The 54,222-nt window shown below is 64.7% G+C and carries 59 protein-coding genes and 1 riboswitch (1 of these 60 only partly in view); of the genes, 31 read left to right on the top strand and 28 right to left on the bottom strand.

All coding sequences use genetic code 11. The features are described 5' to 3' along the window. Positions 1-115: 115 nt before the first annotated feature. Together argS and L338_RS11000 are read right to left on the bottom strand one after the other, a co-directional pair. Positions 116-1,882 (bottom strand): arginine--tRNA ligase, encoded by a 1,767-nt coding sequence (gene argS, locus L338_RS11005; protein ID WP_022698438.1) that lies wholly within the window; start codon positions 1,880-1,882, stop codon positions 116-118. 11 nt (positions 1,883-1,893) lie between these two features. After that, positions 1,894-2,481: a hypothetical protein gene (locus L338_RS11000; RefSeq protein WP_022698437.1), complete on the bottom strand. Its 588-nt coding sequence runs from the start codon at positions 2,479-2,481 to the stop codon at positions 1,894-1,896. 118 nt (positions 2,482-2,599) lie between these two features. Between L338_RS11000 and ispH the strand changes: the two genes are divergently transcribed. The 6 genes from ispH to L338_RS10970 all read left to right on the top strand — a co-directional run bounded on the left by ispH (position 2,600) and on the right by L338_RS10970 (position 6,787). Beyond that, entirely contained in the window at positions 2,600-3,559 is a 960-nt protein-coding gene (gene ispH / locus L338_RS10995) for a 4-hydroxy-3-methylbut-2-enyl diphosphate reductase (RefSeq protein WP_022698436.1), read from the top strand. Then, complete coding sequence (locus tag L338_RS10990; protein ID WP_022698435.1) at positions 3,556-3,981, top strand: DUF1801 domain-containing protein; 426 nt, start codon at positions 3,556-3,558, stop codon at positions 3,979-3,981. Before ispH ends, L338_RS10990 begins: the two co-directional genes overlap by 4 nt. Next, entirely contained in the window at positions 3,978-4,547 is a 570-nt protein-coding gene (locus L338_RS10985) for a hypothetical protein (RefSeq protein ID WP_022698434.1), read from the top strand. The genes L338_RS10990 and L338_RS10985 overlap by 4 nt, the downstream gene beginning before the upstream one ends. Next, positions 4,544-4,984, top strand: a complete 441-nt coding sequence (gene rnhA / locus L338_RS10980) for a ribonuclease HI (RefSeq protein ID WP_022698433.1) — start codon at positions 4,544-4,546, stop codon at positions 4,982-4,984. The genes L338_RS10985 and rnhA overlap by 4 nt, the downstream gene beginning before the upstream one ends. Before the next feature lie 5 nt (positions 4,985-4,989). Beyond that, a complete protein-coding gene (locus tag L338_RS10975; RefSeq protein WP_022698432.1) occupies positions 4,990-5,883 on the top strand; it encodes a PhzF family phenazine biosynthesis protein in 894 nt (297 codons plus the stop codon). Positions 5,884-6,007: 124 nt separating this feature from the next. Beyond that, a complete protein-coding gene (locus L338_RS10970) occupies positions 6,008-6,787 on the top strand; it encodes a hypothetical protein (protein ID WP_022698431.1) in 780 nt (259 codons plus the stop codon). Between the two features lie 6 nt (positions 6,788-6,793). On the opposite strand, the gene L338_RS10965 is transcribed toward L338_RS10970, so the two are convergent. From L338_RS10965 to L338_RS10955, 3 genes are all read right to left on the bottom strand, one after another. Further along, the gene (locus L338_RS10965) at positions 6,794-7,264 is read right to left on the bottom strand and encodes an NfeD family protein (protein WP_022698430.1); all 471 of its coding nucleotides are present in this window, start codon (positions 7,262-7,264) and stop codon (positions 6,794-6,796) included. Positions 7,265-7,267: 3 nt separating this feature from the next. Beyond that, on the bottom strand, positions 7,268-8,203 hold the full coding sequence (locus L338_RS10960) for an SPFH domain-containing protein (RefSeq protein WP_022698429.1): 936 nt from the start codon (positions 8,201-8,203) through the stop codon (positions 7,268-7,270). A gap of 101 nt (positions 8,204-8,304) precedes the next feature. After that, positions 8,305-8,787 (bottom strand): peroxiredoxin, encoded by a 483-nt coding sequence (locus L338_RS10955; RefSeq protein ID WP_022698428.1) that lies wholly within the window; start codon positions 8,785-8,787, stop codon positions 8,305-8,307. Positions 8,788-8,898: 111 nt separating this feature from the next. Here L338_RS10955 and L338_RS10950 point away from each other — a divergent pair, with 111 nt between their 5' ends. The 3 genes from L338_RS10950 (at position 8,899) to L338_RS10940 (ending at position 11,921) form a co-directional block, all read left to right on the top strand. Continuing rightward, positions 8,899-9,501, top strand: coding sequence for a YqgE/AlgH family protein (locus L338_RS10950; protein WP_241762260.1), 603 nt, complete (start codon positions 8,899-8,901; stop codon positions 9,499-9,501). A gap of 13 nt (positions 9,502-9,514) precedes the next feature. Continuing rightward, positions 9,515-11,128 carry a glucose-6-phosphate isomerase gene (pgi, locus tag L338_RS10945; RefSeq protein ID WP_022698426.1) on the top strand — a complete coding sequence of 538 codons (1,614 nt, stop codon included), beginning with the start codon at positions 9,515-9,517 and terminating at the stop codon, positions 11,126-11,128. 466 nt (positions 11,129-11,594) lie between these two features. Beyond that, entirely contained in the window at positions 11,595-11,921 is a 327-nt protein-coding gene (locus tag L338_RS10940; protein WP_152485877.1) for a hypothetical protein, read from the top strand. A gap of 162 nt (positions 11,922-12,083) precedes the next feature. Here the strand turns inward: L338_RS10940 and L338_RS10935 are convergent, their stop codons facing one another. After that, entirely contained in the window at positions 12,084-14,396 is a 2,313-nt protein-coding gene (locus tag L338_RS10935; RefSeq protein ID WP_022698424.1) for a TonB-dependent receptor plug domain-containing protein, read from the bottom strand. A gap of 168 nt (positions 14,397-14,564) precedes the next feature. On the opposite strand from L338_RS10935, the gene hisS reads away from it, so the two are divergent. Continuing rightward, positions 14,565-16,073 (top strand): histidine--tRNA ligase, encoded by a 1,509-nt coding sequence (gene hisS / locus L338_RS10930; RefSeq protein ID WP_022698423.1) that lies wholly within the window; start codon positions 14,565-14,567, stop codon positions 16,071-16,073. Here the strand turns inward: hisS and L338_RS17605 are convergent. Together L338_RS17605 and L338_RS10925 are read right to left on the bottom strand one after the other, a co-directional pair. After that, positions 16,067-16,237, bottom strand: a complete 171-nt coding sequence (locus tag L338_RS17605) for a hypothetical protein (protein WP_022698422.1) — start codon at positions 16,235-16,237, stop codon at positions 16,067-16,069. The genes hisS and L338_RS17605 overlap by 7 nt on opposite strands. Positions 16,238-16,360: 123 nt before the next feature. Beyond that, positions 16,361-16,885: a hypothetical protein gene (locus L338_RS10925; protein WP_022698421.1), complete on the bottom strand. Its 525-nt coding sequence runs from the start codon at positions 16,883-16,885 to the stop codon at positions 16,361-16,363. 166 nt (positions 16,886-17,051) lie between these two features. Here L338_RS10925 and L338_RS10920 point away from each other — a divergent pair, with 166 nt between their 5' ends. After that, complete coding sequence (locus tag L338_RS10920) at positions 17,052-17,474, top strand: DUF2141 domain-containing protein (protein WP_022698420.1); 423 nt, start codon at positions 17,052-17,054, stop codon at positions 17,472-17,474. A gap of 80 nt (positions 17,475-17,554) precedes the next feature. Here the strand turns inward: L338_RS10920 and L338_RS10915 are convergent, their stop codons facing one another. From L338_RS10915 to pspF, 11 genes are all read right to left on the bottom strand, one after another. Beyond that, the gene (locus L338_RS10915; protein WP_022698419.1) at positions 17,555-19,036 is read right to left on the bottom strand and encodes a PepSY-associated TM helix domain-containing protein; all 1,482 of its coding nucleotides are present in this window, start codon (positions 19,034-19,036) and stop codon (positions 17,555-17,557) included. A gap of 5 nt (positions 19,037-19,041) precedes the next feature. Then, complete coding sequence (locus L338_RS16610) at positions 19,042-19,650, bottom strand: hypothetical protein (protein WP_022698418.1); 609 nt, start codon at positions 19,648-19,650, stop codon at positions 19,042-19,044. Between the two features lie 3 nt (positions 19,651-19,653). After that, complete coding sequence (locus L338_RS10905) at positions 19,654-21,759, bottom strand: TonB-dependent siderophore receptor (RefSeq protein ID WP_206740827.1); 2,106 nt, start codon at positions 21,757-21,759, stop codon at positions 19,654-19,656. A gap of 220 nt (positions 21,760-21,979) precedes the next feature. Beyond that, positions 21,980-23,629 (bottom strand): chaperonin GroEL, encoded by a 1,650-nt coding sequence (gene groL, locus L338_RS10900; RefSeq protein WP_022698416.1) that lies wholly within the window; start codon positions 23,627-23,629, stop codon positions 21,980-21,982. Between the two features lie 89 nt (positions 23,630-23,718). Continuing rightward, positions 23,719-24,012: a co-chaperone GroES gene (gene groES / locus L338_RS10895; RefSeq protein ID WP_022698415.1), complete on the bottom strand. Its 294-nt coding sequence runs from the start codon at positions 24,010-24,012 to the stop codon at positions 23,719-23,721. 274 nt (positions 24,013-24,286) lie between these two features. Continuing rightward, entirely contained in the window at positions 24,287-25,684 is a 1,398-nt protein-coding gene (gene lpdA / locus L338_RS10890) for a dihydrolipoyl dehydrogenase (RefSeq protein ID WP_022698414.1), read from the bottom strand. A gap of 70 nt (positions 25,685-25,754) precedes the next feature. Next, positions 25,755-26,549: an ABC transporter substrate-binding protein gene (locus L338_RS10885; protein WP_051122769.1), complete on the bottom strand. Its 795-nt coding sequence runs from the start codon at positions 26,547-26,549 to the stop codon at positions 25,755-25,757. A gap of 134 nt (positions 26,550-26,683) precedes the next feature. Beyond that, positions 26,684-28,576: a TonB-dependent receptor plug domain-containing protein gene (locus L338_RS10880; RefSeq protein WP_161624625.1), complete on the bottom strand. Its 1,893-nt coding sequence runs from the start codon at positions 28,574-28,576 to the stop codon at positions 26,684-26,686. Between the two features lie 119 nt (positions 28,577-28,695). Beyond that, a riboswitch (cobalamin riboswitch) is annotated at positions 28,696-28,921 on the bottom strand. Positions 28,922-28,950: 29 nt separating this feature from the next. After that, positions 28,951-29,778: a WecB/TagA/CpsF family glycosyltransferase gene (locus L338_RS10875; protein WP_051122768.1), complete on the bottom strand. Its 828-nt coding sequence runs from the start codon at positions 29,776-29,778 to the stop codon at positions 28,951-28,953. Between the two features lie 145 nt (positions 29,779-29,923). Further along, the gene (locus L338_RS10870) at positions 29,924-30,325 is read right to left on the bottom strand and encodes a DUF6491 family protein (protein WP_152485876.1); all 402 of its coding nucleotides are present in this window, start codon (positions 30,323-30,325) and stop codon (positions 29,924-29,926) included. Between the two features lie 52 nt (positions 30,326-30,377). Continuing rightward, entirely contained in the window at positions 30,378-31,415 is a 1,038-nt protein-coding gene (gene pspF / locus L338_RS10865) for a phage shock protein operon transcriptional activator (protein ID WP_022698409.1), read from the bottom strand. 199 nt (positions 31,416-31,614) lie between these two features. Between pspF and L338_RS18115 the strand changes: the two genes are divergently transcribed. From L338_RS18115 to L338_RS10835, 7 genes are all read left to right on the top strand, one after another. Beyond that, a complete protein-coding gene (locus L338_RS18115; protein WP_022698408.1) occupies positions 31,615-31,749 on the top strand; it encodes a hypothetical protein in 135 nt (44 codons plus the stop codon). 94 nt (positions 31,750-31,843) lie between these two features. Beyond that, positions 31,844-32,554, top strand: a complete 711-nt coding sequence (pspA, locus tag L338_RS10860) for a phage shock protein PspA (protein WP_022698407.1) — start codon at positions 31,844-31,846, stop codon at positions 32,552-32,554. 37 nt (positions 32,555-32,591) lie between these two features. Then, a complete protein-coding gene (gene pspB / locus L338_RS10855) occupies positions 32,592-32,831 on the top strand; it encodes an envelope stress response membrane protein PspB (protein ID WP_022698406.1) in 240 nt (79 codons plus the stop codon). 7 nt (positions 32,832-32,838) lie between these two features. Next, positions 32,839-33,075, top strand: a complete 237-nt coding sequence (pspB, locus tag L338_RS10850; RefSeq protein ID WP_022698405.1) for an envelope stress response membrane protein PspB — start codon at positions 32,839-32,841, stop codon at positions 33,073-33,075. After that, positions 33,068-33,481: an envelope stress response membrane protein PspC gene (gene pspC, locus L338_RS10845; RefSeq protein WP_027068469.1), complete on the top strand. Its 414-nt coding sequence runs from the start codon at positions 33,068-33,070 to the stop codon at positions 33,479-33,481. Before pspB (L338_RS10850) ends, pspC begins: the two co-directional genes overlap by 8 nt. Before the next feature lie 40 nt (positions 33,482-33,521). Then, the gene (locus tag L338_RS10840) at positions 33,522-33,797 is read left to right on the top strand and encodes a hypothetical protein (protein ID WP_022698403.1); all 276 of its coding nucleotides are present in this window, start codon (positions 33,522-33,524) and stop codon (positions 33,795-33,797) included. A 78-nt stretch (positions 33,798-33,875) separates the two neighbouring features. Then, a complete protein-coding gene (locus L338_RS10835; RefSeq protein WP_027068468.1) occupies positions 33,876-34,340 on the top strand; it encodes a nuclear transport factor 2 family protein in 465 nt (154 codons plus the stop codon). On the opposite strand, the gene mnmC2 is transcribed toward L338_RS10835, so the two are convergent. The 4 genes from mnmC2 to motA all read right to left on the bottom strand — a co-directional run bounded on the left by mnmC2 (position 34,337) and on the right by motA (position 37,954). After that, a complete protein-coding gene (gene mnmC2, locus L338_RS10830; protein WP_033311118.1) occupies positions 34,337-36,070 on the bottom strand; it encodes a tRNA (5-methylaminomethyl-2-thiouridine)(34)-methyltransferase MnmC2 in 1,734 nt (577 codons plus the stop codon). The two genes, L338_RS10835 and mnmC2, sit on opposite strands and share 4 nt — an antisense overlap. Positions 36,071-36,084: 14 nt before the next feature. Then, positions 36,085-36,435 carry a hypothetical protein gene (locus L338_RS17600; protein WP_022698402.1) on the bottom strand — a complete coding sequence of 117 codons (351 nt, stop codon included), beginning with the start codon at positions 36,433-36,435 and terminating at the stop codon, positions 36,085-36,087. A 134-nt stretch (positions 36,436-36,569) separates the two neighbouring features. Then, a complete protein-coding gene (locus tag L338_RS10820; RefSeq protein ID WP_022698401.1) occupies positions 36,570-36,989 on the bottom strand; it encodes a hypothetical protein in 420 nt (139 codons plus the stop codon). A 92-nt stretch (positions 36,990-37,081) separates the two neighbouring features. Next, positions 37,082-37,954, bottom strand: coding sequence for a flagellar motor stator protein MotA (gene motA, locus L338_RS10815; RefSeq protein ID WP_022698400.1), 873 nt, complete (start codon positions 37,952-37,954; stop codon positions 37,082-37,084). 162 nt (positions 37,955-38,116) lie between these two features. On the opposite strand from motA, the gene L338_RS10810 reads away from it, so the two are divergent. Beyond that, entirely contained in the window at positions 38,117-39,397 is a 1,281-nt protein-coding gene (locus L338_RS10810; RefSeq protein ID WP_022698399.1) for an MFS transporter, read from the top strand. 17 nt (positions 39,398-39,414) lie between these two features. Here L338_RS10810 and L338_RS10805 read toward each other — a convergent pair whose 3' ends face one another. Next, a complete protein-coding gene (locus L338_RS10805) occupies positions 39,415-40,683 on the bottom strand; it encodes a lytic murein transglycosylase (protein WP_022698398.1) in 1,269 nt (422 codons plus the stop codon). Between the two features lie 133 nt (positions 40,684-40,816). Beyond that, positions 40,817-42,247, bottom strand: coding sequence for an alpha/beta fold hydrolase (locus L338_RS10800; RefSeq protein ID WP_022698397.1), 1,431 nt, complete (start codon positions 42,245-42,247; stop codon positions 40,817-40,819). 142 nt (positions 42,248-42,389) lie between these two features. Here L338_RS10800 and L338_RS10795 point away from each other — a divergent pair, with 142 nt between their 5' ends. The 9 genes from L338_RS10795 (at position 42,390) to L338_RS10755 (ending at position 48,410) form a co-directional block, all read left to right on the top strand. Next, positions 42,390-43,901 carry a LytTR family DNA-binding domain-containing protein gene (locus L338_RS10795; protein ID WP_022698396.1) on the top strand — a complete coding sequence of 504 codons (1,512 nt, stop codon included), beginning with the start codon at positions 42,390-42,392 and terminating at the stop codon, positions 43,899-43,901. A gap of 119 nt (positions 43,902-44,020) precedes the next feature. Further along, entirely contained in the window at positions 44,021-44,146 is a 126-nt protein-coding gene (ykgO, locus tag L338_RS10790) for a type B 50S ribosomal protein L36 (RefSeq protein WP_022698395.1), read from the top strand. A gap of 254 nt (positions 44,147-44,400) precedes the next feature. Continuing rightward, on the top strand, positions 44,401-44,766 hold the full coding sequence (locus L338_RS16605; RefSeq protein ID WP_051122766.1) for an HAD-IA family hydrolase: 366 nt from the start codon (positions 44,401-44,403) through the stop codon (positions 44,764-44,766). Between the two features lie 64 nt (positions 44,767-44,830). Then, positions 44,831-45,382, top strand: a complete 552-nt coding sequence (locus L338_RS10780; RefSeq protein WP_022698394.1) for a tetratricopeptide repeat protein — start codon at positions 44,831-44,833, stop codon at positions 45,380-45,382. After that, positions 45,379-46,305 carry an alpha/beta fold hydrolase gene (locus L338_RS10775; RefSeq protein WP_022698393.1) on the top strand — a complete coding sequence of 309 codons (927 nt, stop codon included), beginning with the start codon at positions 45,379-45,381 and terminating at the stop codon, positions 46,303-46,305. The genes L338_RS10780 and L338_RS10775 overlap by 4 nt, the downstream gene beginning before the upstream one ends. Continuing rightward, positions 46,289-47,005, top strand: coding sequence for a hypothetical protein (locus L338_RS10770; RefSeq protein WP_022698392.1), 717 nt, complete (start codon positions 46,289-46,291; stop codon positions 47,003-47,005). The genes L338_RS10775 and L338_RS10770 overlap by 17 nt, the downstream gene beginning before the upstream one ends. A 47-nt stretch (positions 47,006-47,052) precedes the next feature. Then, the gene (locus tag L338_RS10765; protein ID WP_022698391.1) at positions 47,053-47,316 is read left to right on the top strand and encodes a DUF2312 domain-containing protein; all 264 of its coding nucleotides are present in this window, start codon (positions 47,053-47,055) and stop codon (positions 47,314-47,316) included. 109 nt (positions 47,317-47,425) lie between these two features. Further along, complete coding sequence (locus tag L338_RS16600) at positions 47,426-47,902, top strand: hypothetical protein (protein WP_022698390.1); 477 nt, start codon at positions 47,426-47,428, stop codon at positions 47,900-47,902. 4 nt (positions 47,903-47,906) lie between these two features. After that, positions 47,907-48,410 (top strand): ASCH domain-containing protein, encoded by a 504-nt coding sequence (locus L338_RS10755; protein WP_022698389.1) that lies wholly within the window; start codon positions 47,907-47,909, stop codon positions 48,408-48,410. Between the two features lie 6 nt (positions 48,411-48,416). Here L338_RS10755 and L338_RS10750 read toward each other — a convergent pair whose 3' ends face one another. Further along, positions 48,417-49,892, bottom strand: coding sequence for a sigma-54-dependent transcriptional regulator (locus tag L338_RS10750; protein ID WP_022698388.1), 1,476 nt, complete (start codon positions 49,890-49,892; stop codon positions 48,417-48,419). 182 nt (positions 49,893-50,074) lie between these two features. After that, complete coding sequence (locus tag L338_RS16595) at positions 50,075-50,971, bottom strand: alpha/beta hydrolase (protein ID WP_022698387.1); 897 nt, start codon at positions 50,969-50,971, stop codon at positions 50,075-50,077. 145 nt (positions 50,972-51,116) lie between these two features. Between L338_RS16595 and L338_RS10740 the strand changes: the two genes are divergently transcribed. Genes L338_RS10740 through L338_RS10730 form a run of 3 tightly spaced genes read left to right on the top strand, consistent with a single transcriptional unit; the run spans position 51,117 to position 53,817 of the window. Beyond that, positions 51,117-52,094 (top strand): alpha/beta fold hydrolase, encoded by a 978-nt coding sequence (locus tag L338_RS10740; protein WP_022698386.1) that lies wholly within the window; start codon positions 51,117-51,119, stop codon positions 52,092-52,094. Beyond that, positions 52,091-53,077: a FecCD family ABC transporter permease gene (locus L338_RS10735; RefSeq protein WP_022698385.1), complete on the top strand. Its 987-nt coding sequence runs from the start codon at positions 52,091-52,093 to the stop codon at positions 53,075-53,077. The genes L338_RS10740 and L338_RS10735 overlap by 4 nt, the downstream gene beginning before the upstream one ends. After that, complete coding sequence (locus tag L338_RS10730) at positions 53,074-53,817, top strand: ABC transporter ATP-binding protein (protein WP_022698384.1); 744 nt, start codon at positions 53,074-53,076, stop codon at positions 53,815-53,817. The genes L338_RS10735 and L338_RS10730 overlap by 4 nt, the downstream gene beginning before the upstream one ends. A gap of 130 nt (positions 53,818-53,947) precedes the next feature. Here L338_RS10730 and L338_RS10725 read toward each other — a convergent pair whose 3' ends face one another. Further along, positions 53,948-54,222, bottom strand: the final stretch of a protein-coding gene (locus L338_RS10725) for an Mrp/NBP35 family ATP-binding protein (RefSeq protein ID WP_027068464.1). Its footprint extends 796 nt past the window's final position; 275 of the gene's 1,071 nt are visible here — the last part of the coding sequence; its start codon lies beyond the right edge, outside the window; it ends in the stop codon at positions 53,948-53,950.

Raw genomic sequence — 54,222 nt, 5'->3', positions numbered from 1 at the left:
CGTTGAAAAACGCGCTCTATCCTGAGAGCCGCCCCCTCACCCTTTCGGCTGACCAAATCTTATTAGATTTGGAGCCTCAAAACCCTCTCCCCCTCGCGGGGGCGAGGGCCTGCCGCTACATCCGGTCCGGGGCCTCGAGGCCGATGAGGCCGAGGACGAGATTGAGCTGGGTCAGGGTGAGCTGCGCCAGCGCCAGGCGGGAGGCGCGGGTTTCCGCGTCTTCGGCGGTGACGATGGGGCAGGCCGAGTAGAAGCCGGAGAAGGCCTGCGCCAGCGTGTAGGCGTGATCGCACAGGAAGTTCGGGGCGCGCTTTTCATAGGCGGTGGCCGAGGCGCGGTCGAAGGCGTCCAGCGCGTAGAGAAGATCGGCTTCCGCCTTTTCCTTGATGCGGATTTCGCCGGGCTCGACGCCGGCGTCTTCGGCCTTGCGCATCAGGGATTTCACCCGGACGGCGGCGTAGAGAAGATAGGGGCCGGTCTTGCCCTCAAACGTCATGAAGCGGTCGAGATCGAAGATGTAGTCGGTCGCGCGGTCATGGCTGAGATCGGCGAACTTGATGGCGGCCAGCGCCACCTTGTCGGCCACGGCCTCGTACTCGGCCTTTTCCATGTCCGAGGCGATGCCCGCCTCCTCCATCCGCGCAACGGCGCGGCGGTGGGCGCGGTCCAGCAGATCGGCCAGTTTCAGCACGCCGCCCGCGCGGGTCTTGAAGGGCTTGCCGTCCGGGCCGTTCATGGTGCCGTAGGCGAGGTGTTCAAACGAAATGTCTTCGGCGAAACCCGATTTCGCGGCGGCGCGGAAGACCTGTTCGAAATGCAGCGACTGGCGCTTGTCCACGACATAGAGGATGAGGTCAGGATTCAGCGTCTCCGACCGGTCGAGGATCGTGGCGAGGTCAGTGGTGGTGTAGAGGGCCGCGCCGTCCGATTTCAGCAGGATGAAGGGCGGCAGCTCTTTCTTGTCGTCCTCGCGCGCCACCGGGATGACGATCGCGCCCTTGTCCTCGGTCGCGATGTCGCGCTCCACGAGGTCCGCCACCATCGGGCGGATGCGGTCCTGCACGTCAGACTCGCCCTTCCAGAGGTCGAAATGCACGTCCAGCGCGGCGAAATCGCGCTTCAGGGCCGCCTTGGAGACTTCCAGAAAATGCCGCCAGAGGGCGATATAGCCGGGGCGGCCTTCCTGCAGCGCCTGGGTGGCCATGCGGGCCTCGTCCATGCGCGCTTCATTGGCCTTGCAGGCCTGCGAGGCGCGCGGATAGATGGTCTCCAGCTCCTCGATCGTGACGGGAGACTCGTCCGGGTACGGGCCCTCGAAGTCCTTGTCGAAATAGGGAAGGTCCGGCTTTTCTCGCGCCAGTTCGGTGATGATCTGGCCCATCTGCAGGCCCCAGTCGCCCAGATGCACGTCGCCTATCACCTGGTCGCCGCGGAAGCGGAACAGGCGCTGCAGCGAGTCGCCGATGATGGATGAGCGCAAATGGCCGACATGCATCGGCTTGGCGACGTTGGGACCGCCGAAATCAATGACAACGGTGCGGGCCTCATCCACGATGCGCGCGCCGGCGCGGTCATCTTCGGCCAGCGCATTGGCGCGGTCCTCCAGCGCCTTGGCGCTGGGGGTCAGATTGATGAAACCCGGACCCGCGATCTCCACCGACTCGATCAGCGGGTCGCCGGATACGGCGTCGGCCACGGCCTGCGCGATCTCGCGCGGCGGCTTGCCGGCCTGTTTGGCGGCGGCCATGGCGCCGTTGCACTGATACGGGGCGAGGTCGGGCCGCGTGGAGCGGGCCGTCGCGCCCAGAGTCGCGGGAAGGCCCTGCGCCTCGAACGCCTTTCCCAGGCGCTCGCCGAGCGCGGTCTCTATCGGAATTTGCATGCCGGTGTCGCCTATTCGGACGGGGCCTGGATGATGCCTTCGCGGAATCGCTTGCCGAGACGGTTATATTCGAGCTGCTGCTCGTTCACCTCGAACCCGACAATGATCTCGAAATTGGTGCCGGACGTGGTCTCGCTGGCGCGCGGAATCACGATATTATCGATCGTTTCGGTCTTGTAGACGCGGTCGCGGCCATTGAAGTCCACGCGGATCGGGAAGACCTGCTTTTCGATCACGGCCAGATCCTTGCGGGTCACAGCGACGAAATAATTATAGACGTGCTCGTCCCCGCGGGCGTTGGGCCCGCGGCCGAAACCGAAATCGATCTCCAGCTCCGCGCGGATCGGCTGTTCGCCGTAATAGCGGCAGAAGCTGCGCACGCCGTTGATTTCGCCCGTGAAACCGACATTGGCCATGGTTTCCGCGCCATCGATCTTGACGATGCGCGCGGCGTCGAACAGCGCCTGCGCGTTCGGGCACGGCCCCGGATTGGGGTTCTTGGCGTCGCCGAAACGGAAGACTTCCTTGGTGGACTGACATCCGGCAAGGGCAAGGGCCGAAACGGCGAGAGCGAGGATCAGGCGGACATTATGCGTCATTGAGCTTATCAGAGATCTTTCTGCGCTGAGGCCGTCGCCCCGCGCCTATAGACTTGCTAGACCATGGGCCTCATATCGTTTCACTCGATGAACCGCAACGCGAAGCGTGCGTAAAACCATGCCCGACGCCGCACAACCTACAAAACAGCCCATCACGCTGCTGCTGGCCGCGCCGCGCGGATTCTGCGCCGGCGTCGACCGCGCCATCCAGATTGTCGAGCGGGCGCTCGATAAATGGGGGCCGCCCGTCTATGTGCGGCACGAGATCGTGCATAACCGCCATGTCGTGAACCGGCTGGAGGAAATGGGCGCGGTGTTCGTGGAGGAGCTGGACGAATGCCCGGAAGACCGCCCGGTGGTGTTTTCCGCCCACGGCGTGCCCAAGGCGGTGCCCGAGCGCGCCGAGCGCCGCAACATGATCTATGTCGACGCCACCTGCCCGCTGGTGTCCAAGGTGCATGTGGAGGCCGAGCGCCATCACCGCGCCGGGCTGGAGATCGTGCTGATCGGCCATGCCGGCCACCCGGAAGTGATCGGCACTATGGGCCAGTTGCCGGACGGCGCGATGCACCTGGTCGAGACGGTGGACGATGTCGAAAAGCTGAACCCGCGCGATGCGGACAAGCTGGCCTTTGTGACGCAGACCACGCTGTCGGTCGATGACACCGCCGATATTGTCGCCGCGCTGAAAGCCCGCTTCCCGGCGATCACCGGGCCGCACAAAGAAGATATCTGCTACGCCACCACCAACCGCCAGGCGGCGGTGAAGGCGATGGCGGCGCGCGCGGATCTGGTTCTTGTGATCGGGTCGGAAACCTCCTCCAACTCCCAGCGGCTGGTGGAGGTGGCGTTGAAGGCCGGGGCGCGGGACGCGCGGCTGGTGGAGAACGCCAGCCGGGTGGACTGGGAGGCGGTCGCCAGGGCCCGCACCGTGGGCCTGACCGCCGGGGCCTCCGCCCCGGAAGTGCTGACTGACGAATTGATCGCCGCGGTGCGCGAACGCTTTGACCTGTCGGTCGAGGAATTGCGCGTGACCGACGAGAATGTCGTCTTCAAGCTGCCCAAGGCCGTGGCGTGAGTTCCGCTGAAAACAAGACCAGGCCGACCGGCGCGGACGTGACCGCGTTTCTGGACGGCGTGGAGCCGGCGCGGCGGCGCGAGGATGCGTTCGCCGTGCTGGACATGATGCGGCGGATCACCGGCGAGGAGCCCCGGCTCTGGGGGCCATCCATCATCGGGTTCGGCGAGTATCACTACAAATACGAGTCAGGCCGGGAGGGCGACTTCATGCGGGTGGGGTTTTCGCCCCGCAAGGCCAATCTGGTGCTCTATATCATGCCCGGCTTCGCGCGCCATGACGCGCTTCTGGACCGGCTCGGCAAGCACAAGACCGGGAAATCCTGCCTGTACATCAACAAGCTGGACGATGTGGACCGGGACGTTCTGGAAACGCTGATCGCGGAATCCTGGGCGGCCATGGCCGAAAAGTACGGCGCGTGAGCGAAGCCGCGTCCGATACGTCCCGCAAGCGCCTCAATATCGTCGCGCTGGCCCTGGCCCTGCCGTTCGCGGGATTTGCCACTTTCCTGCTGCATGAGGGCGGGCACTGGGCGGCGGGGGAGCTGCTGGGCCATGACATGGCGCTGGGCCTGAACCGGGCCGCGCCGGTGGACGCCGAACCGGGGCCGACACAGGCGGCGCTGCTGATCATGATCGCGGGAGGCGTCGGGGTGACGCTGGTTCAGGGGCTGATCGGCCTGCTGATCCTGCGCTGGTCGGCGGCGATTGGTTATGCGGTGGTGTTCTTCGCCTTCTTCATGCGGCTGATGGCGCTGGGGATCACCGTGGCGGTCAACCCGAACGACGAGGCGCAGATCGGCCTGATGCTGGGCGTCGGGCCTTATATCCCGCACATCGTGGTGGTTCTGGCCCTGCTGGGGGTGACGATCGTGGCGGCGCGGCGCGCGGGCGCGGGATGGGCGGCCAATGTGCTGGCCTATCTGGTCGGCTCTGCCACCATCACCGCGATCGTTTATCTGGATACGGTCATCGGACGGATTTTGTGAGCGGAAAGACAGTCATCATTCACACGGACGGCGCGTGCAGCGGCAATCCCGGCCCCGGCGGCTGGGGAGCGTTGCTGGAATGGAACGGGCACGAGAAGACGCTGAAGGGCGGCGAGGCGGAAACCACCAATAACCGCATGGAGCTGCGCGCCGCCATCGAGGCGCTGAATGCGTTGAAGCGGTCCTCGCAGGTCGAACTACACACCGATTCGACCTATGTCATGAAGGGCATCACGGAGTGGCTGCCCGGCTGGAAAAAGCGCGGCTGGAAGACCGCCGCGAAGAAGCCGGTGAAGAACGCCGATCTGTGGCAGGCGCTGGACGAAGCCGCCGCGCGCCACACAATCGACTGGCGCTGGGTGAAGGGCCATTCCGGGCACGAGAAGAATGACCGCGCGGACGAGCTGGCCCGCGCCGGGATAGACGAGGTTCGCTGAACGCCATGAGCCGCCGCTACCTGACCGTCGATGTGTTCACGGACCGCCGGTTCGGCGGCAATCCGCTGGGCGTGGTGTTCGATGCGGACGGGCTGGACACCGACCAGATGCAGGCCATCGCCCGCGAGTTCAATTATTCCGAGACCACCTTCCTGCTGCCGCCGCGCGATGGCGGCCACACCGCGACATTGCGTATTTTCACCCCGGCCCGCGAAGTGCCCTTTGCCGGCCATCCCAATATCGGCGCGGCGCTGGCCGTGGCGTGGGAGGGAGAATTGTTCGGCCGGGAAATCGGCGACGAGATCGTGTTCGACGAGAAAGCGGGACTGGTGCGCATCGCCATCACGCGGGAAAACGGACAGGCCGTTTCCGCCGAGCTGACCGCGCCCGAGCCCTACCGGACGGGCGGGGAGATCGGCCGGGACTTCGTGGCGCGCTGCGCCGGGCTGTCGCCGGACGATATCGCGGTGGACCGGCACAAGCCGGTCGTCGCCTCGGTCGGCCTGCCCTTCACGTTCGCGGAGTTGAGAGACTCGTCGGCGCTGGAGCGGGCGAAGATCGGCCCCGTCGAGACGTTCAAGGCCCTGCCCGCCAACGCGCATGACCTGATGATCTATGTCCGCACCGGCGAAGGGCAGGCGCGCGCCCGCATGTTCGGGCCGCTGGACGCGGTGCCGGAAGACCCGGCGACCGGAAGCGCCTGCGCGGCCCTGATGGGCCTGACCGCGCATCTGGACCCGGCGGAGAATGGCGAGGTGACGCTTTCCATCCGACAGGGCGTGGAAATGGGTCGCCCCAGCCGGATCGAGGCGCGGGCGGAGAAGAAGGACGGCGCGGTGACGGCGGTGCGCGTGGCCGGCGGCGCGGTGGCGGTGATGGAAGGCAAGCTGTTGGCCTGAGCGGCCGGGCGTTTCCGTTTATTCAGGCGAGGGCGATTTTTTTCGAGGCCTGACCGTGAAACGGTTGAGGTTCGCCCGTTCGGCTCGCTAGACTTGCACGAAATTCAAGGGAGAGAGGTTCATCATGAAACTGTTCGCCGCCACCGCCGCTTTCTGTCTCGCCGCCGCGCCGGCGCTCGCCAGCGTGGTCTTCGAATCCAAGATGACCAATGCGGACGGAAAGACCGTTTCCAGCACCGAAACGACGGTGCAGGACGGCAAGGTCCTGATGAAAAGCCAGGGCGATCCGGAATATGGCCTGCCCGGTTCGACCACGATTTTCCGGGGCCAGGCTCAGGAAATGGTGATGGTCGATCACCAGAACCAGACCTATTCCATAATGACCGCCAACCAGATGCGCGCGACGATGAGCGGTCTTCAGGCGCAGATGCGGGAAGCCCTGCAAGGCGTGCCGGAAGAGCAACGCGCCGCCATGGAAAAAAGCATGGCCGCGATGATGGGCGGCGGCGCGGAATCCAGCGTCACGGTCAACGCCACGGGGGAATCGAAAACGATCGATGGCGACAGCGCGCATGAATATGAAGTAATGCGCGACGGCGCGCTGACCCATCGCGTCTGGGCCGTCGAGCCGAGCGCGCTGACCGGCGGCGGCGAGCTGGCCGTGCTCTATAACGACATGGCGGCGTTCTATGAGGGCATGCCGATGACCAAAAAGGTCGAATGGATGTTCGATCTGGACGGCAGTTTCGACGGCCGGATGCCGGTGCTGATGGAAGAATATGGCGCATCGGGCGCGCTGGAAACGCGAACCGAGATTGCCTCCCGCGAGGCGGCGGACCTGCCCGCCAGCGCGTTCGAGCCGCCCGCCGGCTACACCCAGCAGGACATGATGGGCGGACGCTGAGGCCGCCTAGCCTGCGGCGCGCGGGATCACCCGCACCAGCGAGGATTCCACCGATGTGACGGTCAGGCTGGTCCCGGCCGCGACATCGGACGCGCCGTCCAGTTCCGCCGTCCACTCCACGTCGCCGATCTTCACCCGGCCGAGGCCGTCCCTGAAATCGTTCAGCGCGATGGCGCGGGCGCCGACCATCTGCTCCCGCGGGCGGTTGAGATTGGGGGCGCTGGACTTGAACAGGTTCGGCCGGACAAAGCGGTCGCCCAGCACGGTCAGGGCGATGGTCAGGCCGGCGAAGATCAGCCACTGGAACTGCCAGGGCAGGTCTATGCCGAACACGATCACGCCCGTGGCGAACGCGGCGGCGGCGGGCCAGAGCAGATAGGTGGTGCCGGTCAGAAGCTCGGCGATCAGGAGGACGGTGCCGAGGATGCCCCAGCGCCAGATCGTCATTCCCTCCAGAAATTCGACCACAGCATTCATGCCCTAGCCCTCCTCTCTTGTTTCGGCGGACTTGGCGAATTTCGCCAGTTCGCCGATGCCCGAGACGGTGGAGGCGAGGCTGGAAAGCTCGGCCGGCAGGATCAGCGTTCTCTGCTGTTCGCTGGTGGCCAGCTTCTCGAACGCGGCGACGTATTTCTGCGCCACGAAATAGTTGAGCGCGGCGACGTCGCCCTTGGCGATGGCGTCCGAGACGGACTCGGTGGCCTTGGCTTCGGCCTCGGCGGAGCGTTCGCGCGCCTCGGCGTCGCGGAAGGCGGCCTCGCGGCGGCCCTCGGCCTCCAGAATCTGGGACTGTTTCTCGCCCTCGGCGCGCAGGATGGCGGACTGCTTGTCGCCTTCGGCCTCCAGGATTTCGGCGCGCTTGATGCGCTCGGCCTTCATCTGGCGGGCCATCGCCTCGGTCGTGTCGGGCGGCGGGGTGAGGTCGCGGATTTCGATCCTTGTGACCTTAACGCCCCAGGGATTGGTGGCGGCGTCGATCACGCCCAGCAGGCGGGCGTTTATGTCGTCCCGGCGAGAGAGCACCTCGTCCAGATCCATCGAGCCGACCACGGTGCGGATATTGGTCATCGAGAGATTGACCACCGCGAAGTCCAGATTATCGACGGCGTAGGCCGCCTGTGCGGCGTCCATCACCTGCACGAACACCACCGCGTCGACCGAAACCATGGCGTTGTCGCGGGTGATGACTTCCTGATTGGGGACGTCCACGACGCGCTCGCGCATCGAGATCTTGAAGCCGACGGCGTCGATGAAGGGGGTTATGAAGTGCAGCCCGGGGGTAAGCGTGCGCGTATAGCGCCCGAAACGCTGCACCGTGTATTCCATGCTCTGCGGCACGACCTTGATCGTGCCGGTCACCAGTATCAGCGCCAGCACGACGGCGGCGATCACAAGTCCGGTAAAGGCGAAGTCCATTTGCGTCCCTCCAACAGGCAGAATCCTCTGCCGCTAGAATGGCCGATATGGACAGGGAAGTAAGGGGAAATCGCCCCGGGCGATTCCCCTCTTGCTGCTTCCTAGAGCTGTTCCAGCATGTGTTCGGCGCTGGAAACCTGGAAATCGCCAGGGGCTTCGACGTTCAGCTTTTTCACCACGCCGTCCTCGACCAGCATGGAGAAACGCTGGGCGCGGGTGCCCATGCCGAATTTGGAGCCGTCCATCTCAAGGCCCAGCTTCTGCGCGAAATCGGCATTGCCGTCGGCCAGCATCTGGACGTCGCCGCCCGCGTTCTGGTCCTTGCCCCAGGCGTCCATGACGAAAACATCGTTCACCGACATGCAGGCGATGGAATCAACGCCTTTCGCTTTCAGATCGCCGGCTTTCTGGACGAAGCCCGGAAGGTGCTTGGCCGAGCAGGTGGGCGTGAAGGCGCCGGGAACGGAGAAGAACGCCACGGTCTTGCCGCCGAACACGTCCGCGGTGGAGAGCGGCTGCGGGCCTTCGGGACCCATGGTCATGAAGGTGGCTTCGGGCAGCGTGTCGCCTTCTTTGATGGTCATGTTCGGATCACTCCATTTATGGGTATGGTTTTCGGGTTCGCCCTCTAGATAGGGCCGATGCGCCGCAGCGAAAAGCGTTTTGCCGGTTTTAAAAAGCGGCGCGTCCCCATTATGATTGCGGATATGGAAGAGACGCCGGAAGAAAAACAGACCGAGAAAAGCCCGCTGATCGGCCAGATGCTGATCGCCACGCCCGCCATCGGCGACGAGCGCTTCGAGCGCAGCGTGATCGTGGTGTGCGCGCACAGCGACGATCACGCCATGGGCATCGTGGTGAACAAGCCGATGGGGGAGATCAGGCTGGGCGACCTTCTGGACCAGCTGGGGATCGAATCCACCATCGAACTGCCCGACCGTCAGGTGCTGGCCGGCGGGCCGGTGGACAAGGAGCGCGGCTTTGTCCTGCATTCCGACGACTATCATTCCGACGATTCCACCGTTGGCATCCGCGACGGGCTGGGCCTGACCGCGACCAAGGAAGTGCTGGAGGCCATCGCCTCCGAAACCGCGCCGCAGCAATCGACGCTGGCGCTGGGTTACGCCGGGTGGGGGCCGGGGCAGCTGGAGGAAGAGCTGCGCGCCAGCGCGTGGCTGACCTGCGAGGCCAGCGAGGCGCTGGTGTTTGGCGAGGATCTGGAGACCAAGTGGGAATCCGCCCTGCGCTCCATCGGCGTCAATCCGGCGATGCTGTCCTCCATGACCGGCATGGCCTGAGCCGCGCGCGACGATGAGCCCTGACTGGACTCCCGTAAACGCGGCGGCGGACCGCCTGTCGAAAACCACGCTGGCCGCCCTTTCCGATTCCGATGAAGGCCGGTTCGCGGCGTTCAGCCATGCGCTGGACGGGCTGCTGATCGATTTCTCACGCCAGAAACTGGATGCGGGAGCGCTTGAGGCGCTGACCGGGTTCGCGAAAGCGCGCGGGTTCGAGGATTTCCGCACCCGCCTGTTCGCGGGCGAAGCGGTGAATGCGACCGAGGGCCGCCCCGCCCTGCATATGGCGTGGCGCGCCGACGGCGGGGCGGACTATCCGGCGGCAGGGCCGGACATCGCGGAATCGGTGGCGGACGAGCGGGCGCGGATGCGAGCGCTGGCGGACGGCATCCGGTCCGGCGAGATCACGGGCGCACGCGGCCGGCCGATCCGGCAGGTGCTGCATCTGGGGATTGGCGGGTCCGATCTGGGGCCGCGGCTGGTTTATGACGCGCTGAAGCACGAGCGCGACCCGCTGATGACGCTGCGCTTCGCGGCCAATATCGACCCGGCGGAGCTGAATGACGCGCTGGAGGGGCTGGACCCGGAAACCACGCTGGTCATCATCGTCTCCAAGTCCTTCACCACGCCGGAAACCCTGACCAATGCCCGCCACGCCCGGTTCTGGCTGGAACAGGGGCTGGGCGATGCGGAGGCGGCGAAGGCGCAACTGGCCGCGGTCAGCGCCAATCCGGAAAAGGCGCAGGATTTCGGCGTGCCCGCCAACCGTATCTTCGGATTTCAGGACTGGGTGGGCGGACGCTATTCGCTGTGGTCCTCGGTCAGCCTGTCGCTGGAAATCGCGCTGGAGGCCGGGGCCATGGACGCCCTTCGCGCCGGCGCGGCGGCAATGGACGCGCATTTCCGCGATGCAAAGCTGGACCAGAATATCCCGCTGCTGAAAGCGCTGACCGATCTGTGGAATGCGCGGGCGCTGGGTTATCCGACGCGCTGCGTGGCGCCTTATTCCACGCGGCTGCGCCTGCTGCCCGGCTTCCTACAGCAGCTGGAGATGGAATCGAACGGCAAGGGCGTGGCGCTGGACGGCGCGCCGGTCGCCGCATCCTCCCCCGTCGTCTGGGGCGCGGAGGGGACAAACGCGCAGCACGCCTTCTTCCAGCAGCTCCACCAGGGGCCGCAGGGCGCGCCGGTGGATTTCATGGCGGTCAAGGAATCCCACGAGGCGCGGGACGACATGCACCGCGCCCTGCTGGCCAATTGCATCGCGCAGGGCGAGGCCCTGATGCGCGGGCGCAGCGCGGAAGCCGTGCGGGCGGAGATGCAGGCCGGCGGCGCGGACGATGCGGAGATCGCCCGGCTGGCGCCGCACCGCGTCTGCCCCGGCGACCGCCCCTCCACCACGTTCATCCTCGACCGGCTGGACGCCAGGACGCTGGGCCTGCTGCTGGCGCTGTTCGAACACAAGACCGCCGCCGAGGGCGCGCTGATTGGCGTGAACAGTTTCGACCAGTACGGCGTGGAGCTGGGAAAGACGCTCGCCAGACGCGCCCTGCCCGCCATCGAGGGCGAGACGGATCAGGGCGTCGACGCAACCAGCGCTGCGCTGATCGCGCATTTGCGGCGCTGAGTAAGCTTTCGAAATGCGATTTTTGGCGTTTTTGAGTGTTCTGTGGCTGGCGGGATGTGACGCTTGGCCAACAGTCGTGGATAATCAGGCCCCGTCACCCATCACTATCCGTTACCATCATTCCGCATATGATTATTGGTCCGGCCCAATTTCCATTGCCCCCGATCATGCGAAGATGCTTTCGCGGGCGCATTGGGTGCAGGATATTGACGGCCTCCGGATCGCAGAGGGCGAACGGCTTTACTCCCTGTCGACAGAATCAATCAGAGAGCTTGAGAAGGCCTGTGACAGCACAGAGTTCGCCAGACGTGTGGGCGTCGCGCGAAATTGCTATTTGATCTATCTCGGTTCGGGGCGATTACGGCTTAGTTCGGAGCAACCCGAAGGACTGCAATACCAGTTTGCCGACGATGGCGGATAGATACGTGCAACGCCCGGAATTGAAGTGAACGGAAGACGGCAATTCTTGCGTTTATTCGGCGCGAGCGCGCTGATACTGCTGGCCAGTTGTCCCCGTAAATTCGACCGCGAAAAATGGCGCGAAGCCGACTTGCTCACAAGGGAGCGGGCAAGAATGATGGACGAGCTACAGGGACAACACGCCCTAAAGGGCCTTACCCGTCAGGAGGTCATTGAACTTCTGGGCGAACCGACGCCTACAGAATATTTCAGTGACTGGGACATAGTTTATGTTCTCGGCCCCACGCCCATTTTTCCCATAGACTTCGAATGGCTCATCATCCGACTGGATGAGAACGGTCGTGTCTCGGAATATCATCAGGTTTCCGATTAGTCCTGTCCGCCATTGGGGCGAGGCGGTTCAGGGTATGGGCGCGGTTAGTGTTGCACTGGAGTGTTTTTCAGGGGGTAAGTGTCACCTCCCAACAAGCCATTCTGCGAACTGTTTAATCCTGTTGGCACGGCGGCCGGCTCATACCGGCCGCCGTGCCAAGTTTCAGAACTTGGTTCGTAGCCCCAAGACAAGATTGCGGCCCCGCAAGGGTGACTGGTCCTTCACGAATGACGTATGTACGAAAGCCAGCTCATCGGTCAGGTTCGTGCCGCGCGCATAGATTTCAAGCTCGCTTCCACCCTCGACCTCCAGGCGATAGGCGATGGTGGCGTTGACCATGTTGTAGCCATCAGTCTGCGTCTCATAGGAAGCGACCTCATCCTGCTCGAAGGTGCGGTAATATTCCACATCGGCAGACAACGGCCCCTGCGCCCAATCGAGCCGCGCGCCGAGGCGGCCAGGCGGAATTCGGGGCAGATTGTCGTCTTGGCTCTTGAGGTTGGCGTCGACATAATCACCGAACACCGTGACCCGCGCCTTTGGCGTGAAGCCATAGCTGATTTGCCCGTCAATGCCAGTGAAGCTGGCATCGGCGGCAGTGTAGATCAGCCAGTTATGGGGGACCCCGGTTTCATCGTCCATGTCGAGGAAGCGGGCGAAGACGTAGTCCTCAATGTCCTGGTAGAACAGGCCGGCTTCGAACTCGAGCGGGCCGCCGGTCTTGCGGAAGGTCAGATTAATTGAATCCGTTTTTTCTATAAGATCCGGCGCGCTGGGCGCAAAGGAAACTGGAAAACTGTCCCACAACCAGTCCCCCGGAGATTGCACGAGCCCTTGCTCATAGCTGTTGGTCGCCATGTTGTTCCCGCTCGCGTAAAGTTCACGGACGCTCGGCGCACGTTCGGTGTGGGCGAGTGACAGCGCCGCCGCATAACCGCCCTTGATGTTCCAGGTTGCGCCAAGCGAAGCCGAAAAGGGATCGTGTTTAGTGGGTGGATTCTGCTGGTAAAAGCTGTTGAGAGAGCGCTCCTCAAGAATCTCCCGCCAGTCTGGGCCATAGTTCTGGGAATACCAGTTATCTTCCGGCAAAGTGGTGCGGAAGGGCGGCGGGGACGCGCTTATCTCACGCCAATCCTTTCGGGCGGCGATTTCGAAATCGACGGGCCCGAATGAACGGCGCTCGCTCAGGAAAATTCCGATATTTTCGGTAAGATAGTCGGGCACCCCGTCAAGGCCATAATCGTCATCGGGAAACGGCACAGCCAAGTCGTTGATGTTGAGGCCAGTGAATGTGCCATCAGTATACTGGCCGCCGAAAGTTCCGGTGAAGCCAAACAACGGCTTATGGGTCAATTCAATACGTCCGTCCCACACTTCGTTCGTGTAGCGCGTGAACAGCGTCCGGCCATCGACCTCGTCATGCTGGTAGTCTGTGTAGGATCCGCGCAACCGGACATGGCTGAAACCCGGCAGCAAATTCTCATAATCCGCGCGCAGATCGACACGCTCGCTGCGCAAATCGATATAGGCCGTGTGACTGTCTGGGGAGGTCACCGGATCCACAAAGCCTGCATGGGCGCTGCAATGAAGGTCGAGGTAATCGGAATAGTAATGCGTGTGGCAAACGCCATTGGCGTGACTATGTCCGGGCAGCCCATACTCTGCGTCCTGCCTGGCATAGGAGGCGCCGATATAACCCTTGTCCGTGATCCACGAAGCGCCGAAGGCGTAGCTTGAGCTTTTGCCGAAGGAATCTTTCAATTTGTCGGCGCCGTATTCGTCAGGCACGTCGTAATCCGCGCGTTGCGAATACGAGCCTTCCGCGTGTAGAGCGACGGGTCCCAGCGCGGTAGTAAGGCGACCGGCCGCGGCTTTTTCCTTGTCCGCGGATCCGAACCGCAATTCGGAAGCGCCCGTTGCCTCCTTGTCAGGGAGTGTCTTGGGGATCTTGCTGTCAATGAGGTTGATTGCGCCGTTTACAGCGCTCCCGCCATAGCGAACAGCGGCCGGTCCACGCTGAATTTCGATCGCGTCGAGCAGCAGCGGGTCCGTCACGATTGCATGGTCGGGCGAGACGGAAGCGACATCGAATAGGTTGGCCCCATCGGTGAGAATTTCGATGCGCGGCAGAGTCTGTCCGCGAATGACCGGGCGCGACGCCCCGGCGCCGAAATTATCCATGTGCACGCCTGGCAAACCTTCCAACGTTTCGCCGAGGGTGCCGCGCCGGCGATGCACTAGCTCTTCATCGGCAAGAACGGCCACAGGCAGCACCGCCGCATCGCCGGACGAGCTTAGCGAATGACCGGTGACAATTATCGTATCGGCGTTTGATTCTTCAGTGTTTTCAATATTTTGCTTGCCCTTATTCTGCAGACTGGTTTCCTGTGCCTGCGCCGTGGCCGGCAGTAAGGCGAGTGCGGATACGAACGAAAAAAGGCAGGCCCTCGCCTGCCGTCTGATGACAACGATCACGATGCTTCTCCCCGAAATTTGATAAGAATCATGTATGATATGTTATATCATTACGTCAACCGCGCTTTACCCGATGTGACGTTCCCAGCCAAATTGCACAGATTTAGATGCTTCCCGCCGCCGCGCCCCCTCGCCTTTCGCGGCGTGGCGCGCTAACTCCGCAGACCTATGGCCAAGAAAGACAAACCCTTCCGCCCCAAGGCGCGCCGCCCGCGCGGTTTCGAGGACCGCCCCGCTGATATCCTGAAGGCCGAGCGCGACCTGGTCGCGCGCGCCGGCGAGGTTTACGAGGCGCATGGCTTCATGCCGCTGGCCACCGGCGCGTTCGAATATGCCGACGCGCTGGGCAAGTTCCTGCCGGACGAGGAGCGCCCGAACGAGGGCGTGTTCGCCCTGCAGGACGATGACGAGCAGTGGATGGCGCTGCGCTATGACATGACCGCGCCGCTGGCCCGCTATGTCGCCGAGAATTTCGACGGCCTCGCCAAGCCCTATCGCCGCTGGCAGGCGGGCAGCGTGTGGCGCAACGAGAAGCCCGGGCCGGGCCGGTTCCGGGAATTCACCCAGTGCGACGCCGACAGCGTCGGCGCGCCGGGCCCCGAGGCCGACGCCGAGATGGTGATGCTGGCCGCGAAGGTGATGGAGGCCGCGGGCCTGGGCGAGGGCGACTTCGTGGTGCGCGTGAACGACCGCCGCCTGCTGGACGGGGTTCTGGATCTGGCCGGGGTCGGCGACGCGGCGCAAAAGGGCCGCGTCCTGCGCAGCCTGGACAAGCTGGACAAGTTCGGCTGGGACGGCGTGGCGCAACTTCTGGGCGGCGGGCGCAAGGACGAGTCCGGCGACTTTACCGAGGGCGCCAAGCTGGACGATGCGCAGATCGAGGCGGTGAAGCGGTTTACCGAAGCCTCGGGCGCTTATGAGTCCGGCGCGGCCGACCCGGCGGGCGAGACGATCCGCGCGCTGGGCGCGGCGCTGGACGGCTCCCAACAGGGCGAGGCGGGCGTCGCGGCGCTGGGCGTCATCAACGATATCCTGAAGGGCCTCGATTTCGGCCCGGCGCAATTCCGTATCGACACCTCCGTCGTGCGCGGCCTTGGCTATTACACCGGCACGGTGTTCGAGGCGGAGCTTCTGAAGACCGCGACCTATGAGGACGGCAAGCCGATCCAGTTCGGCTCGGTCGGCGGCGGCGGGCGCTATGACGATCTGGTCTCCCGCTTCAAGGGCCAGCCGGTGCCCGCGACCGGGTTCTCCTTCGGCGTGTCGCGGTTTGCCGCGGCGCTGCGGGCGCTGGAGAGCGGCGAGGCGTCGAAGTTCGACGGGCCGGTCGTGGTGCTGGCGCTGGAGGACGGGCAGGCGGCGGAATATTTCGGCATGGCCGCGGAGATCCGCCAAAAGCTGAATGTCCCGGCGGAAGTCTATGTCGGGTCGGGCCGGAATTTCGGGAAACAGTTGAAATACGCCGACAAGCGCGGCGCGCCGGTGGCGGTGATCGTTGGCTCCGAAGAGCGCGAGAACGGCCAGGTGACCATCAAGGACCTGGCGCTGGGCGCGAAGCTGTCAGCGGAGGCCGAGACCCGCGAAGAGTGGCTGGCCAACGAGCAGCAGAAGACGGTGCCGCGCGGGGAGATGATCGAGACCATCTCCCGCGCGCTTTCCCGGATGAAGGATCAATAGAAGGGCGGCGGAGTCCGCTCTTTCTTCTTTTCCTTCTTGGCGGCTTTCTCGGCCCCATCGGCCGAGCTGGCCATGTCATTGCCCGCGGGTTGGGTGGCGCAGCCGGCGAGGCCGGCCGTGGCCACGGAAACCGCGATGAGCGCAGCGGTGATCGTTTTCGTCATGGGCGTAGTCCCTTCATTGCCTAGACGAGCAGCCCCGCTTTCTTGAATGCCTGCCAGCGCCTGTCGCGATGCTGGCGGGCGGGTGAGCGTTTGGTAATCGGTTCGACAGATTGGGCGCAGACGTTACAGGCCGACAGCCTGTTTCATCTCGCGCTTGAGGCTGCGCGGGGCGTCATCGATATCGTCGATGAAATCCTCCGCGCCGTCTTCATCCGCGCCGGTTATGACGATATGCGCGGAGTCGCCGGTCGGGCCGTTATCCTGCGCATCGATCACGACGGATTTGTCACCGCCGGGCGCATTCACCACGACGCGCGCGGCGTCCCCGCCTTCTTCATCGGAGGCATAGATCGACACGCCAAAGAGCTTCAGCTTCAGATCGCCCAAGTCGGCGCCCTGAATATCGGCGGTATCCAGCGCCTTTCTATAAGCCGCGTCCGCGTCGCCGCCCGTCATCAGGCGGGCGGAATCCTTGTCCTCGCCATCGGTCCACATGGCGGCGGACAGGCCCTCATCCGTATTGCGGACATAATGGACGACGCCGTCCTCTCCCGAGACGATGACTTCCAGTTCAAAGGGCCGCTCCGCCGCAAAGGCGGGCGAAGCCGCGAAGGCCGCCACGATGGCGGCCAGAATAAAGCGTTTCATGTTGTTCCTTCCGATGGGTCCCTGGTTCCATCGGCAGCCCGAACATATTGATAATCGATAAAACCGCCTCGCGCAACGATAAAAAATGCCGGCAGCGGCATTGACTCCGATAAATAACTTTGTTTATTAAAGTACTTGTCGCTAACCGATAACCAAGGAGACAGACATGAAAAAGACAATCGCCCTCGCCGCCGCCCTCAGCGCCCTTGCCGCGCCGGCCTTCGCCGGGGACATCGCGCTGACGATCAATGGCGTGCAGCCGGAAGGCGGGAAGGTTCTGGTGTCCCTGCAGACCGAGGAGCAGTTCATGACGCGGGAATACGCCGCTTCGGACATGCTGGACGGCGCGCAGGCCGGAACGCTGACCACGACGCTGAAGGACGTGCCGGCGGGTGAGTACGCCCTTTCCATTCTCCATGACGCCAATGGCGACTGGAAGATGGATTTGAGCGAGCAATATCTGCCGCAGGAAGGCTGGGCGATGAGTGGCGAGGTGAAGATGAACCGCCCGCCGCAATTCTCCGACGCCCGCTTCACCGTCCAGGAAGGCGCGCAAGCGGTCTCGCTGGACATGAGCTATCCCGAATAGGGCGAGCACTTTCCGCAAAAGGCAAAGGGCGGCGGATCTTCCGCTGCCCTTTTTCTTGTCAGTTTGCGCGCGGTGATTCCTCAGCCCGCCGGCGGCAGGGCGGCAAGGCGGGAGCGCAGCGAGCCGGAGGCGGAAACCGCCAGCGCCAGCCCGGTGAGCAGGAAGATCGCCGTCACCCAGAAGGCCGCCGGCGCCTCGAATGATCCGCCATGACGGACAGCGTGGACCAGCGCGGCGAGAATGACGAGACCGCCCGACCCGGCGCGGGCAATCCGAGAAACCGCGTCCGGACGGGCCGCGACCATGGCCGCGATGATGAAGACCATCAGGGAAAGCCAGAAAATGGCGGTCAGCGCGCCGCCCTCAAGCCCAGCGGCGGCATTGCCCAGATAGGCGAATGCCAGCGCGGCGGGCATGCCCCAGACAATGGCCGTCCAGGCGCAATCCAGCCGGACCGCCGGACGGCCCTTCTCCGCGCGTTTGAGAAAATAGATGCGCATGCCGCTGGCGATGATGACGGCCAGCGCCAGTCCCAGCAGGACATATATCGCCTTTACCGGGATGCCGCCGAAGGAGCCGAAATGGAGCTGGTAGAGGGATGCGGAGACCTGCTGGCCGATGGCGCCGTCCGACATGCCGGTCGTGCCCTGGAATTCGCCCGCGGCGTTGTAATTGTAATATTCCCCGAAAATCACCCGGTCGGGATGTTCGGCGATGATCTGGATATGCTGGCCCGCCGTCTGCGGGTCGTGGACGATCACATAGGTCGGGATGGCGTTGTGGCCCTGCGCGTTGAAGTGGCCAAGCGCGGCGGAAACATCGGCCAGTTGCGCCGGGTTCTCGTCGGGCGGCGGTTCGGACCCGAAGACCGGTTCGAACACCTTTCCCGTGTCGCCGTTGAAATTGGCCAGCGCAATGCCGAACGCCACGATGGAGGCGAGGCCGAGAATGGCCCCGGTCGCGGAGACGGCGATGTGGAACGGCGCGGTCCAGACGCTGAGCCGGTTATGCAGATCCGCCTGGGTCAGCCGCCCACGCCCCAAGCGCATGGAGAAGGCGTCTTTCAGGATGCGCGGATGGGCCAGAAAGCCGGTCATCGCCATGGCGACCATCATCACGCCCAGAATACCCACAATGGTCAGGCCCAGCACGCCCGGAATGTGCAGATAGTAGTGCATGTCCAGCACGAACTGGGTCCAGGGAAAATGCTCCCGCCCGGCGAGCAAGCCGTCGCTGTTGGCGAAGGCCGCGCCGTGATCGGTGGTGATGACGGAGCGGGGAAATTCCGCCGTTGGAAGGCCGACATAGAGGTGGGTGGTGGACTGGCCCTGCCGGTCGATAATGGCCTGGGCGGCGCGTTCGGCCGCGTCCGGGGACAGGGACGCGATCTCCGGCGCGCCCGGTTGCTCCCATCGCTCCAGCTCCTGATGGAAGACCAGCAGCGTGCCGCTGATCGTCAGAATATAGAGCAGCGCCGACAGGGCGACGCCTATCGCCATGTGCCCGGAAAGGGCTTTTGCCACGAAGCCCGGGGCCATTTTCGGCCAGATTGTCTTAGCCATCGGGATCAAGCCCCTCCCACGGGCAGCAGGAATATGTGCGCGGCGCTGATCGCGGCGAAAGCGGCCACGACCGCGCTCTTGCGCACAAGACTGTTATCCATCGCGACCCATGAGGCCAGCGCGGCCCATGCGGTGACCGCGAAGATGAAGGCCGCCGCCCCGGTATCGGCCGCGCCGACGCCGGCGCCGGTCAGGAAACGATAAAACGAGATGGTCAGCAGGATCGCCGCCGCGCCGGCCAGCGGGCCGGTCAGCAGCGTGACATAGGTGATGCGAAGCGGCGTGTGCCACGACATGCGGCCGGGGGAAATTTCCTCCGCCGCGGAGGGCTCTCGCGTTTTCCGGCGCTTTGCCGGCATGACGATACTGACCGTGACGGCGGCCAGCGCGATGATGCACGCCGCCAGGATGCCGAGAATGATTCCCCGGTCCGGCCCGCCCAAGGCAGACCAGGGAACCATCGCCCCCGCAAGGAGGGCCCATCCGCCAAGGATGGATGGACCGCGATTGCCTGCGCGCCGCCGCCACGCCCGCCGCAGCAGGTAGAGGCCCGCCGCGATCATGGCCGTTCCGGCCAGCGCCAGACCAAGGGAGGGAAGCGCGCCGGGCAGCATCGCCTAGAACCGCTTCGCCAGACGGGCGACAACGGTGCGCCCCTCGCCCGGGAAGCAGTCGCCGCGGGCAAGGCAAGTGGCGAAATATTCCTTGTCGGCGAGATTGCGGGCATTGACCGTGAAGTCCCAGCCTTCGGCGCGGTAGCCGATCATGGCGTCCGCGACCGTGTAGGAGTCATTGACGATCTGCACGCGCTCTCCGGTGAACGGGTTGATGCCGTTGCTTTCGTTCTCGCCGGCATAGCGCAGGCCGAACCCGGCGCGGAAATTGGCCAGGGGGCCGGCTTCCGGCTGATACATCGCCCAGGCGGAGGCCTGCGTCTCCGGGATGCTGGAAAGCGGCACGCCGTTCGGGTCCTCGGTATCCAGGGCGCTGAAATTGCCTTCCAGATACCAATCGCCCAGCGTTGTCAGGGCTTCCAGTTCGAACCCGGTGATCTTGGCCACGCCCTCCTGTTGCGAGGGGGCGGTGGGCAGGGCGACGGGGTTCGACAGGTTGGACTGTTCGATGTCGAAATATGCCGCGGTGATATAGGTGCGCGTGCCCAGCGGCTGGTATTTCAGGCCCGCCTCGTACTGGCGGCCTTCCTGCGGCTTCAGATTATCGCCGGTGACCGTATCGACGCCCAGAACCGGCTCGAAGGATTCGGCGTAGCTGACATAGGGCGACAGGCCCATGTCGAACTTGTAGATCGCGCCGACCGAGAAGCTGGTGGCGTCGTCTTCCTGGGTCGCGGAGCCGTTGTCGCTTTCAACCGTATCGAAGCGCACGCCGCCATTCAGGAACAGATTCCCGATGGAGACCTGGTCGTTTATGTAAACGCCCAGGTCTTCCGTCGTGGAGGGCGGCGTGTCGACCGGTTTAAGGTTCTTCACCGCCTCTGAGAGCGGGCCATAAACGGGATTGAAGACGTTTATGACCTCGCCAAAATAATAGCCGACATCGCTGTCGGTCTGGACGTCCTGCGCGTTCACCCCGGCCAGAAGTTCGTGCCGGATCATGCCGGTCTGGAACTGCGCCCGCAGCCGCACATCGGCGGAAAGCTGCTGGGACGAGGCGTCGCCCGCATACCAGGTGCTAAGGCCGTTTCCGGCGGCGTCGATGCGCGGAACGCCGGCCCCGGCGAAGCTGACCCAGCGCTGGCTGTAATCGGCCATGCCGTTCTTGTAGCGGGCCGTCCCCTCGACCGAGAAAATCTCGTTCAGCTCATGGCTGCCCATCAGGGTCAGGGAGACCGAGTCGGTGTCGTATTTGTTGAAATCGGGATGGCCGAGATAGGTGGAGGGCTCGATCTCCTCGCCGCTGGCGCTTTCGAGATAGGTGCCGGTCAGCGGCAGGAACTGGCCGGCCGTGTCCGATTCCGATTCCTGGAATTCAGCCAGCACGGTAAAGCGCGTGGACGGCGCGGGCTGCCAGGTCAGGGAGGGTGAGATGACCATGGAGTCGTCATTGACGTAATCGATCTGGGTGTCGGAGTCGCGATAGAGCGCCACCACGCGGCCCGAGAGGCCGCTATTATCGCCAAACAACGGGCCGTTGATGTCCGCGCCCACCTGGAAACGGTCATAGGAGCCATACTCCACGACCAGCTCGCGGCGGGGTTCCGGATTGGCGATCTTGGACACGACATTCACAATGCCGCCCGGAGAACCGCGCCCGTAAAGAACCGAGGCCGGGCCTTTCAGGACCTCCACCTGCTCCAGCATGTAAATGTCGGAGCGGGTGTTGTTGTAGAAGCCGAACAGGACCTGGATGTTGTCGCGGTATTCCGGCACGTCGAGACCGCGCACAGTGGCGAAGTCGCCGCGCGTGGCGAACCCGTAAGTGTCGCCCGAGACGCCGGCCGTGTAGGTCAGCGCGTCATCCAGCGTCAGCGCGCCCTTGGCGCGGAACATTTCTTCGGTTTCGACCGAGACCGAACGGGCAGTCTCGAGGATCGGCGTGTTGGACTTGGTAACGCCGAACTGGGACAGCATGCCGGTGACGACGACTTCGTCGACGGCCGTGGCGCTGTCATCATTTTCGTTATTTTCCGATTGCGCGAATGCGGCGTTGCCGGCCGCCAGGGCGAGCGCCAGAGCGCCCCATGAAACAGATGAAATCTTCACGAAAAACAAGTCCCCCGAACGTGATCAGCGCGAAACCGGGCGGCCGCGCTATTTGCGAATAATTCTCATTTGCCTCATATCGGGGGCAGTCTGTTATTGCAAGGCATTCTCAACAAGAAAATGCTGCTGATGCGAAGAAAATGACAGGCGCATAGGAAAAGGGCGGCCCCGATGGAGCCGCCCTTCCCTTTGAAGCGTAAGGCTTTGAAGGTGGCTGGACTTAGAAGCCCATGCCGCCCATTCCGCCCATGTCGCCCATGTCGGGCGCGCCGCCGCCGGATTTCTCCTTCTTCGGCGCTTCGCCGATGGCGGCTTCGGTGGTGATGAACAGGCCCGCGATGGACGCGGCGTCCTGCAGAGCGTGACGGACGACTTTCGCCGGGTCGATGATGCCCGCGGCGATCAGGTCCTTGTACTCTTCCAGATAGGCGTCGAAACCGAACTTGTAGTCGTCGTTTTCGAGCAGCTTGCCCACCACGATGGAGCCTTCAACGCCCGAGTTGGCCGCGATCTGACGGATCGGAGCCTGCAGGGCGCGGCGGACGATCTTGACGCCCGCGGCCTGGTCGGCGTTCACGGCCTCGAAGTTCTCGAGAACCTTGGAGGCTTTCAGCAGGGCGACGCCGCCGCCCGGCACGATGCCTTCCTCAACCGCGGCGCGCGTGGCGTTCAGCGCATCGTCGACACGGTCTTTCTTCTCTTTCACTTCGACTTCGGTCGCGCCGCCGACGCGGATCACCGCAACGCCGCCGGCCAGCTTGGCCAGACGCTCTTGCAGCTTTTCCTTGTCGTAGTCGGAGGAGGTGTCCTCGATCTGCTTGCGGATCTGGTTGGTCCGCGCCTCAATCGCTTCCTTGTCGCCGGCGCCGTCGACGATCGTGGTGTCGTCTTTGGTGATGGTGACTTTCTTGGCCGTGCCGAGCATTTCGGTCGTGACGTTCTCGAGCTTGATGCCGAGATCTTCGCTGATGACTTCACCGCCCGTCAGGGTGGCGATGTCTTCCAGCATGGCCTTGCGGCGTTCGCCGAAGCCCGGAGCCTTGACGGCCGCGACCTTCAGGCCGCCGCGCAGCTTGTTGACCACCAGGGTGGCCAGGGCTTCGCCTTCAATGTCTTCGGCGATGATCAGCAGGGGACGGCCCGACTGAACGACCGATTCCAGGATCGGCAGCATCGGCTGCAGGGAAGAGAGCTTCTTCTCGTGCAGCAGGATCATCGGATCCTCGAGGTTCGCCACCATCTTCTCGGAGTCGGTGACGAAGTACGGGGAAAGATAGCCGCGGTCGAACTGCATGCCTTCGACGACTTCCAGCTCGGTCTCCAGGGACTTCGCTTCCTCGACGGTGATCACGCCTTCATTGCCGACCTTGTCCATGGCCTTGGCGATCATGTCGCCAATTTCACGGTCGCCATTGGCGGAGATGGAGCCGACCTGGGCGATTTCCTCGGAGCCGGAGATCTTCGTGGCGTGGGACTTGATGTCCTCGACGACCTTCTTCACCGCAGCGTCGATGCCGCGCTTGAGGTCCATCGGGTTCATGCCCGCGGCCACGGACTTCATGCCTTCGCGGACGATGGACTGGCCCAGGACCGTGGCGGTCGTGGTGCCGTCGCCGGCTTCGTCATTGGTGCGGGACGCAACTTCGCGCAGAAGCTGGGCGCCCATGTTCTCGAACTTGTCCTCGAGCTCGACTTCCTTCGCGACAGAGACGCCGTCCTTGGTGGAGCGCGGCGCGCCGAAAGATTTCTCGATGACGACGTTGCGGCCTTTCGGGCCCAGCGTGACTTTCACGGCATCGGCCAGAATATCGACGCCCTTGAGCATGCGATTGCGGGCGTCGGAGCCGAAATGAACTTCTTTGGCAGCCATTTCGTGAGTTCCTCTTGTTTTCTAATTCGTGCGTTTCGTTCGGGTATCAAAAAACCGCTTGCGGCCGGATGGCCTTTGCGAAGCGGTTCCTAGCCGGCGTTCATGACGCCGAGGATGTCGGATTCCTTCATGATCAGCAGCTCGTCGCCGTCGATCGTGATTTCCGTGCCCGACCACTTGCCGAACAGGATGCGGTCGCCCGTCTTGACGTCCGGGGCGATCAGTTCGCCCTTGTCGTCACGCGCGCCGGCGCCGACGGCGACAACTTCGCCTTCCTGCGGCTTTTCCTTGGCGGTGTCGGGAATGATGATCCCGCCCTTGGTGGTTTGCTCTTCCTCCACGCGCTTCACCAGCACGCGGTCATGCAGCGGACGAAAATTCATCGGATTACCTCTGCTCCCGTAATATTGAGACTTAGCGTTTTTTCGTGAGCCGGTGAGCGCCGTTAGCACTCTATGACCCCGGCTGCTAACGGAGGGCTAGGTAGGGGCGAAGCCGGGGATCGTCAAGAGATTCCGGCCGATGATTTTTTCGCTTTTGCGGCAAGGGTTTAGAATCGTTGCGGGGATTGGCGTGATGATGCCATTGCCGCCCGCGCCGGATATGAAAAAGGGCAGGGAAAACCCTGCCCTTTTCTGTTTGAACCCTGGAAGCGCGTCAGGCCTGCATCGTCCAGCCTTCGACGCCCATGGCCGCCTGGCGAACGGCCTCCGACATGGTCGGGTGGGCGTGGCAGGTGCGGGCGATGTCCTCCGACGCCGCGCCAAACGACATGGCGAGCGCGGCCTCGGCCACCAGTTCGCCGGCGCCGACGCAAATCAGGTGGACGCCCAGAACCGTGTCGGTCTTCTTGTCAGCCAGGACCTTCACCATGCCTTCGGTCGTGTGGTTGGTGCGGGCGCGGGAATTGGCCTGCATCGGGAATTTGCCGACGGCGTAGTCCACGCCCTCTTCCTTAAGCTGGTCTTCCGTCTTGCCGACCCAGGCGATCTCCGGGTTCGTATAGACGACGCCGGGGATCAGGTTGTGGTCGACATGGCCCGGCTGGCCGGCGATCAGCTCCGCCGCGGCGACGCCCTCTTCCTCGGCCTTGTGGGCCAGCATGGCGCCGGTGGTGCAGTCGCCGATCACCCAGATATTCTCGACGCTGGTCTTCAGACCGTCATTGACGATGAAGCCGCGCTCGTCGGTTTTCACGCCGGCCTTGTCCAGGCCCAGACCCTCGGTGAAGGGACGGCGGCCGATGGCGACCAGAACCGTGTCGGCCTCGATGGTTTCCTTGTCGCCGCCCTTGGCGGGCTCGATGTTCACGGAAAGGCGCTTGCCCTTCTCCACGCCGGTCACTTTCTGACCCAGCTTGAACTCGATGCCCTGTTTCTTGAACGTGCGCTGGGCGGTTTTGGCGAGCTCGGAATCGACGCCCGGCAGGATGCGGTCGAGATATTCAACGACCGTGACTTCCGCGCCCAGACGCCGCCAGACCGAGCCAAGCTCCAGCCCGATAATGCCGGCGCCGACGACGACCAGCTTGTCCGGGACATTGTCCAGAGCGATGGCCTGGTCGGAGGTGACGATGCGCTCGCCGTCGATCTCCACGCCCGGCAGCGGGGTGACTTCGGAGCCGGTGGCGATGACGATATGCTTGGTTTCCAGCGTCTTCTCGCCGTCATCGCCTTTCACCGACACCTTGCCCTTGCCGGCCACCGCGCCCTTGCCCTTGATCCAGTCGACCTTGTTCTTCTTGAACAGGAACTCGACGCCCTTGGTCAGGCCGTCCACGGCTTCGGATTTCTGTTTCATCATCTGGCCGAGATTGAGGGAGAGGCCCTCATACTCCACGCCCAGCCCCTCGAATTCATTCTTCGCGCCTTCATAGACTTCGGAGGCATGCAGCAGCGCCTTGGACGGGATGCAGCCGACATTCAGGCATGTGCCGCCGAGCGTCTTGCGGCTTTCGATGCAGGCGACCTTCAGGCCAAGCTGTCCGCAACGGATGGCGCAGTTATAACCGCCCGGTCCGCCGCCAATGATCACCACGTCGTATTTGTCGGCCATTCTTGTCTCGTCCTGAAAGTCGGTGGAAGGGATCGCGTGAGAGGCGAGGTATGACCGATTGCCGTGAAGGTCAACGCTTTGAGGCTTGCATATCCATCGTATCGGCCATGCGTTCGGCGGCCTCGATCAGGCGGGGACCGGCGCAGGGCCACAGACCCCCGGGAATTTCGGCGCGCGGGGCGGCCAGGATGCGCTGCATCGCCGGGTGGCGGGCGCGGCGGAATTGCTGGCTGGCGTAGCCTTCACGGAAGTAAGAGGCGACGACCATGTCGGGCGCGAGCGCGGTCAGGCGCTCCGGCTGGGCGGTGAACCAGCCCTGGCGATCGGCCAGCAGGTTTCGGCCCCCGGCCAGGCGCATCGCGGCGTCGGCATAAGTGCCCGCGCCAGACGTGCCGCCGGCGGGGGTGAGATAGAGAAGATCGGGCGCGGTTCCGCGCGCCTCCGCGCGCCGTTGGAGGACGGCGCGGCGGGCCGCGAGATCATCGAGGCGCGCCGCGCCCGCTTCGGGGCGGTCCAGCGCGGCGGCGAGAGCTTCGATATTTGAAGCGACGCCGTCGAAACTCTCGGTCCAGCTTATTTCGTGGGTGGGCACGCCGAGACGTTGCAGCATGGCCTGCGCGCGCCCGCCCTCGCCCGGGCCGAAAACGACGAGATCTGGCTTGAGCATCAGCAGGCGTTCGGCGTCCGGGGCGGCCTGCGGCAGGTCCCGGGCCCAGTCCGGCGCCAGCGAGACGGCGTCCCGCGACTGCCAGCTCAGCGCGGCGACCTGATCGCGGTCCGCAACGCTCAAAACATACTGGTCCGCGCAGAGCGAGGCGGAAACCACGCGCTGCGGCGCTGCGGCGGCAGGAGCGGAAAGCATCATCGCCAGCGCGATGAGCGCGGCAAAAAGGCCCCCTCCCCACAAGGAAGAGGGGGTAAGTGTCGGGGCCGGGAAAGGCGCGCGCGAAGCAGCGCAGTCGCTCCGCGCGGCCCCGCCCCGATATCGGCGGGGCGAAATCACCCTTTCCAGCTCAGCCCGGCGAACACGGCCGCGCCCTGAGTTTCGAACCCGATGACGTCGACATAATCCTCGTCCAGCAGGTTCTCGCCGCGCAGCGTGGCTTCCCAGCCGTCCGCGAACTCATAGCCGACGACCGCGCCGACCAGCGTGTAGGCGTCCAGCGTGATCGTCTGGCCCGTGGAAAAGTCCGTGTCGAGCTGATCGCCGACATAGTCGGCGGACGCGCCGATGCGCCAGCGGTCGGCCGGACGCCAGCCGGCGGTGAGGCTGCCGGTGGTTTCGGGGCGGCGTATTTCTTCGGCGCCGTTTTCATCCGACTCCAGCAGGGTCAGCGCGCCGTCGATGAACAGGGTCTCGAGCGGACGCCAGCTGGCCTCCAGTTCCACGCCATTGCGCTCGCTTTCGGTCTGACGATTGAGGGCGGTCGAGGTGAAGTCCGGATTGAAGGCGGTGTAGATCTCGTTCTCCAGCCTCGACTCGAAATAGGTCGCGGAGAGATCGAGATTCAGCGGGTCCACGCGCTGATCCCAGCCGATTTCCCAGCCCGTGGAATTTTCAGGCTGCAGGTCCGGATTGCCGACAAAGCTGCCCGGGAAGAAGCCGAACAGTTCAAAGACGCCGGGATTGGTCACGCCCTCGCCCACGCTGGCGCGGGCTTTGCCGTCAATCGCGGCGAACCGCCAGCCGGCGCCGACGCGCCAGGTCGTGACGTTATCGAAGCGATCATTGAAATCGCGCCGGATGGAAGCGTTCAGGAGGGCCGGGCCGGCGGAAAAGCCGTAATCCAGCGCCACGGCGTCATTGGTGATCTCCTGCTTCTGGTTTTCGCCCGCGCCGGGAATGCCGCCGTCATTCTTGAACATCTCGGTTTCTGACTCGACCAGCGCGACCAGGCGGTGATCGGCGTTCAGGGCGCGGCCGCGCCAGCCTGCTTTACCCTCGAAGTCCCAGCGGCGGCCGATGGAGGCGTTGTCGAAAGCGCCATCGGCGTAGTTTTCAGCGTCCACCAGCGTTAGGCCCGCGGAGCCTTCATAGAAGAAGCCGCCGTCCAGATCGCCTTTCAGGGCGGCGCGGCCGAAGACTTCCTCGGTCGCGCGCAGACGGTCGGCGTTATCCAGCGCGCCATCGAAATCGATGTCCGGATCGGACTGCGCCTCGGCGTCCTGATAGCGGCCCGTCAGAATGAGACGCGCCGCCTTTCCGAGCAGCGGATAGGCGAAGCTGCCGTTCAGGGTCAGGTTCTCGAACCCGTCTTTCTCGCCGCCCTGACCGGAAACATCGATTCCGTCCGAGTCGAAGGCCGAGGCCGAGAGGCTGGCGCGCCCCTTGCCCACCCGCCCGGCGATACGGGCCGAGCCGCGGACCGTGTTGAAGGAGCCGGCCTCAACGGCGGCAGAATAGGACGGCGCGCCGCCGCCCGGGCGGGTGACGATATTGATCACCCCGCCAATCGCGTCCGAGCCCCACAGGGCGGATTGTTCGCCGCGCAGGATTTCGATCCGTTCCACATTGGCGGTCTGCAGGTTCGCAAACTCGAATTCGCCGGTGAAGGGGCTGGAGGCTTCCACCCCGTCGATCAGCACAACGGTCTGGTTGGCTTCCGAGCCGCGCAGGCGCACCTGCGTCAGGCCGCCGAAGCCGCCCGATTGCGACACCGCAATCCCGGCGGATCCCCGCAATATATCGGATATGAAAGCATCGCCCCGCGCGGCGATTTCATCGCGGCCGATGATGGTGGCCGAGGAGGTGACGTCCTCCAGCGGAATCGGGTCGAGCGCGCCGATCACGATCAGTTCGTCCAGCTCTTCGCTGGTGTTGGCGGTCTGGGCGAAGGCGGGGGGTACGGCGAGAAGGGCCAGCGCCGTGCTGGTCAGTAGCGTGCGTGTCATCGACATCTCCAAACGCTTCGCGCCCCGCGCCGCGAAGGCGGGCGGGAAGCGGGTTCAACGGATGCCGCTGCTTCGGAAAAACAAAGGTTCCGGCCCTCGCGCCTTATCCCGGGCGCGATGATCGAGCGACTGCGCCGGCCGGTCTTCCGGCTCTCGGCTGATCGCGCCTGGATCGCGCCTTCCCAGAGCCAGGGGCTCCAGTGGCGTGATGCGGTCCAGACTCGCCGATGACGGCTGCGGGCACAGCCCCGGATTGAGAGTCGCGCAAAGAAAGAAAGGCCCGCGCGCTCCGCACCGGGTTCCCGATTAATCCCGGTTAGGGGAACCGACGCAGAGAGGGGTGTATGCCCCCTGCCCGCGGGTTTCAAGTGGCGTCAGAAGGAGGCGAAACTCTGATTGAGGTCGCGGGCCAGACGGTCCAGTTGCCGCCGGTTGCGCCGCCATTCCAGCCAGAGCAGCAATACTTTGGGCCCTTCGACAAGATAGCGCCGCCACATGCGTTTGGGCTCGCTGGCCAGACGGTGCAGCCATTCCAGCCGCGCCTTCTGCATCCAGCGCGGGGCGCGGGAGACCTTGCCGGCGAGGAAATCCAGCGACGCGCCGACGCAGAAACCGATGCCGGTGCAGTCGCGGCGGTCGCGTATGGCCTGCGCCACCATCTCCTGCTGCGGAGACCCGACACAGAGAAAGACGAAACGGGACGGGTTGCGGAAGACGAACTCCGCGCAGTCCTGCACCGCCAGCGGATTTTTCTTCAATCCCATGGGCGCGTCGTGCCAGCGCAGATCGGTCAGGCCATAGCGCTTTTCGATCGCCTCGATCACCGATTGCGTGCCGCCTATGACCACCACCGGTTCATCCGGGTCGATGGCGTCCGCGAACAGGCGCTCCGTGAGGTCGGAGCCGGGCGTGACATCCACTTTTTCGCCGGAGATTTTTGCGATGAGTTCAAGAATGCGGCTGTCGCAGACCGTCAGCCAGGCTTGCGCGTAGAGCACGGCCTCCCGCGGATTGCCGCGGGCGATACGGACCAGGTGATCCACATTCGGGGTGACGACGAATTCAAAGGACTTGTCCGCCGGGCGTTCGGTGACGCGCTGAAACGCGGTGTCCATGCCGATGCGGTCGAAACCCCCATTGAGAAACCAGATATGACGGGATCCGCGGCGGCGGTCGGCGCCTGTTTCGCTGATGGCGGTCATGATCGGCGCGTCTCCCCTCGTCCCAAAACGCTGCAGTTCGCGCGCCCGTGAGGGGCGCACGGGCGTCACAAAGCAAACCGCGCGCCATTCCCGGCGCGCGGCTGTTATCCGCTGATCAGCTATTGAAGAGGGTCAGAAAGCCGGATCAGTCCATTCCGGACTGATCGTTCTCTTCCGCGTCTGGATAGACGCGCGTGATTTCCTTGATGTCGCAGGATTCGCCGCGGGCATAGATACGGCCGGGCGCAATCTCGCCCGCGCACATGAAGTTGCCGGTATCAGACTCCAGCGCCAGATTCCAGGACCAGTTGAGCTGGCTGCACGTCTTGTAGACATCGACCTCATAATGGTCGTTGGCGCCAACACTGATCCGGACCGTGTCGTCATCGACTTCGCTGAAGCCGTTCACGTTCCGCACGGGGAAGCAATCGCGTTCGGCCGACTGCGCGGCCTGCGGCGCGTCGCCCGAAGCGCTGTCCATCGTATCCATATCGGACGCACAGCCGAACAGGGCGATAACGCTGGATGCAACCACTAGCCTGAGCATTGTAATAACCTTCGACAGCTCCCTCGTGCGAAGATGAATGCGTCAGGCCGCGTTAAGTTCGGTATTGGTGCGAGTTGATTTCATGTTTCCGGAGCAGGTTGCGGAATTGATGATAGCTAAGCGCCAGATGTTCCGCGGCTTTTCCCTGATGGCCGTCATGGGTTTTCAGGGCGCTTTCTACGAGTGATTTTTCGAAAGACTCGACACTCTGCTTGAAATCACGAGGCTTGGAATCCGGCGCGGGCGCGGCGCTTCCGTCCGGCGTTCCGGCTTCTTCCTCCGCGCCGCCATCCAGCCGCCAGGGCGATTCAAAGGGATCCAGCTGGATAGCGTCTATGGGCTGGCGGGACCGGGATTCGGCGGCCAGCGTGCGATAGGTGGCGCGCTCCACGGCGTTTTTCAGCTCTCGCACATTGCCGGGCCAGTCATGGTTCATCAGCGCGCCCATCGCCTTCATCCCGAAGCCGGGAAAGTGATCGGCGCCCAGCTCCGCCGTCATGCGCTGGGCGAAATGCTGGGCCAGGATCGGAATATCCTCCCACCGGGCGCGGAGCGGCGGCAGGGTGACCACATCGAAGGCCAGACGATCCAGAAGGTCGGCGCGGAACTCACCTTTCCGCACCGCGCCCGGCAAGTGCACGTTCGCCGCCCCGATCACGCGCACATCGACGCTGATCGTTTCCGAACCGCCCAGACGCTCGAACTCGCCATATTCCAGGATGCGCAGGATCTGTTCCTGCACGCGCATGGAGGCGTTGGAGATTTCGTCCAGGAACAGCGTGCCGCCATCGGCGCGCTCAAACCGCCCGACATGGCGGCTGGAAGCGCCGGTAAAGGCCCCGGCCTCATGGCCGAAAAGCTCCGACTCCAGCAGGTTTTCCGACAGAGCGGCGCAGTTCAGCGTGACATAGGGCTGGTCCCAGCGCGGGGACAGAAAGTGCAGGCGGGCGGCGGCCAGCTCCTTGCCGACGCCGCGCTCGCCCACGATCAGGACCGGGCGGTCCAGCGGGGCGGCGCGTGAGACCTGCTCCAGCGATTCCAGGAATTGCGGGGACTGGCCGACGAGCGGCGGGAGATCGGTGAGCGCCATGGCCGATAATTTATATATTTAACCGGCTAAATCTACGATATTTCGTATTTTTAGTTATTTTATTGGTAAACATAATTGCCCTATTTTCCTGAATTATCTATATTTTTCAATAATTTATATAATTAATAAAAAACTGGCACACCCCTTGCTGATATGAAGACGTGAGGCACGGAACTCACGAGCCAAGGGACGAAAGACCATGACTGACTATGAAACCCGCCACGGAGACTCGCGAGACACGCTGAGCCGGTTCGGACGCTATTTGCGCAGCCGCTCGGGCGAGGTCTGGGCCTTCTTCGCGGTGGGTCTGGTAATCGGCCTGATCATCGGCTGACCCCGCCCCGCGCATCACGACAGATCAAGAAAAGAAAAATCGCTAACCGGCAAACGCTAACCGCCGACACAAAAAACAAGAAGGAGTATCCAGGATGAGCATCTTTTCCCGACTTGGAGACATCATCAATTCCAACCTCAACGCCATGCTTGAGCGCGCCGAGGACCCCGAGAAGATCGCGCGCCTGATCATTCAGGAAATGGAAGACACGCTGGTCGAGGTCCGCACCTCCGCCGCGCGCTCCATCGCCGACAAGAAGACGCTGAAGCGTGAAGTCGAAGAACTGAAGCGCCAGGCCGAAGAATGGGAAACCAAGGCCGAGCTGGCCGTCGAGAAGGGCCGCGAAGACCTGGCCCGCGGCGCGCTGGCCCAGAAGCGCAAGCTGGAGCAGGCCGCCGAAATCAAGGCCAACCAGCTGAAGATCGTGAAGGAAGCGATCGAGAAGGCCGAGTCCGACATGAACAAGCTTCAGGACAAGCTTGAAGAGGCCAAGGCCAAGCACAAGGCGCTGATGATGCGCCGCCAGACGGCCGAAGGACGCATCAAGATGCGCGGCCATGTCGCCGACACCAAGATCGACGACGCGCTGGCCCGCTACGCCCATGTCGAGCGCAAGGTCGACGAGCTGGAAGCCCAGGTCGACGCCTATGACCTGAACAATGGCCGCAGCCTGAAGAGCCAGTTCGACGAGATCGAGGACAAGGACAAGGTGGAAGAGGAGCTTCAAGCCCTCAAGAAGCGGATGTCCAACCGCACGGGCGGCGACAAGCCGGCTGCGGCGTCCACACCCGGAGAGGCCGGTTAATCACCGGCCCTCCCTACCCTGACGGAGGAATTAAGCAATGGAAGTACTCGCCATCCTTTTCATGGTCATCGTGGCCCCGCTGTGGATCATCTTCCACTACACCACGAAGGCGCGCGAGAAGGGCAGCCTGACCCCGGACGACGAAAAGATGCTCGAGGATCTCTGGAAGAGCGCCAAGGGCATGGAGCGCCGGATCGACGCCCTGGAATCAGTCCTGGACGTTGAGCCCCGCACCCGTCCCGCCGGCGACCGCCCCGCCGCCGACCGCATGATGTGATCGCGTCGTGAGCGCCACCCTCCTCCCCATCCTGGCCCTTTTGATCCTTTTCATAGGGCTGCCGTGGCTGGTCCTGCACTACGTCACGAAGATGCAAAAGGCGCGCAGCCTGGACCCCGCTGACGAGAGAATGCTGGAGGATCTGTGGCTGATCGCCCGGGAGATGAGGCGGCGGATCGAGACGGTCGAGGACATCCTCGAGATCAAGAAAGACAAGAAAACCAAGGACAACGACAATGAGTGACCCCATGAGAGACAATCCGAACCCGCATCGCCTCTACCGCAACAAGGACCGCGGCTGGATCGGCGGCGTGGTGGCCGGGCTGGGCGATTATTTCGGCCTGGACGCAGCCATCCTGCGGATCGCCGCCATCGTCCTGTTCCTGTTCCCGGGCACGTCCGGCTTCATGCTGATCGGCTATGTCATCGCCTGGATCGTGATCCCGCGCCGCCCGATGGACGTGCGCCGACCCGCAAGCCCGGACGAGGACGAGTTCCTGCGCGGCGTCGCCCGCAAGCCGTCCGAGACGTTCTCCAATATCCGCTACACGTTCCGCGACATGGACGAGCGGCTGCAGAACATCGAACGGGTGGTGACCTCCGAAGAGTGGCGCCTGCGCCGCGAATTCAAGGACCTGGAGCGCTCCTAGAGCGCGCTTGCGGCCAGCCAATCGTCAAGGGGGACAGACCATGTTGAAAGGCGCCGTATTCACCACCGTGGCGGGGGCCGCCCTGATCGCCTCCCTGGCGATCGCCCCGCCCCGGGCGCTCGCCGGGCAGGGACCGGTTTCGGTCTGCGTGGCGGGCCTGAACGTGACCATGAAGGGCGGGGAAAGCCCGGTCGCCATCGGCCTTAGCGAACGCTTCGCCTGCGGCTGTGACCGGAAGTGCCGCCCGATGACCATACGGTTCGAGGGCGCGGCTGAAAAAGCCACGGGCGCGACCGTCCGCCGCCTGCACATCTAGGGCGCGCATTGCGCCGGACCGGAACTTCACGGGCGGGACCGCCAATGTCCCGCCCTTTTCTTTGAGGGAGGAAACAAGATGACTTTCATCGCCATGCTGGCCGCAGCCGCGGTCGCCCAGAGCGCCGCGGCGGACGCGGAAACCCTGGCCGCACTGGACGCGAAACTGTTCGAGGCCGGGTTCGAGACCTGCGAGCTGGACGTTCTGGAAGACCTGATCGCGGAAGACTTCGAATTCTATCACGATGTGGACGGCCAGGTGGCCGATAATCGCGACGAATTTATCGCGGTGATCGCCGGTAATTGCGCCGACTGGCGGAACGGCAAGCGCCCGGCTTCGCGGCGCGGCCTGGACGCGATGGAGACCTATCCGATGCAGGGTTATGGCGCGCTGCAGGTTGGCGCCCACAGCTTTTACGAGAAACCAGAGGGCGAGGCGGAACGGCGCACGGGTCATGCGAAGTTCAGCCATCTCTGGAAACGGGAAAACGGCGAATGGCGGCTGACGCGCGTGCTCAGCTATGATCACGCGGCGGCCGACTAGGCGCCCTCGCGTTTCCTGCGGCGGTCTTCGAACCGGCCGGGGCGAAAGGCGTCCCGGCCGGTTTTTTCAATCGGGGCCGGATCGCCGCAGATCTCCGCCGCGATCATCTCGGCCAGAAGCGGGGCATGCGCGTAACCGCGCGAACCAAGGCCACCGAGAATATAAAGCCCGTCCTCCAGCGCGCCCGCCACGGGTAGGCGGTCTTTCGTGGCGCAACGCACGCCGGACCACAGCGCCAGCGGCTCCGGCGTAACGCGCGCGGCAAGGTCCGGCGCGGTTTCGGCGAGCTTTTCCAGCAGATCGTGCTGCCGGGCCGGGCCGGGAGACGGCGGGGCGGCGCTTTCCCAGTGACCATGGGTCGCGCCCAGCATGACCCGCCCCTCGCCCGCCGGGGCAAGATAGGCGGGGCCGGTAACAGGGTGGTCGAGCGCGCCGTCAAAAGCGTGCAGCCCGGCCTGACCGGCGCTCAGTTCCAGGTCCAGCGGCGCGCATTGCTCAAAGGCAGGAGTCCCCGCCCCGGCGGCGAGGATGAGGGTTTCGGCTTCGGCGACAATCGCGCCCGACGCGTCCATGACCCGCCAGGTATCGCCTTGGCGCCGGATTGACGCCGCGCGGCCGGGGATTTGCGCCGCGCCGCCTGCAAGGCCGGGCAGAATGGTCTGCGGATCAAGCACCCCGGCGCCGTGCATGAACAATCGCTCGCCGTCGGCGGAAAGGCCGGACCAGCGTTCGGTCAGGGCGGTGAAACGCGCCGCTTCCCGGTCGTCCCTGGCGGTCCGCACGGCGCCCGATGGCGCATAGCCCAGCGCCGCGTACAGGCTGACCGCGTGGTGAAAGGCGCTGGTCAGGGCGCGAGCGTGCGGCCGGTCGGCGTTTTCCAGACGGGGGGTCAGCAAGGCGCGCGGCGGGTCGCTGGCGGCCGGGCCCTCCATGATGATGCGGGGCGCCGCGCCGCGCGCGGTCAGGGCGTTGGCGAGTGACGCGCCCGCCACGCCGCCGCCGATTATAGCGATGCGGCCGGGCGCGGGGTCCGGGGCGGGCGTTCCGGGCAGACAGGCTTCCAGCCGCTCCCGCTTGCGGCCATGCCCGGGCTTTTTTTCTACCGTGAACCCCGCCTCGCCCAGCGCGCGGCGAACCGCGCCGGCGACAGTGAAAGTGGCGGCGCGGGCGCCCGGCGCGGAGCATTGCGCAACGGCGCGCATGATTTCCGGCGACCACATCTGGGGATTGCGGGACGGGGCAAAGCCGTCGAGGAACCATGCGTCGGCGGCGAGGTCCATTTCGGAAAGCGCCTCAGCCGCGGGGGCGTAAAAGACGGTCAGGAATACGCCGTCATCGTCAAAGCGCCGGAAATGCGCGCCGGGGTCGGAAGGTGGCCAGGCCCCGGTCAGGCGGGCGGAAAGGTCCGCCAGTTCCGGCCATGCCGAGTGGGCGCGGCGCGCCTCGGCCGCGTCTATCGGGAAGCCTTCGACACTGACAAAATGCAGGCGCGCGCCAGCCGGACGTGCGCGCCGCCAGAGATCCCAGAGGGCGAGAAAGTTGAGCCCGGAGCCGAACCCGAGCTCCCCCACCGTGAAACGCTTGCGGTCCCGCCAGGCCCCGGGCAGGCCGCAACCGCGCAGAAAGACGGCCCGGCTTTCGGCCAGGCCGTCTTCTTGCGAATAGTAATGATCCCCGAAATCCGGCGCGGCGGGCACGCCGCCGGTCCAGCCCAGATTAGCCCGCTTCATGGCGGGCGCGGCTGTTATTGCGGATATTCGTCGGTGAGTTCGCTTTCAGTGTCATTGTCTGCGTCGGATTCTTCCGGATTGGTCTCCATCGCATCCTCGGCGTCGTCAATGGCGTCCAGCTCGGCCTCGCGCTCACGATAGACCTCGGATCCGCGCTCGGCGGCGGCCTTTGACCCTTCGACGACCGCCTCGCCCAGGGCGCGGCTTTCCTCGACGATTTCCTCGCCCGCCTCTTCCAGCAATTCGCCGGTTTCGCTGGCGGCGCGCTCGGCGTCGTTTTCGGCCTGGTCGCGATCCTCGTCCGTGCAGGCGGCGGTCAGGGCCGCGGCCAGCGCGAGGGCGGAAATGGATGTAAGAAATTTCATGGGCTTGGCTTTCTTTTGACGTTTGAACCCCGGCCGCAAAGGGACGGCAGGCCGGTTCGTTCTGAAAGCACAACGAAAACGGGCGGCTGTTGGTTCACAGCCGCCCGTAATTCTTCTTTGGAAGACAGTATGACTTACTGAGGATTATCCTCGTCAGCCATTTCTTCGGCGGCGTCTTCAGCGCCGTCTTCCATGGCGTTCGCGGCGTCTTCCGTCGCGTCTTCCATTTCCTCAGCGGACTCGTCCATCGCGTTTTCAGCGTCGTTGGCGGCGTCTTCCATGGCGTCAGCGGCGTCTTCGGCCGAATCTTCCATGCTGTCCATTTCGTCTTCGTAGGTCAGGTCGTCGTTGAGCTCGTCCATGGAGTCGGCGGCGTCGTCCGCGGCGTCTTCCATGTCGTCCGCCGCGTCATCGGCGGCGTCTTCCATGGCGTCAGCGGCGTCTTCGGCCGATTCTTCCATCGTGGTTTCGTCTTCAACGGCGTTTTCTTCGGCGCAGGCGCCAAGGGCGAGAACCGCGGCCAGGCTGGCGGCGGCGAAAAGCGTGGTTTTCATAGTTCTAGATTCCCCAACAGTTTTTGGCGGCGTGTTCAGCCGCCAATTAACCAGAAACACATTTATTACATAAAGGAAATGTTTTCCGGACGCTAGGCCGCTTCGCTCGGCAAAGCGCCAAGATGTTCTTCAAGCTGCGCGAAGGAGGGCTGAACGGCGGTGGGAACGCCGCCGCGGCCAATCTCAACCGAAATCTGCGCGGCATTGCCATGCAGGTGGGCCACCAGCACGTCCTGGATGATTTTGTAGAACTGGTGTTCCTCATCATAGATTTCCTGCATGCGGACCGCGAACGGGCCCACCATGCCATAGGCCAGGAACACGCCAAGGAAGGTGCCGACCAGCGCCGAGCCGATCATCTTGCCCAGATATTCAGGCGGCGAGTCGATCGCGCCCATCGTCTTGATGACACCCAGCACGGCGGCGACAATGCCAAGCGCGGGCAGCGCGTCGGCCATGGATTGTAGGGCGCGCGCAGGGCCGGTGACTTCGTGGTGATGCTTTTCCAGCTGACGCTCCATCGCGTCCTCGACCTGGTGAGGATCCTCCAGGTTCATGGTCATCATGCGCAGCGTGTCGCAGATGAAATCGGTCGCGAAATGGTCCTTCAGGACGCGCGGATAGGCGTTGAAAATGGCGCTGTCGTGCGGTTGCTCGATATGGGTTTCCAGCGCGATCACGCCCTTGGTCTTCATCGTCTTGGTCAGCGTGAAGAGAAGGCTCAGAAGATCCTGGTAATCGGCCGCTTTCCATTTCGGGCCGGAGATCAGCTTGGCGAAATCCTTGGCGGTTTTCATGATCGTCTTGGATGAATTGCCGATCAGGAAGGCGCCCAGCGCCGCGCCGCCAATCATCATCAGCTCGAACGGCAGGGCTTTCAGGATCACGTCGAAATGGCCGCCGGCGAGCATGAAGCCCCCGAAAACCATCGCGAAAACAACCACTACGCCAATTATCTGGAACATGCGTGAATCGCCCCGTCATCGCCCCTGCCGCGAACCGCGCATGCGGACCCGCTCATAAGCCGCCATGTTTGGCGAATAATGCTTAATGCCGGGTTTAACCGGCGATTCCGCCAATGCCCGGCTCTGGCGCGCGTCGCCGAAATGGGATAACCGGCAGACGTCTTGACCGATCCAACCACTCAGACGACGCTGGCCCAGAGGAAGCGCGCCTTCACGCTTCTATTCTGCTGTCTGATGGTGACCGGCATCGGCAATTCCATGCTTTTCGCCATTCTTCCCCCCATCGCCCGGCGCCTGGACATCGCCGAGGTGTTCGTAGGGCTGGTCTATACGCTGGCCGCGACCCTGTTCATCCTGACCAGCCCGCTCTGGGGCCGCCTCAGCGACCGCGCCGGGCGGCGGCCTGTCATCGTCATGGGGCTGACCGCCTACATGGTTTCCATGGGGCTGATCGCGGTGGTGGTGTCGCTGGGCCTGTCCGGGATCATCTCGGCCGGGGCGACCATCGTGCTGCTGATCCTGTCGCGCAGCCTGTCCGGCGGGCTGGGCTCGGCCAGCGGCCCGGCGGCGCAGGCCTATGTCGCCGACCGCACCACCACCCAGACGCGTGTGGAGGCGCTGGCCGCGCTGACCGCCGCCATCGGGATGGGGGCGGCGGTCGGCCCGGGCGTTGCGGCCTGGATGGGCGGGCGGCTGGGTCTGATTTCACCGCTGATCGCCATTTCGGTCATCGCGGGCGGCATGGCCGTGGCCGTCTGGTTCATGCTGCCCGAGCGCACGCCGCCGCAGCAGACCGGCGCGCGCTCCAGCGCCTTTTCCAGCTTCGGATACGCGCTGGACCCGCGAGTTTCGCCCTTTCTGATTTTCGGAGTCGGCGTCTGGATCGTGCAGGCGGTGACGCTGCAGACCATCAATTTCTACGTCATGGACACGCTGGCAGTGGACGGCGTGCAGGCGACCCAGCTGGCCGGGGCGGTGCTGATGGGCGGGGCGCTGGCCATGCTGATCTCGCAGCTGGTGCTGATCCCGCGCATCAAGGCCTCGCCGCGCACCCTGATGCTGCTGGGGGCGGGCATCGCCTTCTTCGCCAATATCTTCCTGGCGCTGGCCGGCAGTTTCGGGGAAATCTTCTTTGCCTTCGTGGTCAGCGGGCTGGGCATCGGCCTGTCGCGGCCCGGCATGGCGGGCGGGGCCTCCATCGCCGTCAGCCCGTCCGAACAGGGCGCCGTGGCGGGGATGGTCAATTCCACCGCCGGGGTGGGGTTCCTGTCCGCGCCCTTTATCGGCCTGCTGGTCTATCAGACGTTCGGGCCTTCAGTGCCCTTCTGGATCAATGTCGGGGTGATTGCCGGCGTGGGCGTGTATGCGTGGTTCAGTCCGCGCATCAAATCGGTCAGCGCGGCGGCGACCCCCGAAATCGAGGACGCGCACGACCCGCACTGACCTGATTGATCGCCGCCCTATTGAATGGGCTCGGCGGCGCGGACGCGGTCCAGAAGGTCCGAATTCACATGCCCGTCCGGAGTGATGGCATTGGCGCGCTGGAAGGCGCGGACGGCCTTGCGCGTATTCGGGCCGATCAGCCCGTCCGAGCCTTGCGTGTCAAAGCCCAGCGCGGTCAGGCTGTCCTGCAGCTCATAGACCTCCGCGCGGCGCAGGGGGCGGCCTTCGTCCGGCCAGTCCGCCACGAGCCCGCCGCGCCCGGCATAGACATCCGACAGCATCCCGACGGCCAGCGCATAGGCGGTGGAGTTGTTGTAGCGCATGATCGCGTCGAAATTGCTGAAGGTCAGGAAAGCCGGGCCTTGCGCGCCGGCGGGCAGGATCAGTTCAGCGTCCAGCCCCCAGAGATCGGTTCCCCATTGCGCGCCGTCGGCCCGCGCCACGCCGCCCTGCGCCCAGTTGGCGGTCAGGCGTTCCTGCCCGTCGAACATGTCCCAGTTGAATTCATCGGTCAGACGCACCTCCACGCCCCAGGGCACGTCCTGTTTCCAGCCGGACTTGGCGAGGAGATTGGCGGCGGAGGCGAGCGCGTCGCCGTCATCGGACCAGATATTCTTGCGGCCGTCGCCGTCCCAGTCCTGCGCATAGATACGGTAGCTGGCGGGGATGAACTGGGTCTGGCCCATCGCGCCGGCCCAGGAACCCTTGAGCTGGTCGCGGGTCGCCTCGCCATCGCGCAGAATGTCGAGCGCGGCAAAAAGCTGTTCCTCAACGAAGTCGGGGCGCCAGCCGGCCCAGCCGAGCGTCGCCAGCGAACGGAAAACGTCGTAATCGCCGAGGATCTGGCCGAAGGCGCTCTCCAGCCCCCAGATGGCGGTCAGCACTTCGCGGTCGAGGCCGTATTCCGCTTCCAGCCCCGCAAACAGCTCCGGCTGGGCGGACAATTCGGCCTGCCCGGACGCAACGCGGGACTCCGAGACGGCGGAATTCAGATATTCCCACACCGGGCGCACGAATTCTGGCTGGCTTTCGGAGCGGTCCACCACCACCGGATCGGGGTGAACGACGCCGGCGAAAGCGGTGCTGACCAGGTCCTGGCTGTAGCCGCGCGAGACGGCCTCTTCCATGAAGCGGGCCGTCCAGGCGGAGAAGCTCTCATCGGCCTTTTGCTCCACGGCATCCGGAGACGTGAATTGCGCCTCCGGCGTCTGCGCCGTAGCGCATCCGGCAAAGCCCAGCGCGGCCGAAGCCATCAGCAAGACGCGCAGTCCCGTTGTCGTTTTCATCGCTAATCCCGTCTCCCGTTTCGCGCCGGTGCGGCGCAAATCTCCATCCGCATACCGGTATACTGGTCCGGATTTAGCGCGGCGAGAGGGAGATTTCAGCGCGAGAGTGGGAACCGGCGCAGCCGGACCCGCCCTATTCAGGCGCGAAATCGGGCAGGTCGACGGTGATTTCAGTGACGCCAATGGGCTCGTCACGCATGAAACGGTGCATCGCAGCGGCGATTTCCGGCGAGCGCATATAGAGATTGTGGCCGGCGTTCACGACGGTGACGGCCTGCACATTGGTCAGACCGGCAACAGCTTCGGCCTGTCCCTCCGGATAGGTGCGGCCGTCCAGCGTGCCGCTGAACAGCAGGACCGGCGTATCGCCCACGGGGCCGGCGCGAAACGACTCGCCCAGATCAATGTCCGGCCAGACGCCGAGAATATGCGGCATGGGGAAGTTGAGATAATCGCGCAAAAGCGCGGTTTCCGCCTGTTCCCTGACCTGCGCCAGACGCGCCGGGCTGACGCCCGAGGCGAGATCCATCGCCGTGGACATGGGATTAAGGGAGATCGGCTCGCCCGGTTCGAAGAAATAGCCCATGAAGGCTTTCACGGCCTCCGCGCTTCCGGCGTCGAGCGCGGCGTAAAGTTGCAGCAGATAGACAGCGTTATCCGGGTCCGCGATCAGGCCGGACGCCATCATCTGGGCGTGAGGGCGCTGGAACAGGAAGGGAATTGTCTCGCCCGACCCGCTTTCCAGTTCGATCAGGAGGGGGGCGGAATCCAGCTTTTCATGGACGCGGCGCATAAGGGCGGCGATGTCCGGATAGGCTGCCTTCGCCGCGGGTTGCGTGTTCACGGCGGCCTGCAGGCGGGCGAAATAGGCGTCGGTGCGCGCGGGCAGCTTGACCGTCTGGTCCAGTCCCTCGGCGCTGGCGATGATGACGCGGTCGATTTCGTCCGGAATGGCGTCCAGCGCGGCAAAGGCGAGATGGCTGCCATAGGAAATGCCCCACAGCGTCACGGTCTCCGCGCCCAGATGCCGGCGCAGGGCGGAAATGTCCTGCACGCTTTCGGCGGTGGTGTAGCCGCGTATGTCGAGGCCCGCGCCGTCCCAGAATTCACGGCATTCGGCGACCGCGTCGCGATAGGCCGCGGCAATTTCCGCATCGCTGACGCGCTGGCTGTCATCCCCGCCGATCGAGGAGTGGCAGCGCGGGGCGTCATCGGAAAGACCCGTGCCCCGCTGGTCGAAGGCGATGACATCGGCATGGCGGCGCATCTCCATGAAGAGCGGAAAACGCTGGCGCTCCGCCGTGCCCGTCCCCGAACCGCCGGGACCGCCGGCGAGATAGACAATCGGCGGGCCGGGATTATCCGTCGTGGCCGGGAAGCGGACATAGCCGATCTCGATCATGCGGCTGTCCGGGTCGGCCCGGTTTTCCGGAACCGCGAACGCGCCCTGAAAGGCCTCGGCGGTTTCGCCGCTGGCGGCCTCGAACGTGATGGGCTCTTCGGCCAGGGCGGGCGTGGCGAGCACCAGAGAGGCGGCGGCAAGGGCGGGCTTGAACAGGGACATCTCGGCGAACCTCCAGGGACCGGGGAAACAGAGCCGGAGGATAGAACGCGCTGCGCCGTGGCACCGCGGGCGGATCGGTCAGCGGCGGCGTCAAATCCGTGAGCGGCGAGACGCGGCCGCCGGGCGGATATAGTCTGCCGGTATGCGGCAATGGCTTTTTCTTCTGATCGTGCTCTGGGTCCTGCCCCTGACAGCCAGCGGCGCGCCGCAAACAGCGCTGGATTCGGTGCGCGTCTGCCCGGCCGGCCCGGCGGACGCGGGACCGCCCGGCTTCACCGGGCCGGGCTGTGAAACCATGTCCTTCTGGGCGGCGGACCCCCAAAACCGGGAAATCTGGATTGAAATCCCGCTGACCATGACGGCGGAAGACCTGTCCGGCGCGCGGCCGCTGGGCGTGTATGTGTCGGCGCGCGCCTCTACGGAGCTGTATCTGAACGGCGTGAAACTGGGCGCGAACGGGCGGCCGGGCGGCAGCGCGGCGGCGGAAATTCCGGGCCGCATCGACGCGGCCTTCTTCGCCCCGCGCGACCTGTTCCGGGCAGGGGAAAACACGATTGCGCTGCGCGCCTCCGCCCATCACGGCCTTTTGCGCCTGACCGCGCCGATGCAGTGGGTTTCGGTCCACGCCTATGGCGACCCGACACAGGCCGTTCTGGCGGCTTACTGGCCGGTTTTGCCGGTGTTTGCCTGTTTCGTGATCGGCGTAGCGGTGTTTGGCGTCTCCGCCTGGCGCGGTCCGGCGCGGCGGCTGTCGGCGGCGACCGCGGCGATGGCGGGCTTTGCCGGGGCGCAACTGGCCGCCGAAACCCTGCGCGGCGTCACTGGTTACGCCTATCCGCTGCACGATTACCGGCTTATCGCGATCCTGCTCTGCGCGGCGGGATTCGGCCTGTCCCTGCTGGCGCATGTGCTGGTCCGGTTTGGCGTGGGGCGGCGGGCCGCAGCCGGGCTGATTACAGGGTCCGTTCTGGCGATGATCGCCGCTGCGGCGCTGTCCCGCGGTTTTGACGCGATGACGGCCAGCATCCTGTCCGCCGCCGCCGCGATCGCCGCGGCAATCTGTATCTGGCGCGCCGCGGCGGGCCGCCGGCCGGGCTGGCTCTATGCGGCGGGTCTTGGAGCCGCGGCGATCCTGCCCTGGCTGACGGGCAGCGCCTTCCTGAACGGGTGGTTTTATTATCTGGCGGGCGGACTGGTTCTGGCGCTGGTGGTCGAGCAGAGCTTTGCCTTTGCCCGTGAACGCCAGCGGCGGCTGAAAGAAGAACGCCGCGCGCATGTTCTGGACGCCGCGCTTGCGCGGGCGCGGCAGGCGGCCCAGCCGCAGAAGATCCAGTTCGTGTCCGCCGGGCGGGTCATCTATGCGCCGGCCAATGAGATTACCCGGCTGAACGCGGCGGGGGATTATGTGGAGGTCTGCTTCGAAGACGGGCGGACCGTGCTTTATAACGGCCCGCTCGCCGCGCTGGAGGAATCCCTGCCCGAAACATTCATACGCGTGCATCGCTCCCACATCGTGAACGCCGATTTCGTGCAGTCGCTTGAGCGTGATCCGGGGGGCGCGGGGCGGCTCTATCTGGCCGGCGGGGCGGCGATTCCGGTGAGCCGGCGCATCATGCCCGCGGTGCGCAGCGCGCTGGCCGACGGGGCGGTTTAGGCGGGCCTGACTCTAGCAGCAGCAGGGCAATTGACTTCCACCCCGACCGCCCATAGTTTCCGCGCCTTCTCGCGAGGCGCCCCGCAATTGAGGCGGGCCGCGCGAAAGGCAGGAATACGATGAAAGTCAGAAGCTCGATCAAATCGCTGAAGAACCGTCACCGCGCGTGCCAGGTCGTGCGCCGCCGCGGACGCGTCTACGTGATCAACAAGAAAGACCCGCGTTTCAAGGCGCGTCAGGGCTGATCGCCGGCGACAGGCCGCGGGCGGTCCTGTGGGACCTTGGCGGCGTTCTGGTCCGCTGGAACCCGCGGAACCTCTACTCAAAGATTTTTGAAAACCGCTCCGAGATGGAGCGGTTTTTGTCTTCTGTGTGCACCATGGAATGGCACGGCCGCCACGATGGCGGCGAGCCGATGGAATCAGCCGCAGCAGACCTGAAAGACCAGTTCCCTCAATATTCCGCTGAAATTGACGCCTAGCGCCTGCGCTGGCCCGAGATGTTCAAGGGCCCGGACGAGGACGCCGTGGCGCTGGTCGAAACACTCACCGCGCGGGGCGTCCCGCAATATGCGCTGACCAATTTTCCGGGCGATAAATGGCGCGCTTTCGCCGCCGATCCGGATTACAGCTTCCTCACCCATTTCAAGGCAATCACGGTTTCCGGCCTGATCGGGACAAAGAAGCCCGCGCGCGAGGCCTTCGCCCATATCGAGACCGCCAGCGGCCTGACCCCGCCCGAGATGCTGTTCTTTGACGACACCGAACCCAATGTCGCGGCGGCGCGGGATTATGGCTATCACGCCCGGCTTTTCGACGGTGCGGGCGGCGCCGAGGCGGCGTTGAAAGAGGCCGGGTTTCTTTAAAAACTGAGGCCTGTGGCGGGCGGCGCCTTCTTTTCGCCGGTGAACGCCCTAATATCCTTTCCCGATGAGTTTGACCGCCCTTCTGACCGCTATCGCGCTGGCTTTCAGCCAGAGCGCGGAAACGCCCGCCGAGCCGCAGGCGCCGCTGGAAAAGCTGTATGACCAGCTGTCCGCGGCCGAAAGCGCGGCGGCCGCCAACCGGCTGGCCGGTCAGATCCGGCTGGTCTGGACCGATTCGGGCAGCGATACGGTGAACCTGCTTATGGACCGCGCCGAGGCGGCCATGGAGGCCGGCGACGCGGACCGCGCGGCGCGGCATCTGGATGACGCGCTGTCGCTGGAGCCGGACTTTGCGGAAGCCTGGAACCGCCGCGCCATGCTGTACCTAGCCGGTGGCGAAGCCGCGCAGGCGCTGGAGGCTGTGAACAAGGCGCTGATCGCCGATCCAAAACATTTTGGCGCGCTGGTGGGTCTGGGCACGATACTGGAACGGCTGAACCGCAACGAAGCGGCCTATGAGGCCTATGGCGAGGCGCTGGAGATTCACCCCTTCCACGAAGAAGCCACGACGCGCAGGGAGCGGCTGGCGCCGCTGGTCGAAGGGCGCGCGCTTTGAAATTTCTTGCAATCCTGACCGCCGGGCTGGTCGCGCTGACGCTGGCCGCCTGCGCCTCCACCAACCGGCCGGAGCCGATGACCAACGGACACTTTATCGACTGGCAGGGCGCGAACCTGCATGTGCGCGAATGGGGCGAAGGCCGGCCGCTTTTGTTGATTCACGGCGCCTCCGGCAATAGCGGCGATCTGGAAATCTCTCTGGTCCCGGCGCTGGAGGACCAGTTTCGCGTGGTCGCCTATGACCGTCCGGGGCTTGGCCGCAGCCGGGGCCGCCCGGCGGGCGCGGGCACGCTGGCCGGGCAGGCCGAGGCGGCGCTGGCGGTGATCGAGGCCGAGGGGCTGGAGAAGCCGGTGGTGGTGGGCCATTCCTTTGGCGGGTCGGTGGCGCTGCGCCTGGCGCTGGATCACCCCGAAGCGATTTCGGGTCTGGTGCTGATTTCCGCGCCCAGCCATGAATGGCCGGGCGGGATCGCGTGGTATTATCACTGGTCGGCGGCACCGCTGATCGGGCCGGTGTTCAACCGCACCGCCGTTCCGCTGGTCGCCCCGCGCCAGCTGGAAAGCGGCATGCAGAGCGTGTTTTCGCCGCAAGAGCCGCCGCAAAACTATATCGAGCGCGCCGGCATCCGGCAGCTCCTGCGCCCCGGCGCCTTTGCGGCCAATTCTGACGACATGGTGGGCCTGAAAGCCGAGCTGATCGAACAGTCGTCCCGCTACCGCCGGATGGACATGCCGGTCGCCATCCTGCACGGCGATGCGGACGATACGGTCTCCCACAGCCTGCACGCCGAACGCATGGCGGAGGAAATCCCCGATTCCAGGCTCTCCATCCTGCCCGGCATGGGGCATATGCCGCACCATTTCCGGCAGGCCCTGATCAAGGAGCATATCGAGGCGGTCTATCGTGACGCCGGAGATTGAACGCGCACTGGCCTATCCGTTCGCGCCGCCGCGCCGCAGCTATGTGTTTTCCGGCGGCGAAGCGGTGTTCGATGACGATCCCGGCTTCAGGGAGGCGCTGAACGCCGCGATGGCGGTTCCCCGCGTGGCGATTCTGGCCAGCGGGTCCAACGCCTCCCCCACCCGCCTGATGGAAAAGTTCGGCGGCGAGGCCGTGGTGCCGACCCTGCGGGCAGAGCTGAAAGGCTACGCCGTGGTTCATAGCGCGAAATTCACCCGCTATGGCGCCATGCCCGCCACCTTCCACCCTCATCAATCGGCCACGGCGCGAGTCTTCGTGAACCTGCTGGACGCCGGTCAGCTGGATGTGATGGACGGGACCGAGGCGTTGGGACACGAATATGACCGCGTCGACGCGCCCTTTCCTGAAACCGTGGAGCACGGCGCGAAGCCCGACCGCTACGAGGCCTATATCAGCCGCTTCGGCGCGCTGCGCGCGGGCGAGGGCGCGGCCGCCAGCGCGGCGGCGGACCAGGACGCGCCGGGCCTGAAAGTGATGAGTCAGGAAGAAGCGATCCTGCACGCCATGGATGTTCTGGAGATCGAAGAGACCCTGCCGGACTTCGTTCAGCGGGTGATTGACGATGCGGCGTTCCGCGATGCGCAGAATGCGCAGTTGAAGCGCCTCGCGGCCCTTCCGTTCGGCGCGGCGGGCGCATAGGTTCCACGCCTTCAATTCTAGCGCCCAAAAGAGCGGAGCCTTTCATCATGGACGACGTCACACAGCCCCAGAGCCTCGACCAGAGCGGTCAGGAGCGCCTGCGCAGCTTTATCCAGCGCATCGAGCGGCTGGAGGCGGACAAGGCCGAGGTGATGGCGGACATGAAGGAAGTCTATGCCGAAGCCAAGTCGATGGGCTTCGACACCAAGATCATGCGCCAGGTCGTGCGTCTGCGGAAAATGGACCAGCAGGACCGCAGCGAGCAGGAAGCGGTTCTGGACCTCTATCTGCACGCGGTCGGCGAGACGTAATTTCCCCGCGCGATATTGACCCGCAAGGCGCGGGCGACAGATAATTCCTGTGTAAGAACGAGGCGCGCCGGATGCGATCCGGCAAAAGCGCCCGGACAGAGGAAACGCCATGACGCGCCGGGTCGACGAGAAAAAGACCCGCAAGGCGCTGGCCCGGCTGCGCCGCGCCAAGCGCAAAAGCGAAGAACAGGGCGAAGGCGAGGAAATCAGCCTTTCCGAGTGGGAGGCCGAGTTCATCGCCTCCGTCGAGGAGCGGCTGGAAGAGTACGGCTCCGCCTTCGCCAATCCGGAAAAGGGCGACCTTTCAGAGCCGCTCTCGGCCCTGCAGAACCACAAGGTCAAGGAAATCCACAAGAAGGCCTCCGGCAAGGCGCGCAAACCCATGAAGCGCGGCGGCGGCCTGCAGGCCCGCAAGCCCATGAACCGCGGCAAGGGATTCCAGCCGCGAGCGAATGTCCGCGACATATCCGACGATTTTGAACCCGATGCGCCGGACGCGGACGCGCCTGCGCCCCCGGCGGCCGCGCCGCGCCCGTCCGGCCCGCCAAAACTGACTGTCGTCAAGGGAGGCAAGGAGGAGGACTAGCGCCATGCGGCCACTCCAGATCAAACCCGATCCCCGCCTGAGCCCGCGACAGGCGACTTTCTGGCGCGACTTCCTGACCGATACCGCGCGGCCCTGGCGGCGCCCTGCCGAGGTCTGCTGGTTCGGCGATACGCAAAGCCTCGCCAATCTGCTGGCCAGCTATATTGTTTCCGGGAAGAAGCGCGCCTGCATCAGCCTGGTGAGGGACTACGAATCCGGCGCGCGCATGCCCGAAATTGACGATCTTTCGCTGGTGATAGATGGATTGCGGCGGCCGCGCGCCGTCATCCGGACTACCCGCGTGGCCATAAAATCCTTCATCGAAGTGACGCGGGATTTTGCCTGGTCGGAAGGCGAAGGGCCGCGAAGCCGGGCGGCCTGGCTGCGCCAGCACCGCGACTTTTTCCGGCGCCAGGCAAAGCGCGAGGGCTTCACCTTCTCAGATGAAACCCCCGCCGTGTTTGAACGCTTCGAGATGATCTGGCCAAAGCGGCCAGCGATTGCCTGAGGCGCTTCAGCTCGCCTCGCGCGCCGAGTCCACTTCCAGTTCGTGCTCCCGCACCTTGCGATAGAGGGTCGAACGGCCAATGCCGAGACGGCGGGCGACTTCCGCCATGCGGCCGGCATAGGTCTCGATCGCGAACTGGATCAGGTCGCGTTCGATCTCCTCCAGCGGACGCAGATGGCCGTTATCGTCCATCATCGGCACCGGCGCAGCGTGCTCGATCAGGGCCTCCGCCGCGTCTGCATGCGTTTCCACGCCATTGATCGGTTCCGGCTCGGCGTGATCCTCGTCGTCGAACACCGGGGCGACGCCGGTCAGGTGCGGAAAATCCTCCGGATGCAGCTCTTCCCCGTCGGAAAGGATGACGGCGCGGAAGATCATATTCTCCAGCTGCCGCACATTGCCGGGCCAGTATTCGCCTTTCAGCATGGCCAGGGTTTCAGGCGTGGCGCTCTGGATATTGCGGTTTTCCTGCGCGTTGAAACGCTGGATGAAATGCTCGACCAGGGCCGGGATGTCCTGTTTGCGGTCGCGCAGGGGCGGCGCCTCGATCGGGAAGACATTGAGGCGGTAGAAAAGATCCTCGCGGAACGCGCCCTCACGCACCTGTTCGCTCAAATCCCGGTTGGTGGCGGAGATAATGCGCACATCCACCTTCACCGGCTTCTTTGAACCGACGGGATCGACCTCGCCCTCCTGCAGGACGCGCAGCAGCTTGACCTGCATGTCCAGCGGCAGTTCGCCGACCTCGTCCAGGAACAGGGTTCCCCCGGAAGCTTCCTGGAATTTGCCGATATGTTTCTTGTCCGCGCCGGTGAAAGAGCCCTTCTCGTGCCCGAACAGGATGGATTCGACGAGGTTTTCCGGGATGGCGCCGCAGTTCACGGTGATGAAAGGACGGCCCGAACGGTCGCTTTCGCCTTGAATGGCCCGCGCGATCAGCTCCTTGCCGACGCCGGATTCACCGGTAATCAGGATCGGAATATTGGATTTTGCCGCGCGCTGGCCCAGCCGTACGACCTGGCGCATGACGGGGGCGGCAGAGATCATGTTCTCGAATGTCAGCGCACCGTCATTCTTGGTCTTCAGGCGCGTGACTTCGCCTGAAAGCTGGCTGAGCTTCAGGGCATTCCGGATGCCCACCCCGATGCGCTCCGGGCTGGCCGGCTTCACCGAAAAGTCCACCGCGCCGGCCTGCATGGCCTTCACCACGGTCTCGATGCCGCCTTGTGCGGTCAATACGATAACCGGGATATCCGGATATTGCCGGGACACGATCTCCAGCGTCTCCATGCCGGACATGCCGGGCATGACGAGGTCCAAAAGGACCAGATCGACGCCTTCGGGATTCTTCCCGTTCAGCATTTCCAGCGCGACTTCGCCGCCATCGGCCTGCAGGGCGCGGAAGCCCTGCTTCTCGATCACGGCCTGCATCAGCCGGCGCTGGGCCGGATCGTCGTCCACGATCAGGATCGTCTTCACCATCACACCCTTGTCCCCGTATCGAGCGCGCACAGCGTACGGCGGCGCCCTTTTGTCTTTCGCGACCCGTTATGGGACAGCGGCGGTAAAAACGGGGTTAGAAGACGTCGTTAATTCGCGGTGAAACGGGGCGCCCCGCAGGTCGCGGGTCCGGTTAAGACCTGGTCCATCATCTGACCGGGCGGTCAGTTCACGGCGCCGGAGCCCGACTGGAAGCTGATCGCGTTGGACCGGAAGCTGAGCGGATCGAGAACCTGTTCCGCCGTCATGACGCCCCTGGCGATCAGGAAATCGCGCGCAACGCGCATCGTTTCCTGACTGACCCGCAAATCATGAGAGGCCACATCGACTTCCTTATAGGCCAGATCGACGCTGCGCTCCTCGAACCAGGTTTTCAGTTTCCGCGACAGATCGATGGGCACGACGGTGTCGCCCATACCGGCGAGCTGCAGAACCGGACCGTCATAGGAGACAATAGGGTCAGGCACGCCGCCCTCCACCATGGCGCGCTCCACCCGCGCCTTGGAACGGCCGTGACGCGCGCCGAGCGCATGCGCCCAGTCCACCGCGCTGGGGGCCAGCCCTTCAAGGATAAGAGCGTCCGGCCCGTATTCCGCCGCGCCCTTGATGGCCATATAGCCGCCAAACGAGGCCGACCAGATAACGGTTTTCTGGCCGCGCTGCGCCGCCAGTTCCTTCGCATGGCCGACCATGCGCGCCCCGGCGGGCAGGATATTGGAGAAATGCGCCGGGCCTTCGCTGTCGCCATAGCCGGGGTGGTCGAACATCAGAACGTCGCCGAAACGGATCAGCTTTTCGACATTATTGGCCCCGTGCTTGACCATGTAATGATTATTGCCGCCCAGAAACAGGATCAGCGGACCGGGCGCTGCGCGGCGGGCAATCGCCGCGGAGATCGTGCCCGCGGCCCCTTCCAGCGTCAGGCTCTCGACGGTCGTCCCCTCCGGCGCCAGCGCCTCCAGCAGCGGTTTTCCCCGCGGCTCGGGCGCGTTTGCCCGCGGCCGCGCGGGCGGGAAAATGGTCTGGGACGTCATCGTATAGACGTTGTTTTCATCATTCATGGCGTAATCATCCCCACCCGGTCCAAGCTTGAAGTTGAGCTTTTGCCTGCATCTCCGGCGCCAGATTAAACACAGGCGCCGCCGCGCTCCAGACTCGCGCCGCACTTAATTGACGCGGCGCACAAGCGGATATACCGCTCAATTCATGCCGAAGACGAAACCCACCGTCGACAATCCCGACGGCCGCCCCGAACGCACATTCCCGCTGGCCCGCTATGGCGGCGACCGGCCGCCCCGCCCCGGCTGGTTCGAGGCGCTGATCGGGAACGAGCCCGAACCGGGCGAGAGCGAGGTGGAAGGGGCGCGCATCACCTGGCAGCGCTGGGGCGATCCCGGCAAGCCGGGCGTCGTTCTGGTGCATGGCGGCGTGGCGCACATGAAATGGTGGGATTTCATCGGTCCGGCGCTGGCCAAACATCGCTGCGTCACGGCGCTGAACCTCTCCGGCATGGGCGAATCCGACTGGCGGGACGAATACCGGCAGGAAATCTATGCGCGCGAAGTGATGACCGCGGCGAAAGATTCCGGCGCCATGAAATCCGGCGTGAAGCCGGTCATGATCGGCCATTCCTTCGGCGGCTTCGTGATGATGGAGCTGGCGCGCCAGTTCGGGGAAGACATCGGCGGGGCCGTGATCCTGGATTCCCCGATCCGTCCGCCGGGCGAGCAACGCCGCTCCGCCCCGCCCAAGCGCGGCGGCCGTATATATAAAGACCTGCCCGAGGCGCTGGCGCGTTTCCGCCTGCTGCCCGATCAGGATTGTGAGAACCCGTACATCGTGGATCATATCGCCCGGCACAGCCTGAAACCCGTGACGACCGGCGAGGGGGAGCAGGGCTGGACATGGAAGTTCGATCCGGCGCTGTGGCAGAAAATGCAATATCCCGATCACGCGCCGGCTGAATATCTGAAGGACGTCGCCTGTCCGCTGGCCGTCATGCGCGGCGAGATTTCAGCCCTGCTGACCGGCGAGGTGTGGCGCTACATGGCCAGCATCCTGCCCGAAGGCACGCCGATGATCTCTATCCCCGAGGCGCGCCACCACCTGATGCTGGATCAGCCGCTGGCCCTGATCGCGGCGTTGAGGACGCTGCTCTCGGCCTGGCCGCGCCCGCAATCGTGAACGCGGAGGTCAAGGCGACGCTGGGGTTTGCGGCGCTGGCGGCGATCCTGTTTGTCGCGGCGCTGGGCTTTGGCGCCTATCCGATGGGTCCGGTTGGCGCGGTTGCCGCGCTGTTCGGGGCCGGCGGTGACGAGGCCGTGGCCATCGCCCGCGAGATCCGCTTTCCCCGCGCCCTGCTGGGCGCGCTGGTGGGCGGGGCGCTGGGCGCGGCCGGGGCCGGGCTTCAGGGCTATTTCCGCAATCCGCTGGCCGATCCGGGCATTGTGGGCGTCACGTCCTCCGCCTCTCTGGGCGCGGTGATCGCGCTGTATTTCGGCCTTGGGTTCGACATCGTGCCGCTGGCTGCAATGGGCGGCGGGGCGCTGGGCGTGATCGCGCTGTTCGCGGTCGCCGGACGCGGGGCCAGCGCGCTGACCCTGATCCTGGCCGGGGTGGCCGTGGCGGCGTTCGCCAATGCGTTGACCGCTTTGGCGCTGAACATGGCCCCCAATCCGTGGGCGCTTTCGGAAATTGCCTACTGGCTGATGGGATCGCTGCGCGATGCCAATGCGCGCGACATGATGATAACCGGGCCGCTGATTATCGCGGGCATCGCCGTTCTGTTGACGCAGCGCGGCGCGCTGGACGCGCTCAGCCTTGGCGAGGACGCGGCGGCAAGCCTTGGCGTGAACGTGCCGCGCACGCGATTGATCGTGGTGATCGGGGCGACGCTGGCGGTGGGCGCGTCGGTCGCTGCGGCGGGGGCGATCGGATTTATCGGCCTGGTGGCGCCGCATCTGGCGCGGCCATTTGTGGGTCATGCGCCGGGCAAGGCCATCCTGCCCGCCGCCTTTCTGGGCGCGGCGCTGCTGAACGCCGCCGATATCGGGGTGCGGGCGCTTTCGGGCTTCGGCACGCCGATCTATCTGGGCGTCCTGACGGCGCTGGTCGGCGCCCCCTTCTTCTTCTGGCTGATCCGGTCCAACAGGGCGAGGACGGCATGAGCGCGCTCAGCTTCGATAACGTCACCGTGCGGCTGGGCGCGCAGAATGCCATCACGGATGTCAGCTTTGCCGCCGAACGCGGACTGGTGGCGCTGGTCGGGCCAAACGGGTCGGGCAAGACAACGCTATTGCGCGCGGCGTGCGGACTGACGCCGCTTCAGGCCGGCGCGGTGACGCTGGACGGCGGCGCGATCGCCGCGATGCCCCCGCGGCAACGTGGACGGACCATCGCCTATCTGCCTCAGGAACGGCGCGCGGCATGGCCGATGAGCGGCCGGGCGCTGGTGGCGCTGGGCCGGCACCCCTTTGCCGGACCGATGCGGCGCGAAAGCGAAATGGACCGCGCCGCCATCGAACGCGGACTGGACGCCGCCGACGCCAACGGCTTTGCGGACCGCAATGTCGACACCCTGTCCGGGGGCGAGCGGGTGCGCATCCTGCTGGCGCGCGCCTTTGCCGTGGAGGCCCCGGTCCTGCTGGCCGACGAGCCCACGGCGGCGCTGGACCCGGCGCATCAGTTGAGCGTCTTGCAGGCGTTGCAAGACCAGGCCGGACGCGGAACGCTGGTGCTGACCGCGCTGCACGATCTCTCGCTGGCCGCGCGCTTTGCCAGCCGGATCATCGTCATGGATCAGGGCCGCATCGCCGCCGACGGGGCGCCGGACGAGGCGTTGAGCGATAAGATACTGGAGCGGGTGTTCGGCGTAAGGCGGCAAAATGGCGATCTAGAACTCGCCTGACCTCAGCTCCCGAACCTCTTCATAGCTCCCGGAAAACGCGCAGCGTTTATCCGGGATCCAGACTTCTCGTTCGCCGCCCTTTCTGGACCCCGGACATTGGCTGCGCCAATTCCGGGGACTCCCGTGAAGATCAGCGCAGTCGCTCCACCAGCGTCCGCGCCACGTCGAAATAGACGACGGACGCCGGGTCTTCCGGGGCTGTGGCGACCAGCGGCGCGCCCTCTTCCCCCGACTCGCGCAGACGCATGGTCAGCGGGATTTCGCCGAGGAAGGGCAGGCCGCGTTCCTCCGCCTCATGCCGGGCGCCGCCATGACCGAAGATATCGCTGGCCTGGCCGCAATGCGGGCAGATGAACTGGCTCATATTCTCGATCACGCCGAACACCGGCACATTCACCTTATCGA

The organism is Euryhalocaulis caribicus (assembly GCF_000412185.1).
GTDB classification, from domain to species: Bacteria; Pseudomonadota; Alphaproteobacteria; order Caulobacterales; family Maricaulaceae; genus Euryhalocaulis; species Euryhalocaulis caribicus.
Note: the sequence above shows the minus strand (reverse complement) of the source record. Positions and strands in the feature narration are given on the sequence as shown.

Bases quoted from the DNA above. Each gene is read 5' to 3' on its own strand.
- argS (WP_022698438.1), bottom strand. From the start codon at position 1,882: ATGCAAATTCCGATAGAGACCGCGCTCGGCGAGCGCCTGGGAAAGGCG.
- L338_RS11000 (WP_022698437.1), bottom strand. From the start codon at position 2,481: ATGACGCATAATGTCCGCCTGATCCTCGCTCTCGCCGTTTCGGCCCTT.
- ispH (WP_022698436.1), top strand. From the start codon at position 2,600: ATGCCCGACGCCGCACAACCTACAAAACAGCCCATCACGCTGCTGCTG.
- L338_RS10975 (WP_022698432.1), top strand. From the start codon at position 4,990: ATGAGCCGCCGCTACCTGACCGTCGATGTGTTCACGGACCGCCGGTTC.
- L338_RS10970 (WP_022698431.1), top strand. From the start codon at position 6,008: ATGAAACTGTTCGCCGCCACCGCCGCTTTCTGTCTCGCCGCCGCGCCG.
- L338_RS10965 (WP_022698430.1), bottom strand. From the start codon at position 7,264: ATGAATGCTGTGGTCGAATTTCTGGAGGGAATGACGATCTGGCGCTGG.
- L338_RS10960 (WP_022698429.1), bottom strand. From the start codon at position 8,203: ATGGACTTCGCCTTTACCGGACTTGTGATCGCCGCCGTCGTGCTGGCG.
- L338_RS10955 (WP_022698428.1), bottom strand. From the start codon at position 8,787: ATGACCATCAAAGAAGGCGACACGCTGCCCGAAGCCACCTTCATGACC.
- L338_RS10950 (WP_241762260.1), top strand. From the start codon at position 8,899: ATGATTGCGGATATGGAAGAGACGCCGGAAGAAAAACAGACCGAGAAA.
- pgi (WP_022698426.1), top strand. From the start codon at position 9,515: ATGAGCCCTGACTGGACTCCCGTAAACGCGGCGGCGGACCGCCTGTCG.
- hisS (WP_022698423.1), top strand. From the start codon at position 14,565: ATGGCCAAGAAAGACAAACCCTTCCGCCCCAAGGCGCGCCGCCCGCGC.
- L338_RS17605 (WP_022698422.1), bottom strand. From the start codon at position 16,237: ATGACGAAAACGATCACCGCTGCGCTCATCGCGGTTTCCGTGGCCACG.
- L338_RS10925 (WP_022698421.1), bottom strand. From the start codon at position 16,885: ATGAAACGCTTTATTCTGGCCGCCATCGTGGCGGCCTTCGCGGCTTCG.
- L338_RS10920 (WP_022698420.1), top strand. From the start codon at position 17,052: ATGAAAAAGACAATCGCCCTCGCCGCCGCCCTCAGCGCCCTTGCCGCG.
- L338_RS10915 (WP_022698419.1), bottom strand. From the start codon at position 19,036: ATGGCTAAGACAATCTGGCCGAAAATGGCCCCGGGCTTCGTGGCAAAA.
- L338_RS16610 (WP_022698418.1), bottom strand. From the start codon at position 19,650: ATGCTGCCCGGCGCGCTTCCCTCCCTTGGTCTGGCGCTGGCCGGAACG.
- groL (WP_022698416.1), bottom strand. From the start codon at position 23,629: ATGGCTGCCAAAGAAGTTCATTTCGGCTCCGACGCCCGCAATCGCATG.
- groES (WP_022698415.1), bottom strand. From the start codon at position 24,012: ATGAATTTTCGTCCGCTGCATGACCGCGTGCTGGTGAAGCGCGTGGAG.
- lpdA (WP_022698414.1), bottom strand. From the start codon at position 25,684: ATGGCCGACAAATACGACGTGGTGATCATTGGCGGCGGACCGGGCGGT.
- L338_RS10885 (WP_051122769.1), bottom strand. From the start codon at position 26,549: ATGATGCTTTCCGCTCCTGCCGCCGCAGCGCCGCAGCGCGTGGTTTCC.
- L338_RS10880 (WP_161624625.1), bottom strand. From the start codon at position 28,576: ATGACACGCACGCTACTGACCAGCACGGCGCTGGCCCTTCTCGCCGTA.
- L338_RS10875 (WP_051122768.1), bottom strand. From the start codon at position 29,778: ATGACCGCCATCAGCGAAACAGGCGCCGACCGCCGCCGCGGATCCCGT.
- L338_RS10870 (WP_152485876.1), bottom strand. From the start codon at position 30,325: ATGCTCAGGCTAGTGGTTGCATCCAGCGTTATCGCCCTGTTCGGCTGT.
- pspF (WP_022698409.1), bottom strand. From the start codon at position 31,415: ATGGCGCTCACCGATCTCCCGCCGCTCGTCGGCCAGTCCCCGCAATTC.
- L338_RS18115 (WP_022698408.1), top strand. From the start codon at position 31,615: ATGACTGACTATGAAACCCGCCACGGAGACTCGCGAGACACGCTGAGC.
- pspA (WP_022698407.1), top strand. From the start codon at position 31,844: ATGAGCATCTTTTCCCGACTTGGAGACATCATCAATTCCAACCTCAAC.
- pspB (WP_022698406.1), top strand. From the start codon at position 32,592: ATGGAAGTACTCGCCATCCTTTTCATGGTCATCGTGGCCCCGCTGTGG.
- pspC (WP_027068469.1), top strand. From the start codon at position 33,068: ATGAGTGACCCCATGAGAGACAATCCGAACCCGCATCGCCTCTACCGC.
- L338_RS10840 (WP_022698403.1), top strand. From the start codon at position 33,522: ATGTTGAAAGGCGCCGTATTCACCACCGTGGCGGGGGCCGCCCTGATC.
- L338_RS10835 (WP_027068468.1), top strand. From the start codon at position 33,876: ATGACTTTCATCGCCATGCTGGCCGCAGCCGCGGTCGCCCAGAGCGCC.
- mnmC2 (WP_033311118.1), bottom strand. From the start codon at position 36,070: ATGAAGCGGGCTAATCTGGGCTGGACCGGCGGCGTGCCCGCCGCGCCG.
- L338_RS17600 (WP_022698402.1), bottom strand. From the start codon at position 36,435: ATGAAATTTCTTACATCCATTTCCGCCCTCGCGCTGGCCGCGGCCCTG.
- L338_RS10820 (WP_022698401.1), bottom strand. From the start codon at position 36,989: ATGAAAACCACGCTTTTCGCCGCCGCCAGCCTGGCCGCGGTTCTCGCC.
- motA (WP_022698400.1), bottom strand. From the start codon at position 37,954: ATGTTCCAGATAATTGGCGTAGTGGTTGTTTTCGCGATGGTTTTCGGG.
- L338_RS10805 (WP_022698398.1), bottom strand. From the start codon at position 40,683: ATGAAAACGACAACGGGACTGCGCGTCTTGCTGATGGCTTCGGCCGCG.
- L338_RS10800 (WP_022698397.1), bottom strand. From the start codon at position 42,247: ATGTCCCTGTTCAAGCCCGCCCTTGCCGCCGCCTCTCTGGTGCTCGCC.
- L338_RS10795 (WP_022698396.1), top strand. From the start codon at position 42,390: ATGCGGCAATGGCTTTTTCTTCTGATCGTGCTCTGGGTCCTGCCCCTG.
- ykgO (WP_022698395.1), top strand. From the start codon at position 44,021: ATGAAAGTCAGAAGCTCGATCAAATCGCTGAAGAACCGTCACCGCGCG.
- L338_RS16605 (WP_051122766.1), top strand. From the start codon at position 44,401: ATGTTCAAGGGCCCGGACGAGGACGCCGTGGCGCTGGTCGAAACACTC.
- L338_RS10780 (WP_022698394.1), top strand. From the start codon at position 44,831: ATGAGTTTGACCGCCCTTCTGACCGCTATCGCGCTGGCTTTCAGCCAG.
- L338_RS10765 (WP_022698391.1), top strand. From the start codon at position 47,053: ATGGACGACGTCACACAGCCCCAGAGCCTCGACCAGAGCGGTCAGGAG.
- L338_RS16600 (WP_022698390.1), top strand. From the start codon at position 47,426: ATGACGCGCCGGGTCGACGAGAAAAAGACCCGCAAGGCGCTGGCCCGG.
- L338_RS10755 (WP_022698389.1), top strand. From the start codon at position 47,907: ATGCGGCCACTCCAGATCAAACCCGATCCCCGCCTGAGCCCGCGACAG.
- L338_RS10750 (WP_022698388.1), bottom strand. From the start codon at position 49,892: ATGGTGAAGACGATCCTGATCGTGGACGACGATCCGGCCCAGCGCCGG.
- L338_RS16595 (WP_022698387.1), bottom strand. From the start codon at position 50,971: ATGAATGATGAAAACAACGTCTATACGATGACGTCCCAGACCATTTTC.
- L338_RS10740 (WP_022698386.1), top strand. From the start codon at position 51,117: ATGCCGAAGACGAAACCCACCGTCGACAATCCCGACGGCCGCCCCGAA.
- L338_RS10730 (WP_022698384.1), top strand. From the start codon at position 53,074: ATGAGCGCGCTCAGCTTCGATAACGTCACCGTGCGGCTGGGCGCGCAG.